Origin of the sequence: Burkholderia stabilis, assembly GCF_001742165.1 — a bacterium.
Classification (GTDB): Bacteria; Pseudomonadota; Gammaproteobacteria; order Burkholderiales; family Burkholderiaceae; genus Burkholderia; species Burkholderia stabilis.
This window is the reverse complement of record NZ_CP016443.1, coordinates 2,226,378-2,282,132: the sequence shown is the minus strand read 5'-3', so window position 1 is coordinate 2,282,132 and position 55,755 is coordinate 2,226,378. Positions and strand designations below refer to the sequence as shown.

General features: G+C 66.7%; 51 protein-coding genes and 1 pseudogene (2 of these 52 running past the window's edge). 31 read left to right on the top strand and 21 right to left on the bottom strand.

Going from position 1 to position 55,755, the window contains the following annotated elements; all coding sequences use genetic code 11:
• Both tdh and BBJ41_RS28035 read right to left on the bottom strand, forming a co-directional pair.
• Window positions 1–922, bottom strand: partial view of an L-threonine 3-dehydrogenase gene (gene tdh / locus BBJ41_RS28040; RefSeq protein ID WP_047902093.1) — the 5' portion only. Its footprint begins 107 nt before the window's first position; 922 of the gene's 1,029 nt are visible here — the first part of the coding sequence; the start codon lies at window positions 920–922; its stop codon lies off the left edge, out of view.
• A gap of 13 nt (window positions 923–935) precedes the next feature.
• Window positions 936–2,135, bottom strand: a complete 1,200-nt coding sequence (locus tag BBJ41_RS28035; RefSeq protein ID WP_069749455.1) for a glycine C-acetyltransferase — start codon at window positions 2,133–2,135, stop codon at window positions 936–938.
• A gap of 161 nt (window positions 2,136–2,296) precedes the next feature.
• Here BBJ41_RS28035 and BBJ41_RS28030 point away from each other — a divergent pair, with 161 nt between their 5' ends.
• The 3 genes from BBJ41_RS28030 to BBJ41_RS28020 all read left to right on the top strand — a co-directional run bounded on the left by BBJ41_RS28030 (window position 2,297) and on the right by BBJ41_RS28020 (window position 4,531).
• The gene (locus BBJ41_RS28030) at window positions 2,297–2,908 is read left to right on the top strand and encodes a helix-turn-helix domain-containing protein (protein WP_069749454.1); all 612 of its coding nucleotides are present in this window, start codon (window positions 2,297–2,299) and stop codon (window positions 2,906–2,908) included.
• Between the two features lie 130 nt (window positions 2,909–3,038).
• Window positions 3,039–3,416 carry a DUF2471 family protein gene (locus BBJ41_RS28025; protein ID WP_069749453.1) on the top strand — a complete coding sequence of 126 codons (378 nt, stop codon included), beginning with the start codon at window positions 3,039–3,041 and terminating at the stop codon, window positions 3,414–3,416.
• A gap of 101 nt (window positions 3,417–3,517) precedes the next feature.
• Complete coding sequence (locus BBJ41_RS28020) at window positions 3,518–4,531, top strand: tyrosine-type recombinase/integrase (RefSeq protein ID WP_069749452.1); 1,014 nt, start codon at window positions 3,518–3,520, stop codon at window positions 4,529–4,531.
• A 136-nt stretch (window positions 4,532–4,667) separates the two neighbouring features.
• Here BBJ41_RS28020 and BBJ41_RS28015 read toward each other — a convergent pair whose 3' ends face one another.
• A complete protein-coding gene (locus BBJ41_RS28015) occupies window positions 4,668–5,849 on the bottom strand; it encodes a DNA-binding protein (protein WP_069749451.1) in 1,182 nt (393 codons plus the stop codon).
• Window positions 5,850–7,671: 1,822 nt separating this feature from the next.
• Between BBJ41_RS28015 and BBJ41_RS28010 the strand changes: the two genes are divergently transcribed.
• Complete coding sequence (locus BBJ41_RS28010; RefSeq protein ID WP_069749450.1) at window positions 7,672–9,039, top strand: replication initiation protein; 1,368 nt, start codon at window positions 7,672–7,674, stop codon at window positions 9,037–9,039.
• 92 nt (window positions 9,040–9,131) lie between these two features.
• Here the strand turns inward: BBJ41_RS28010 and BBJ41_RS28005 are convergent, their stop codons facing one another.
• Together BBJ41_RS28005 and parA are read right to left on the bottom strand one after the other, a co-directional pair.
• Window positions 9,132–10,193, bottom strand: a complete 1,062-nt coding sequence (locus tag BBJ41_RS28005; protein WP_069749449.1) for a ParB/RepB/Spo0J family partition protein — start codon at window positions 10,191–10,193, stop codon at window positions 9,132–9,134.
• 23 nt (window positions 10,194–10,216) lie between these two features.
• Window positions 10,217–10,879 carry a ParA family partition ATPase gene (gene parA, locus BBJ41_RS28000; RefSeq protein ID WP_034181507.1) on the bottom strand — a complete coding sequence of 221 codons (663 nt, stop codon included), beginning with the start codon at window positions 10,877–10,879 and terminating at the stop codon, window positions 10,217–10,219.
• A gap of 959 nt (window positions 10,880–11,838) precedes the next feature.
• On the opposite strand from parA, the gene arsC reads away from it, so the two are divergent.
• Complete coding sequence (arsC, locus tag BBJ41_RS27995; protein WP_069750404.1) at window positions 11,839–12,195, top strand: arsenate reductase (glutaredoxin); 357 nt, start codon at window positions 11,839–11,841, stop codon at window positions 12,193–12,195.
• Window positions 12,196–12,326: 131 nt separating this feature from the next.
• Here arsC and BBJ41_RS27990 read toward each other — a convergent pair whose 3' ends face one another.
• Both BBJ41_RS27990 and BBJ41_RS27985 read right to left on the bottom strand, forming a co-directional pair.
• Entirely contained in the window at window positions 12,327–12,533 is a 207-nt protein-coding gene (locus tag BBJ41_RS27990; protein ID WP_069749448.1) for a zf-HC2 domain-containing protein, read from the bottom strand.
• A complete protein-coding gene (locus tag BBJ41_RS27985; RefSeq protein WP_069749447.1) occupies window positions 12,511–13,110 on the bottom strand; it encodes an RNA polymerase factor sigma-70 in 600 nt (199 codons plus the stop codon). The genes BBJ41_RS27990 and BBJ41_RS27985 overlap by 23 nt, the downstream gene beginning before the upstream one ends.
• Window positions 13,111–13,479: 369 nt before the next feature.
• On the opposite strand from BBJ41_RS27985, the gene BBJ41_RS27980 reads away from it, so the two are divergent.
• On the top strand, window positions 13,480–14,034 hold the full coding sequence (locus BBJ41_RS27980; RefSeq protein ID WP_069749446.1) for an NADPH-dependent FMN reductase: 555 nt from the start codon (window positions 13,480–13,482) through the stop codon (window positions 14,032–14,034).
• A 40-nt stretch (window positions 14,035–14,074) separates the two neighbouring features.
• Here the strand turns inward: BBJ41_RS27980 and BBJ41_RS27975 are convergent, their stop codons facing one another.
• Complete coding sequence (locus BBJ41_RS27975; RefSeq protein WP_069749445.1) at window positions 14,075–16,318, bottom strand: hybrid sensor histidine kinase/response regulator; 2,244 nt, start codon at window positions 16,316–16,318, stop codon at window positions 14,075–14,077.
• Between the two features lie 472 nt (window positions 16,319–16,790).
• On the opposite strand from BBJ41_RS27975, the gene BBJ41_RS27965 reads away from it, so the two are divergent.
• From BBJ41_RS27965 to BBJ41_RS27955, 3 genes are read left to right on the top strand one after another with little or no spacing between them, the layout of a single operon-like run.
• Window positions 16,791–17,159, top strand: a complete 369-nt coding sequence (locus BBJ41_RS27965; RefSeq protein ID WP_011548759.1) for a response regulator — start codon at window positions 16,791–16,793, stop codon at window positions 17,157–17,159.
• A complete protein-coding gene (locus BBJ41_RS27960; RefSeq protein WP_069749444.1) occupies window positions 17,152–17,778 on the top strand; it encodes a chemotaxis protein CheC in 627 nt (208 codons plus the stop codon). Before BBJ41_RS27965 ends, BBJ41_RS27960 begins: the two co-directional genes overlap by 8 nt.
• Complete coding sequence (locus tag BBJ41_RS27955) at window positions 17,775–18,713, top strand: GGDEF domain-containing protein (protein WP_069749443.1); 939 nt, start codon at window positions 17,775–17,777, stop codon at window positions 18,711–18,713. Before BBJ41_RS27960 ends, BBJ41_RS27955 begins: the two co-directional genes overlap by 4 nt.
• A 37-nt stretch (window positions 18,714–18,750) precedes the next feature.
• On the opposite strand, the gene BBJ41_RS27950 is transcribed toward BBJ41_RS27955, so the two are convergent.
• A complete protein-coding gene (locus BBJ41_RS27950) occupies window positions 18,751–19,629 on the bottom strand; it encodes an alpha/beta fold hydrolase (protein ID WP_069749442.1) in 879 nt (292 codons plus the stop codon).
• A 192-nt stretch (window positions 19,630–19,821) separates the two neighbouring features.
• On the opposite strand from BBJ41_RS27950, the gene BBJ41_RS27945 reads away from it, so the two are divergent.
• The 5 genes from BBJ41_RS27945 (at window position 19,822) to BBJ41_RS27925 (ending at window position 25,238) form a co-directional block, all read left to right on the top strand.
• Window positions 19,822–20,154 carry a hypothetical protein gene (locus tag BBJ41_RS27945; RefSeq protein ID WP_069749441.1) on the top strand — a complete coding sequence of 111 codons (333 nt, stop codon included), beginning with the start codon at window positions 19,822–19,824 and terminating at the stop codon, window positions 20,152–20,154.
• 269 nt (window positions 20,155–20,423) lie between these two features.
• Window positions 20,424–21,272 carry a presqualene diphosphate synthase HpnD gene (gene hpnD, locus BBJ41_RS27940; RefSeq protein ID WP_069749440.1) on the top strand — a complete coding sequence of 283 codons (849 nt, stop codon included), beginning with the start codon at window positions 20,424–20,426 and terminating at the stop codon, window positions 21,270–21,272.
• Between the two features lie 13 nt (window positions 21,273–21,285).
• Entirely contained in the window at window positions 21,286–22,542 is a 1,257-nt protein-coding gene (gene hpnE / locus BBJ41_RS27935) for a hydroxysqualene dehydroxylase HpnE (RefSeq protein WP_069749439.1), read from the top strand.
• A gap of 11 nt (window positions 22,543–22,553) precedes the next feature.
• Window positions 22,554–24,527 (top strand): squalene--hopene cyclase, encoded by a 1,974-nt coding sequence (shc, locus tag BBJ41_RS27930; protein WP_069749438.1) that lies wholly within the window; start codon window positions 22,554–22,556, stop codon window positions 24,525–24,527.
• Between the two features lie 54 nt (window positions 24,528–24,581).
• Window positions 24,582–25,238, top strand: coding sequence for a phosphorylase (locus BBJ41_RS27925; protein ID WP_069749437.1), 657 nt, complete (start codon window positions 24,582–24,584; stop codon window positions 25,236–25,238).
• A gap of 126 nt (window positions 25,239–25,364) precedes the next feature.
• On the opposite strand, the gene BBJ41_RS27920 is transcribed toward BBJ41_RS27925, so the two are convergent.
• A complete protein-coding gene (locus tag BBJ41_RS27920) occupies window positions 25,365–26,336 on the bottom strand; it encodes an MlaA family lipoprotein (protein WP_069749436.1) in 972 nt (323 codons plus the stop codon).
• Entirely contained in the window at window positions 26,329–28,962 is a 2,634-nt protein-coding gene (hpnN, locus tag BBJ41_RS27915) for a hopanoid transporter HpnN (RefSeq protein ID WP_069749435.1), read from the bottom strand. Before hpnN ends, BBJ41_RS27920 begins: the two co-directional genes overlap by 8 nt.
• A gap of 327 nt (window positions 28,963–29,289) precedes the next feature.
• Here hpnN and BBJ41_RS27910 point away from each other — a divergent pair, with 327 nt between their 5' ends.
• On the top strand, window positions 29,290–29,886 hold the full coding sequence (locus BBJ41_RS27910; protein WP_011353639.1) for an MlaC/ttg2D family ABC transporter substrate-binding protein: 597 nt from the start codon (window positions 29,290–29,292) through the stop codon (window positions 29,884–29,886).
• Window positions 29,887–29,963: 77 nt separating this feature from the next.
• Here the strand turns inward: BBJ41_RS27910 and BBJ41_RS27905 are convergent, their stop codons facing one another.
• A complete protein-coding gene (locus BBJ41_RS27905; RefSeq protein WP_069749434.1) occupies window positions 29,964–30,599 on the bottom strand; it encodes a TetR/AcrR family transcriptional regulator in 636 nt (211 codons plus the stop codon).
• Window positions 30,600–30,743: 144 nt separating this feature from the next.
• On the opposite strand from BBJ41_RS27905, the gene BBJ41_RS27900 reads away from it, so the two are divergent.
• On the top strand, window positions 30,744–32,267 hold the full coding sequence (locus tag BBJ41_RS27900; RefSeq protein WP_069749433.1) for an MFS transporter: 1,524 nt from the start codon (window positions 30,744–30,746) through the stop codon (window positions 32,265–32,267).
• Window positions 32,268–32,342: 75 nt separating this feature from the next.
• Here the strand turns inward: BBJ41_RS27900 and BBJ41_RS27895 are convergent, their stop codons facing one another.
• The 8 genes from BBJ41_RS27895 to glcD all read right to left on the bottom strand — a co-directional run bounded on the left by BBJ41_RS27895 (window position 32,343) and on the right by glcD (window position 43,143).
• The gene (locus tag BBJ41_RS27895) at window positions 32,343–32,987 is read right to left on the bottom strand and encodes a response regulator (protein ID WP_069749432.1); all 645 of its coding nucleotides are present in this window, start codon (window positions 32,985–32,987) and stop codon (window positions 32,343–32,345) included.
• Between the two features lie 30 nt (window positions 32,988–33,017).
• On the bottom strand, window positions 33,018–34,400 hold the full coding sequence (locus BBJ41_RS27890) for a cache domain-containing protein (RefSeq protein WP_069749431.1): 1,383 nt from the start codon (window positions 34,398–34,400) through the stop codon (window positions 33,018–33,020).
• Window positions 34,401–34,559: 159 nt separating this feature from the next.
• The gene (locus BBJ41_RS27885) at window positions 34,560–36,122 is read right to left on the bottom strand and encodes a sensor domain-containing diguanylate cyclase (protein ID WP_069749430.1); all 1,563 of its coding nucleotides are present in this window, start codon (window positions 36,120–36,122) and stop codon (window positions 34,560–34,562) included.
• Window positions 36,123–36,684: 562 nt separating this feature from the next.
• Window positions 36,685–38,859, bottom strand: coding sequence for a malate synthase G (locus tag BBJ41_RS27880; protein WP_069749429.1), 2,175 nt, complete (start codon window positions 38,857–38,859; stop codon window positions 36,685–36,687).
• Between the two features lie 41 nt (window positions 38,860–38,900).
• Entirely contained in the window at window positions 38,901–39,305 is a 405-nt protein-coding gene (locus BBJ41_RS27875) for a GlcG/HbpS family heme-binding protein (protein ID WP_069749428.1), read from the bottom strand.
• A 22-nt stretch (window positions 39,306–39,327) separates the two neighbouring features.
• Window positions 39,328–40,548, bottom strand: a complete 1,221-nt coding sequence (glcF, locus tag BBJ41_RS27870; protein ID WP_069749427.1) for a glycolate oxidase subunit GlcF — start codon at window positions 40,546–40,548, stop codon at window positions 39,328–39,330.
• Window positions 40,549–40,567: 19 nt separating this feature from the next.
• The gene (gene glcE, locus BBJ41_RS27865; RefSeq protein ID WP_069749426.1) at window positions 40,568–41,644 is read right to left on the bottom strand and encodes a glycolate oxidase subunit GlcE; all 1,077 of its coding nucleotides are present in this window, start codon (window positions 41,642–41,644) and stop codon (window positions 40,568–40,570) included.
• A complete protein-coding gene (gene glcD, locus BBJ41_RS27860) occupies window positions 41,644–43,143 on the bottom strand; it encodes a glycolate oxidase subunit GlcD (protein ID WP_069749425.1) in 1,500 nt (499 codons plus the stop codon). The genes glcE and glcD overlap by 1 nt, the downstream gene beginning before the upstream one ends.
• 225 nt (window positions 43,144–43,368) lie before the next feature.
• Between glcD and glcC the strand changes: the two genes are divergently transcribed.
• The 9 genes from glcC to BBJ41_RS27815 all read left to right on the top strand — a co-directional run bounded on the left by glcC (window position 43,369) and on the right by BBJ41_RS27815 (window position 50,994).
• Window positions 43,369–44,139 (top strand): transcriptional regulator GlcC, encoded by a 771-nt coding sequence (gene glcC / locus BBJ41_RS27855; protein ID WP_069749424.1) that lies wholly within the window; start codon window positions 43,369–43,371, stop codon window positions 44,137–44,139.
• Window positions 44,140–44,341: 202 nt separating this feature from the next.
• The gene (locus BBJ41_RS27850; RefSeq protein ID WP_069749423.1) at window positions 44,342–44,851 is read left to right on the top strand and encodes a DUF1269 domain-containing protein; all 510 of its coding nucleotides are present in this window, start codon (window positions 44,342–44,344) and stop codon (window positions 44,849–44,851) included.
• 336 nt (window positions 44,852–45,187) lie between these two features.
• Entirely contained in the window at window positions 45,188–45,700 is a 513-nt protein-coding gene (locus tag BBJ41_RS27845; protein ID WP_069749422.1) for a hypothetical protein, read from the top strand.
• Window positions 45,701–46,074: 374 nt separating this feature from the next.
• The gene (locus BBJ41_RS27840) at window positions 46,075–47,220 is read left to right on the top strand and encodes a cytochrome c oxidase subunit II (protein WP_069749421.1); all 1,146 of its coding nucleotides are present in this window, start codon (window positions 46,075–46,077) and stop codon (window positions 47,218–47,220) included.
• A gap of 13 nt (window positions 47,221–47,233) precedes the next feature.
• Complete coding sequence (ctaD, locus tag BBJ41_RS27835) at window positions 47,234–48,988, top strand: cytochrome c oxidase subunit I (RefSeq protein ID WP_069749420.1); 1,755 nt, start codon at window positions 47,234–47,236, stop codon at window positions 48,986–48,988.
• Window positions 48,985–49,596 (top strand): cytochrome c oxidase subunit 3, encoded by a 612-nt coding sequence (locus tag BBJ41_RS27830; protein ID WP_069749419.1) that lies wholly within the window; start codon window positions 48,985–48,987, stop codon window positions 49,594–49,596. The genes ctaD and BBJ41_RS27830 overlap by 4 nt, the downstream gene beginning before the upstream one ends.
• The gene (locus BBJ41_RS27825; protein ID WP_069749418.1) at window positions 49,593–50,300 is read left to right on the top strand and encodes a heme-copper oxidase subunit III family protein; all 708 of its coding nucleotides are present in this window, start codon (window positions 49,593–49,595) and stop codon (window positions 50,298–50,300) included. The genes BBJ41_RS27830 and BBJ41_RS27825 overlap by 4 nt, the downstream gene beginning before the upstream one ends.
• Window positions 50,301–50,308: 8 nt before the next feature.
• On the top strand, window positions 50,309–50,650 hold the full coding sequence (locus BBJ41_RS27820) for a cytochrome C oxidase subunit IV family protein (protein WP_069749417.1): 342 nt from the start codon (window positions 50,309–50,311) through the stop codon (window positions 50,648–50,650).
• A gap of 29 nt (window positions 50,651–50,679) precedes the next feature.
• Window positions 50,680–50,994, top strand: coding sequence for a high-potential iron-sulfur protein (locus tag BBJ41_RS27815; RefSeq protein ID WP_069749416.1), 315 nt, complete (start codon window positions 50,680–50,682; stop codon window positions 50,992–50,994).
• Between the two features lie 37 nt (window positions 50,995–51,031).
• Here BBJ41_RS27815 and BBJ41_RS27810 read toward each other — a convergent pair whose 3' ends face one another.
• Window positions 51,032–51,673, bottom strand: a complete 642-nt coding sequence (locus BBJ41_RS27810) for a GntR family transcriptional regulator (protein WP_069749415.1) — start codon at window positions 51,671–51,673, stop codon at window positions 51,032–51,034.
• A gap of 130 nt (window positions 51,674–51,803) precedes the next feature.
• Here BBJ41_RS27810 and BBJ41_RS27805 point away from each other — a divergent pair, with 130 nt between their 5' ends.
• From BBJ41_RS27805 to BBJ41_RS27785, 6 genes and pseudogenes are all read left to right on the top strand, one after another.
• Entirely contained in the window at window positions 51,804–52,280 is a 477-nt protein-coding gene (locus BBJ41_RS27805) for an OsmC family protein (protein WP_069750403.1), read from the top strand.
• A gap of 22 nt (window positions 52,281–52,302) precedes the next feature.
• A complete protein-coding gene (locus tag BBJ41_RS27800; protein WP_236872075.1) occupies window positions 52,303–52,947 on the top strand; it encodes a glutathione S-transferase family protein in 645 nt (214 codons plus the stop codon).
• 70 nt (window positions 52,948–53,017) lie between these two features.
• Window positions 53,018–53,155, top strand: a pseudogene (gene araH / locus BBJ41_RS39705) (L-arabinose ABC transporter permease AraH); the annotation flags it as partial.
• Window positions 53,156–53,202: 47 nt separating this feature from the next.
• Window positions 53,203–54,105 (top strand): SMP-30/gluconolactonase/LRE family protein, encoded by a 903-nt coding sequence (locus BBJ41_RS27795; RefSeq protein ID WP_069749413.1) that lies wholly within the window; start codon window positions 53,203–53,205, stop codon window positions 54,103–54,105.
• A 171-nt stretch (window positions 54,106–54,276) separates the two neighbouring features.
• Window positions 54,277–54,780, top strand: coding sequence for a MarR family winged helix-turn-helix transcriptional regulator (locus tag BBJ41_RS27790; protein WP_069749412.1), 504 nt, complete (start codon window positions 54,277–54,279; stop codon window positions 54,778–54,780).
• 240 nt (window positions 54,781–55,020) lie between these two features.
• A protein-coding gene (locus BBJ41_RS27785) for a p-hydroxycinnamoyl CoA hydratase/lyase (RefSeq protein ID WP_069749411.1) crosses the window boundary here: on the top strand, window positions 55,021–55,755 show its 5' portion. 96 nt of this gene lie beyond the right edge of the window; only the first 735 of its 831 coding nucleotides appear in the window; its start codon is at window positions 55,021–55,023; its stop codon lies beyond the right edge, outside the window.

The following is a 55,755-nucleotide window of genomic DNA, read 5'->3' as shown; positions in this document are numbered from 1 at the left end:
GGTCGAGCCCGCTCTGCAGCATCGCGACCATCTTGTACCAGGTCTCGAACATCTCGCGACCGTAGATGCCCTTGATCTCGAGCCCCTTGAAGATCACCTGGTTCCAGTCGATCGCCGTCTGCGCGGGCGGAATGCCGAGCAACGCGACCTTGCCGCCGTGGTTCATCGCCTCGAGCATGCTCGTGAACGCGCTCGGCACGCCCGACATTTCGAGACCGACGTCGAAGCCTTCGGTCATGTGCAGGTCGGCCATCACGTCGCGCAGCGACTCGCGTGCAACGTTGACCGCGCGCGTCGCGCCCATCTTGCGCGCGAGCTCCAGCCGGTAGTCGTTGATGTCGGTGATGACGACGTTGCGCGCGCCGACATGCTTCGCGATCGCGACGGCCATGATGCCGATCGGGCCTGCGCCGGTGATCAGCACGTCTTCGCCGACGAGGTTGAACGACAGCGCCGTGTGCGTCGCGTTGCCGAACGGATCGAAGATCGACGCGAGATCGTCGGAAATCTCGGGCGGAATCTTGAACGCATTGAACGCCGGAATCGCCAGATACTCGGCGAACGCGCCTTCACGGTTCACGCCGACACCGACGGTGTTGCGGCACAGGTGCCGGCGCCCCGCGCGACAGTTGCGGCAGAAACCGCACGTGATGTGGCCTTCGCCGGACACGCGATCGCCGATCGCGAAGCCGCGCACTTCCTGCCCCATCTCGACGATCTCGCCGACGTACTCGTGACCGACGTGCATCGGCACGGGAATCGTCTTTTGCGCCCAGTCGTCCCACTTCCAGATATGGATGTCGGTGCCGCAGATCGCCGTGCGGCGGATCTTGATCAGCACGTCGTTGTGTCCGACTTCGGGACGCTTCACGCGCGTGAGCGTGAGGCCGGGGCCGCGTTCGAGCTTTGCCAGTGCTTTCATGATCGCGCCTCCGTCAAACGATGCCGAGCGACTTGCCGACGCGCACGAACGCGGCGACCGTCTGGTCGATCTGTTCGGGCGTATGCGCGGCGCTCATCTGCGTGCGGATGCGCGCGCGGCCGCGCGGCACGACGGGGAACGAGAAGCCGATCACGTACACGCCTTCGCCGAGCAATTGGTCGGCCATGTTCGTTGCGAGCTGCGCGTCGCCGAGCATCACCGGAATGATCGGATGCGCGCCGGGCACGAGCGTGAAGCCGGCTTCGGTCATCTGCTCGCGAAAACGCGCGCCGTTCTCGCGCACGCGCTCGCGCAACTTCGCGCCCTCGTCGCTGGCGAGCAGCGCCAGCACCTTCAGCGATGCGGCGGCGATGCTCGGCGTGAGCGTGTTCGAGAACAGATACGGGCGCGAGCGCTGGCGCAGCAGCTCGACGACCTCGCGGCGCGCGGCGACATAACCGCCCGATGCGCCGCCGAGCGCCTTGCCGAGCGTGCCCGTGATGATGTCGACGCGGCCTTCGACGCCGCAGTGCTCGGGCGTGCCCCGGCCGTGCGTGCCGATGAAGCCGACCGCGTGGGAATCGTCGACCATCACGAGCGCGCCGTAGCGATCGGCGAGATCGCAGATGCCTTTCAGGTCGGCGATGATGCCGTCCATCGAGAACACGCCGTCGGTCGCGATCAGCTTGTGGCGCGCGCCCGCCGCATCGGCTTCCTTGAGCTTCGCCTCGAGGTCGGCCAGGTCGTTGTTCCGGTAGCGAAAGCGCTTCGCCTTGCACAGGCGAATGCCGTCGATGATGCTCGCGTGATTCAGCTCGTCGCTGATCACCGCGTCGTTCTCGTCGAGCAGCGTCTCGAACAGCCCGCCGTTCGCGTCGAAGCAGCTCGAGTAGAGGATGCTGTCCTCGGTGCCGAGAAACGCGGCCAGCGCGCTTTCCAGTTGCTTGTGCACGGTTTGCGTGCCGCAGATGAAGCGCACCGATGCCATGCCGAACCCGTCCTGGTCGAGGCCGGCCTTCGCCGCGTCGATCAGGCGCGGATCGTTCGCCAGACCCAGATAATTGTTCGCGCAGAAATTCAGCACGCCGGCGCCGCCGGCGAGCCGCACGGCCGCCGCCTGGGGACTCGCGATCTCGCGCTCGGTCTTGTAAAAACCGTCCGCGCGGATCTGGTCGAGCGTCCCGCGCACCTGGGCGAGAAAGGCATCACGCATCGCAAAGCTCCTGACAGGGATTCGCATTCCGCGGCGCGCCACTCGTGGCGGCGGCGCAACGGCCTGCTACTGTTATAGTCGGTCGTTCGGTTGACCGCATTTATCCGATATTTCGAACCAGAATTCGAAATATCGAACAACTCTAAGCGAACGGAATCCAAATGGCAAGTTCCTCCGGATCGCGGCGCACGCCCGCAAGCGCCGCACCGCAGCCGCCGGCCGCCACGCCGCCGCGTGTCGGCGAGCAGATCCAGCGGCTGCGCAACGAGCGCAAGCTGACCCTCGACGACCTGTCGCGCGCGGCCGGCGTATCGAAATCGATGCTCTCCGAGATCGAACGCGACAAGGCCAATCCGACGATCGCCGTCGCCTGGCGGCTGACGAACGCGCTCGGCATCACGCTCGACGAACTGTTCTCGCAGCCGAAAGCGCCCGAGACGATCCGCGTAGACGGCCCGCACGACATTCCGACACTTGCCGGCCACGACGGCCGATACCAGTTGCGCGTGTGGGGCCCGATCGACCTCGCCGGCAAGTTCGAGTGGTACGAACTGACGCTGCCGGGCGGCGGCGCACTCGTATCGAACGCGCACGAACCCGGCACGCGCGAACATCTCACCGTGCTGCAGGGCGCGATGGAGATCGAAGCCGCCGCGGCCAGCCGGCGCCTGAAAGCCGGCGACACCGCGCGCTACCCGGCCGACGAGCCGCACGCCATCCGCAATCCCGGCAAGGCCGAAGCGCGGGCACTGCTGATCGTGATACACCGCTGACGGCGCGTATAGCTGGCCAAAGGGCCAGTTGCGGAAAATACTGTATGTTTGTACAGTATACGGACATTCCGCCATGCATGGGCCGGAGCCGGCGCACCGAGGCGCCCGCCCCGGTCGACAGGAGCCTGCGATGACAGAAGAACAGGATTTGGCCGCGCTCAGCTTCAAGGCTGCCGCGCACGACCTCGAGTTGATCGTTCGTCATATTGCCGGGCGCTACATCCGTCAGCGCGTCCCGCTGACGTGGCGCCTGCTGCACGCGATCGAAGCCGAGGCGCTCGCCGATCTCGGCTTTGCCAGCCGGCACGAGGCCGGCATGCGTCAATTGTTCGAACGGCCGTCGGACATGACGTTTCCCGAAACGGACGATCCGATCGACTTCGGGCGCTCCAATGCGCTGCCCGCCGTCTTTTCGTTCGCGGTTCTCGCATACGAAGCGGCGGCCACGTCGCATGCCACGGCGCCCCGCGAGCGCGCTCACCGTCCGTCCAAGGCGTGGGGCGACTGACTCCCAACCCGGGCTGCCGTGCATGGCGGCCCGTCCAGCCTCTTGCTGCCCGAGACGTTGCGGAAAGGGCTACCATATACGCAACTAACGGAATAAATGACATGTCCCTTCCCGCACCTCCCGACACCCCGGCACGTCCTGAAGAAAACGATCTGTTCGATCGCGGCGCATCCGACTGGGTCGTCTCGCCCGAAGCCGCGTTCGACGCATGGCTGGCCATGCAGGACTACCGCCGCTCGTCGGCCGACGTCTATCGCGCACAATGGGGCGCATTTCTCACGTGGCTGCGAACGCATCAGAAAAATCTGGCGACGGTCGATACGGCAACGATCGCGAATTTCGTCGGAGAGTTGCCGATCAGGAAAACCCAGCGAATGCGCTATCTTCGGCTGATCGAACGTGTGCTCGATCATATCCGTCGCACCGAGTACGCATCGACCAACCCGGCCCGTTTCATTGCTCAGGATGGCGAAGCGACCTGGCGCAAGGCGCGCGACAACGAACCCACCGGTTTCCTGACGCCGGTCGAACGCGCAACATTGCTCGCCTATCTGTTTTCGCCGATCGGCGTGTCGGGCTCTGCATACTGGAAAGAGCGGCGCGACCGCGCGCTCGTGGCGGCCTTCCTCGGCGCGGGCATCAAGACCGGTGAAGCTCGCGCGCTTACGATTAGTTGCATCAATACGAGCGGAACGTCGCTGCAGATCCCGTCGACGCATCCGGATTTCGCACGCGAAACCCATCTGGCATCGTTCGCGATCGCGCTGCTCGAAGCGTGGCTCACGGAGCGCAAGCGCCAGGAAATTCCGGGGGAACTCGTGTTCCCGGCATCGCATGCAGGCCGGCCAATGCACAAGGCGACGATGCTGCGCGCGATCGACGCAATCGTCGAATCGGCCGGGCTGACGTCATCGCGCACCGCGCGCGCGAGCCCGCAAACGCTGCGCAATACCTACGCGGCCGAACTGTTCGAACACGACGTGCTGCCGGAACGGGTCGGCAAATGGCTGGGGTTCATGCGGCCGATCTCGTCGAACCGCCTGCATCGCGCGTGGAAAAACTGGCGCGACGGCCTGGCCGACGGTGACGCAACCGATAGCGACGAAACTCACTGATCGGCAAACGGCTGCTCACGCGAGACGATCCGTGAGCAGCCTTGCGTGGCGCAGCCTCACCGTTTCACAGCTCCCGAAAAACCTCACCTCAAGCTTCCCGAATCGTCTCACCTGTGCAGTACGGCCGATCTTCGGCTCAGGTTTGCGTAAAGCGCGCGATGGCTTCGAATCGGGACGGCCATGCGCCCGACGCGTGTTCACACTCGGGGCACGCCACTTCGAAACCCTCTTCACCCTGTGACAGTTCCGGCTCGCCATCACAACGCGGGCACTGAGTCGGCACCGGAATCTCATGATCCAGCGAGGTGCCGATCGCGGAATACGCGTCCGCATCCAGTTGTCCCGCATCGGCCAGGCGCCGGATCAGCGTGGCGATTTCCGGATTCATCCCGCGGCTCGCGCGCAGCGAATTCGCGTCGCGCGTTGCACGCTCCAGTTCGTCGCTCTGGCTGCGCAACTGTTCTTCGAGCCGGTCGGCGCGAGCCTTGGCCGAACTCAGTTGCTGCAGGAAATCGAATTCCTTGCGCTGGACGTCGCGCAAACCGCTCTGGTAATTCGACGCCATGCTGCGTAACGAGTCCAGCTCGACCAGCATCGGCTTGACGCGGCGTTCCGCTTCGGCCACCGCGTCCTTGATTTGCTGCGCGTAGTACTCGGTGCGCTGCTGCAACTCGGCTTGCAGTGCATCGATGCGATCCCGCAGCGTTGCGTTCTGCGCCTGTTCGGCGTCGATACGGCCGGCGGACGCGCTCAGCTCCTTCTCCAGTCGGGCAACTGTGGTGAGCAACGTTGCTTCGCTTGCCGAACCGTGCGTCGTCTGTGACGCGAGCTGCACCTCGAGTTCGGTCACACGCGCCTGCAACTGCTCGTTGCGGGTTTCGCCGCGAGCGAGCGCGGCTTCGAGCGTCTCCTGGCGAACGGTTGCGTCACGCAACCGTTGTTCCGCGTCGGCAACGCCGGCGCGAACCTGTTCGCGGTCACCGTCGAGACTGTCGCGGGCCGCTTTCAACGCTTCTTCATAGAGTGCGCCGAGCAACGCGCCGGCCTTTTCCTCTACCGCCTTCGGAATTGCCGCACCGTCGAGCCTGACTTTGGACGCTGAACGGATGCGTTCCCAGAAGTGATCGATATCTTTCGGGATGTCGCTGGCGCTGCCGGTCTGGGTGAGATCGCGAACATTGGCGGCCGACGGCCGGATGCCGAGATCGAAGAACAGGCGCTTGCATGCATGCAGCGACAATTCCTGGCGCCGTGCGCCGCTTGCACGCAGCGATTCCAGTTCGTCCCGAATGGCTTGGCGCATTTCGTCCAGGGTCATGGCAGAGCTCACAGACATTAAAGTGTGGCAATCATAACGAAATACGTACTTCTTGATATCTGTTTCGTCTCTGCGTTGTGAATTTACGTCGCTTGCCACAGAAATCGGGTCTGTGAGCCAATCGGAGCGAAGGTGATCAGGAATTCCGTGAAACAAAGCGAAGAAAGTCAGCCAAGTCCTTGTAGTACAAGCATTTTTCAGCAGAGCCCGAAAAACAGCACTTGTTTCACATGGAGGAGGATCCGATTGCCTGTGGGTGTTCGGGGTTTGGGTTCTCTGTGGAAAACTCGTCAGCCCATGTCTTGAGAGTATTAGAAGTAAACACCCTTGAACCCTTAGTTAAAAACGTTAACGCCACGGCACAGCCTTATGTAACAAGGCTTTCCGACCGACAAGGTGAAGTTTTACGGGAGCCAAGGTGATCTTCTGCGGGAGCTGAAGTGATGGGGTTCAGGGGGCTGCGTGAGCCGTTGCGGGAAAGGTCGTGAGCGGATTCGGGATCACAGTGAAACACGAGATTTCCCAAAGGTGAGGTTTTTCGGGGCCGCACAGCCACAGAACCCGCGCGGTGACTGACTGCACAGTTTTCTGCCTGTGCAGACATAGGTGAGAATTTGCGGGACCCTCTTTGCGCCCCGATTCTGCCCATCTTTTAGGCAATTTTGGCGAAAGGTGAGGTTTCACGGGACTCCGCGGGGATTTGGTGTGAGGATTTCCGGGAAACGCCCGCCATTTTGCACAGCAAAAGTGCTCTCCGGAGCCTGTGATGCCCTAAAGGTGAGCCTTTTCGGGAGGGAAATCCGGGTTTTCCTGCCCTGATCGCACTAAGGTGAGCTTTTTCGGGGTGTCGGTCACAGCCGGTGAACGGCATCACAGGTGAGCGTTTTCGGGAACGGTATTTGCTGGGAAATTGGTCACAGGTGAGGCTTTTCGGGACCTGTGAGCTGCCGGATTCGCCGAAAAGCCCGCCAGGACTGGAAGAAACCTCGTTTTTGCTGTGCCCCTTTTTGGCACAGGTGAGCTTTTTCGGGGGCCGACACACGGATGTCGTATGAAGGATTTCCATCGAAAGGTGAGGCTTTTCGGGGGATGCCAGCGAGACACAGCCAAATGCCTTCTGTGCATAAGTATCGGAAGGCATTGATGTTTTTGATACCGCGACGGTTACGGTGAGGTTTTTCGGGAGCCGTAGCGATGCCCGTTGCAGTGCCGCATTTTTTCGGCAAGGTGAGCATTTTCGGGAGATGCAGGCAGCGGATCCCGCGTGCGTCGGGCATTTGGCGGCACCTGGCCGAAAGGACAAGCTGTGATCAAGGTGAGTATTTTCGGGACCTGATACGGTTTGTGCGCTGTACAATGCGCGCCCGGGCCGGCAAAGCAGGTCCGATCGGGCGGTGCAGGCCGGTTTCAAAGGCGTTTTTGGCGATGCAGGAGCCGATCGCGATCTCCCGGTGAGCCGTGCCTGTACATGCATACAGCCTGATGCGGCGCGATCGGGGAGGCACCGTGAGGTGCGATCGCGACCCTGTGTCGAACTCACGGCTACGCAGTCGCAAAATTACGACAAATTGAAAGGTGAGCTGATACGGGAGCAAGTTGCGCACGTGTCGTGCACAGGTGAAATTCTGTGAATCGGCGCATCCCGCGGCACGTCTGGAAGAGTCCGGAACGCTGCAATTCCGGACCGGTGAGCGTTTTCGGGAGCCGTTGGGGTGAGTGCCGTTTTACACGCGCACTTCACCGGCTATGGTGAGCATGTCGTTCTGGACGCACATCACCACAGGCGCTATCCTTCCGGAAAACTTCTCCTCCGACCCGACGCATGGCCACGACGAAGCGCGCCAAGAAAACCGATGTGGATGTGGTGAGTGCCAGTTCAGCCGAATTGCGTAAGGCCGTCGAGGCGATCGCAATTCAGCCGAAGAGCGGCAAGATCACGCTCCTGACCCGCAAGCTGTTCAACGTTCTGCTGGCCGTGGCGCAGCAGGCCGACGACTCGGGCGATACGTATCGCGCGCTGCTGTCGGATATCGTCGCAAACTCCGCCTTCGATTCGAACGACACCGCACTGGTGAAGGAACACCTGCGCCGCATGGTGTCGGTGCAGGTCGAATGGAGCACGGGGACGTCGAGCCAGAAGCCGGGCCGCAAGTGGGGGATCTCGACGCTGATCGCCGACGCGGAAATTCTCGAGGATCCGGCGACCCGCCGCGTGTGGGTCGAATTCTCGTTTGCGCCGAAGATCAAGAAGAAGCTGCTCGACCCGGTCCAGTATGCGCGCCTGAGCCTGCAGTTCCAGAGCCAGTTGCGCAGCAGCGCCGGTCTCGCGCTGTACGAGATCTGCGTGCGCTACCTGACGAACCCGAGCCACCTGACGATGCGCGAGCCGTGGGAATGGTGGCGGCCGATCCTGTCGGGTACGCCCGACACGGAAGCCGGCGACGAGGCGAAGCGCGAGTACAAGTACTTCAAGCGCGACTATCTGCGTCCCGCGATCGCGGAAGTCAACGCGGTCACCAATATCTTCGTCGAACTGATCGAGCACCGAGAAGGGCGGCGGGTCGCGGAGATCCAGTTCCGCGTGACCGAGCGCAAGCAGCCGATGCTCGCGCTCGACGAACACCCGAACGTGTTCGACAGCACGCTGGTCGACCGGATGGTGAAGCTCGGGATCCCGCTGAAGGAAGCGCAAACGCTCTACGCGGACAGCGAAGAGAATCGCATTCGCGCGGCGCTGCAGATGACCGAGCAGCGGATGCGCAGCACGACGCTGCCGCCGGTGCGCAGCGCGCCGGCCTTGTTCAAGGACGCGCTGAAGAAGGGTTACGCACCGCCGGTCGAGTCCGTTGACGCGCTGCCGGCCGGTACGCCGTCGGTGAAGGCCGTCGCGGCGCAGCCGGACGATCTGAAGGCACGCCTGCTGAGCGAATTCGCGGCGTTCCGCCGCAAGGAAGCGAAGGTGCTGTACGAAGAGCAGGGGGACGCCGAGCGCGAAGTGGCGCGCGAGTCGTTCGAGTCGGAGGCGTTGCCGACGATGGGCTCGCATTTGCGCGACGACTGGCGCAAGCGCGGCCTTGATTCCAAGCTGGCCGAGACGGCCTTTTTCGACTGGCTGGCCCAGAGAACCTGGGGCGAGCCGACGGACGGCGACCTGCTGTCGTTCACGCTGAACCAGTCGCGGGCCGCCTGAGGCCCGCTCAGGCCCGCTGACGGGCCACCGTCGGCGCCCTGCCCAGTCGGGCAGGCGCCGGCGTTCTCACCAGGCCCTGCGGGCCGCTTCCATCACTCCGACAACAGCATCCGCTCGAGCTGCTCGAGGATCGCGTCACGCTTGTCCTTCGGCAACCCACGCAGGCGCAGTTCGATGCGGTCTTCGCCATACGACTTCAGGTCGCCGACCGACTTGCCGCCGAGCTTGATCTCGAGACGCTGCGCATAGCGCTGACGGCCCGCGACCTTCGGGGTCTCCTGCGCCGCGACGCGACCCTTGACGATGTCCGACACCTGACGCGTGCTGAGATCGTCGGACACGATTTTGTTGATCAGCCGCAGCGTGGCCTCGGTGCCGCGCGCATTGTGATAGCGGCCAACCTGATACGCCATGTTCGAACCGAAGCGATCAGGGCGCGCGACCATTTCCTGCATGATCGCTTCCGGCAACTTGCCGATCGACAACGCGACGGCCACCGTCGACTCGTCGAGGCCGAGATGCTCGGACAGTTCCTTCTGGCTCTGGAAATGCTTGTCGTCGAGGAAGCGGCGCCACACGACGGCATTGTCGAACACCGTCTGCGAATCGCGCTGGACGTTGAGGTCGTAGCCGAGCTTGTAGCTCTGGATGCCGATCGGCACATCGATCACGATCGCCTTGACCGACTCCTTGTTCGCCTCTTTCAACGCCCGCACGCGACGGCCGCCATCGCTGACGAAATACGTGCCCGGGTTGTCGTAATCCGGAATCACGTGGATCGCCTGCTGTTGCCCCTGCTTCGCGAGGTTGACCGCGAGCTCGGCAATCGACGATTTCAGATAGAAGTGACGCGGGTTGAACGGGCTATGCTTGATCGCTTTCAGCGACAGTTCGATCACCTGCCCCGGGGCATAGCGATTCTCGAGGCGCCACGCGCGATATTGCGGCGATTCGTCGATCGACGGATCGAGCGTGAGCTCCGGAGCGGGCGGCGGTGCGATGTCTTTCTTTGCGGATTTGGTCGGCGCCGCGGTGGGTGTCTCGGACTTGACGATGCCGTCAATCGCGTTGAGGCGATCGAGTGCCGTGCGCTTCTCGCTCGTCGTGATATCCGGGCGCGCTTGGAATCCTTTTGCAAATTGAGAGGGTTTCATGTGACTCCTTTATGCGCATAAAGTCAGGGCAGCATGGCGACGATTTCGTCGGCACATGCGCGAATTTCGGCTGCGGCCAGCTTGCCGCCGCGATCGTTCATCTGCAGTACGGTCTGACCGAGCGCCATCGCCTGCTTGTACGCTTCCCGGGTCGGGATCTGCGTTTTCAGCAGCGGGAAGCCGAGTTCCTCGAGCGCACGTTTGAGCTCGCGGGTCAGCATGCGCTTCTCTTCGGTCTTGTTCAGCAGGAAGACGGCGCGGAGGTCTTCGTTCATGACTTGCGCCTGCTGGATCAGCTTGACCAGCCCGACGCTCGACCAGTAATCGGCCGGCGACGACGAAGTCGGGATCACGGCAATCGATGCGGCCAGCAGGACCACGCCGGATACCTTCTCGGTGATCGACGGCGGACAGTCCACGACGATGATGTCGTAGTCGTTGATGAACTTCTTGATCTCGCGATGGATCTGGCCGTCGGCTTCGGCCAGGTTGACGACCGGAAACGGGATGCCGGTGTCGCTGTCGCCGGATGCGCTCGACCAGTGAACCAGTGTGTTTTGACGGTCTGCGTCGATGACGAGGATGCGCTTTCCTTTTTCATGGAACGCGGCGCCGAGGTGCATGGCAATCGTGCTTTTGCCGACGCCACCTTTTTGTTGAGTGACTGCAATGATTTCCGCGGCCAATTTTCACTCCTATTTTGGTCGTTGGAATTCTACAGGACGATATTTATATTTCAATGAAATTGTCGTTCGACAACTACGCGTTAGCCATTCGGGCTATCGGTTTATGCGCATAAACGAATCGGCGGTGAGCGATGGCTTGATCGGCTGGCGTCGTTGATGGCCGCAAGCATGAACGAACTATGCCGAGATCGTGTCATCGCGATGCGCATCGTCGGCATGCACCGTGGGTTGCATCGATATCGAGGTACTCTGCCCTTTCGCCAGATGGTGGAGGACTGCCTTGCCCGGAGACCGATGAGTTTGTGCGCATAAACTCCACGAGGATCGAAGAAGCTAGCCACGCGCGGGTGCAGCCAGGCAATCGTGAGGTGGGTGGTGAACCGAGCGCGTCAGCCAAGTACAGGGCTTTGACAGGCGTGCGCTTGAACGTGGGTACAACGCGCTGCCCAGCCGCGAAGTTTACGCGCATAAACCGGCACGCTCGATGGAGCGCGCGAGCAATCATGGGCCGGCACGGCTTGAATCCGGCGCGCTAGGGAAGCACTGCCGGCACAACAGCCACTTCTGTGCCGGTGCATGTCGGCATTCCATCGGGCCATGAAACGAGAGATACCAAGCCGGACGATCACGCGCTTTATGCGCATAAACCAGCCGACGGCGCACCACATCGATCGCTTGTCCGTTTCGCGGCCCGAGGCTGTCACCGCAGCACATCGGCACGCAGCCTCATGCCCCTCATCGCGCGACAGATTGGCCTCTGACTTTATGCGCATAAACGCATAAAAGTCCTTGGAGCACATCACCGTGAACTCCCCTTGCGCAGCCCACCTCCCCAACGTGCCGCCAACGTTTCCCCGCAATGAACACCGGATCCGAATCCGGCCCAGCCTCGACTACCCCACCGGAACACGCAAGGCAGACTGGCTACAATACAGGGCTCCACCATCCAGGCCCGAATGATGATCACGATCTACCACAACCCCCGATGCTCGAAGTCGCGCGAGACGCTTGCGTTGGTCGAGTCGCTGAATACCGCCGGCACGCCGATGAGCGTCGTCGAATACCTGAAAACGCCGCCGACGGTCGAGGAGCTGGAAACGCTGCATCGCCAGCTCGGCCGCCCGGTTCGCGACATGCTTCGCGACGGCGAAGAGCCGTACAAGACGCTCGATCTGGCGCGCGCGAACCTGACCGACACGGAAGCCTACGAGGCGATCGCCGCACATCCGGTGCTGCTGCAGCGCCCCATCGTCGTCTATCGCGGCAAGGCGGCTATCGGCCGGCCGCCCGAATCGGTGAAGGCGTTGTTCGAATAATTCTTGCCGGGCGTATTTTTCTTATTGCATCAACCCGGCGCAAGTATCGACCACCGAAACCGGCACGATCGCCGTGCAGCACGCCGGGCACCCCCCACCCGAACGACAGCAGCAATACGCGCCGAGGCTTGCTATGACGAAGCGTCGGCATCGTCCGGCTCCCGCCCCGCCGCCGCTTTCGCGGCTGCGCGCAACAGCCCGATCTGTCCGCGATAGGCCCTGCATCCGCTGCAGGTCGGCAAGTGCACGCGCACCTGCAGCCGCTCGTGCAGCGTCAGACGCCGGTCGAGCGCATCCGACAGCAGTCGCGTCACGTCAGTACATTTCCCCGGCAGCATCTTCGGTCGTCAGTCCTTTTTCGCTCAGGCAGGTTCGCAGGCGCGTGCGCGCCCGATACAGCAGCACGCTGCAATGATTCGTCGTCAGCGTCAATTCGCTGCAGATGTCGGGAATCTCGACATCGAGGAATTCCCGCATCATGAACACGCGCCCGATCTGCTCCGGAAGGTGGTCGAGGCACACCTGGAACAGTGTCCAGAACTGCTGCTGCTGCAACAGCGTTTCGGGGCGCGGCCACGGTCGCGGCTTCGCATGCGGGGCCCAGTGCCCGTTTTCCTTGAACAGCTCGCGATCGAGCATGGATTCGCCGTCGAGTTCGGCGTCGAGCGCGGACAGGCTCACCGTCCGCTGCCGCGCGCGCAGCACGTCGATCAGCTTGTTGCGCAAGATCCCGAACACCCACGTCTTGTGGGCCGACAGCCCCGCGAAATCGCCCGCGTGCGACCACGCGGCGGCCAGCGCTTCCTGTACGGCGTCTTCGGCCGCGTCGGCATCGCGGAGCTGGAGTCGCGCGAAGCGCAGCAGGTCGCGCCGCAGTTGCGCGAGATAGGCGGGGTCGTCGTATGCGGACGGCATGTCTGGATGGCGATGTCTCGAGGCGATCCCGCGCGCACGCCACAAAACGGGCGTGTCGCGGTGCGAGCAGTTTACTGGGCGCCGTGCCCGCCTGCAACGTATGTTCCGTCACGAATTCACGAAACCGGCCGGCGCGCTGCGCTATGCTTGCCGAAACCCGCATCGCGTGGCCACGGCGCCGTGCGGCGGGCAATCTGTAACGTCAGAACATAACGGTCAAGTTATCCACAATTTCTGTGGAAAACCTTGTGGAAAGTCGGCCGGACGGCCCCGTGGGGCGGCTCGCGGGCTGGCTTGCCTATAAACAGACCTTTGTCGCCTGTTCGGAAGCAATCGAACCGATTCCTCACTCACCGGAAGGAGAATGTCATGCCCTATCGTATTGCGGTCGTCGTCGGCAGCCTGCGCCGCGCTTCCTCGAACCGCGCGCTCGCGCACGCCGTGATCTCGCTCGCTCCTGCCGATTTTTCGTTCGAGTTCGTCGAGATCGGCGAACTGCCGCTGTACAGCCAGGACTACGACGCGGATTTCCCGGAAGTCGCGAAGCGCTTCAAGCAGTCGATCGAAGCGGCCGACGCGCTGCTGTTCGTCACGCCGGAGTACAACCGGTCGATTCCGGGCGTGCTGAAGAATGCGCTCGACTGGGGTTCGCGCCCGTGGGGTTCCAACTCGTGGGCGGGCAAGCCGGGCGCTGTGCTCGGCACGTCGCCGGGCGCGGCCGGTACCGCGCTCGCGCAGCAGCACCTGCGCAACGTGCTCGCGTACCTCGACGTGAAAACGCTCGCGCAGCCCGAAATGTTCATCAAGCACGATCCGGCACGCATCGACGATCAGGGGCAGATCGTCAGCGAGGACACCCGCAAGTTCCTGCAAGGCTTCGTCGACCGCTACGCAGGCTGGGTTCGCCTGCTGAAGTCGGCCTGATCGTCACGCCGGTGCACGCCGCCGGCCCGCGCGCAGCGGGTCAGGCGCCGGCGTGCCGCGCGTCGCGCGCTTCGCGGATACCGAGCAGGATCTCGTCGAGCAGCGCGATGTCGAACGGCTTCGACAGCACGCGGACGTTGACGGTGCGCGTGCGGTCGAGCTCCTCCGCGTAGCCCGTGACGAGAATCACGGGCAGCTTCCCCGGCCGCTTCTCGACCGCTTCGGCCAGGTCGATGCCGTTCAGGCGGCCCGGCATGTGGATATCCGAAATCACGAGATCGAACGCGTCGTTCGCGGCCGCGGCTTCGATCAGGCGCAAGGCGTCGTCGGCGGTGGGCGCGTAGGTCACGCGATGCCCGAGCAGCGAAAGCAGCGCTTCGGTGCCGGCTGCGACTTCGCTGTTGTCCTCGACGAGCAGCACGTGCAGGCCGGCGAGTGCGCTCGTGTCGTGCACGACGGCCTGCGGCCGTGCGACCACGTCCTCGGCGCGTGCGCGCGGCAAGTAGAGTCGCACCGACGTGCCGGCGCCGACCGCGCTGTCGATCGTCGCGAGGCCGCCCGAGCGTTCGCAGAACGCGAACACCTGCGGCAGGCCGAGCCCCGTCCCCATCCCTTGCGCCTTCGTCGTGAACAGCGGCTCGAACGCGCGCGCGAGCACGTCGGGCGCCATGCCCGAGCCCGTATCGTCGAGCGAGATCTGCACGAAATCGCCGGTCAGCGGAAAGCCGTCCTCACGGCGCAGCGTCACGTTGCGCGCGCCGACCGTGAAGCGGCCGCCGGCCGCCATCGCGTCGCGCGCGTTGACCGCGAGATTGATCACCGCGAGCTCGAGCTCCGCGACGTCGACGCGGATCGGCCACACGCCGGGCTCGATCGCGACGACCAGCGACGATTTCGAACCGAGCGAGGTCTTCAGCAGTTCGCGGCACGTGCCGACCCATTGCTCGATGTCGATGGTCTCGTTGTGCAGCGGCTGCTTGCGTGCAACGCCGAGCAACTGGCGCGTGAGCGACTGCCCGTTCTTCAGCGCGCGCTCGATCGCGCCGAGTTCCTTGTCGAGATGCTGGACGCCGCGCCGCCGTGCGATCTGCACGTTGCTCGAGATGATCATCAGCAGGTTGTTGAAGTCGTGTGCGACGCTGCCGACGAGGTTGCCGAGCGCCTGCATCTTGCGCGACTGCCGGTAGGCCGATTCGATCGAGCGCCGCATCGACGCTTCCGCCTGCCAGCGGTCCCACGCCTCCTCTTCCGCCTTCAGCCGCTTGAGCGACAGCCAGATCACCGACCACAGCGCGATCGACGGCGCGAACATCGAGATGAACAGCACGCTCAGGTGTTCGTACCATTCATGCCAGATCGCCGACGTGCGGTACGCGCACGTCACGTAGACGGGATAGCTGCCGACCTGGCGGTACGCGACGATCTCGCTGCTTGCGCCGTCGTGCCGCACGCGCACGATGCCCGCGCGCGGTTCGTTGCGCGCGTCGCCGAACGTGGCTGCGCGATCGGTGTGCGCGAGCGACGGCGGCGGCGGATACGACGCGATCACCGCGCCGTCCGAGCGCGCGAGCGCCATCGTCATCGGCGTGGCCGCGCCGCCGAGCAGGTCCCGGTAGAACGCGTTGAAATACGACGACTTCAGCGCGATCGACACCATTCCGGCGAACGAACCGTCGCTATGACGCCGCGCGACGCCCGTGTTGAACACGGGAATGTTCTCCAGCTTGAGCGGCCCCATCATCAGCCGCGAGATATGTTCGATGACCTTGCCGTCGCGGATGCCGGCGAAATCGTCGCGGTTCGCGATCGACGCATACGGCGCCGGATAGTAGAGGCTGTTGGCGAGCAGCATCCCGCTCGCGCCGAAGATCGACACGGCGGCCACTTGCGGATAACCGCCGCCGATCGTGTTCAACGCCTCGTGGATGTCGGATTCCTTGCTGCGCACGGTCGCGTCGTCCATGTCCTGCACGAGGTCGACGATGCGCGCATCGAGCGTCTCGCTCAGATCGAACACCTTGAGCGCGTGTTCCTCGGCGACGCGCACGGTGCGCATCGTCACGTCGCTCGCGGCGGCCTCGCGCGCCTGCAGGTCGTTGTACGCCATCACCATCACGTAGATGCAGGGCAGCACGATCGCCGCGACGAGCAGCACGATCAGCGTCACGCGGCGGACCGCGAAATCGTGCTCGGGCGCGCCGGCCGCGTAGCTTCCGTCGTCCTGCCAGTCGTCGGCGGGGTTGGAGGCGGGGGCGCGGGAGTCGGCAGGCCGGTCGGACGTCATCGAAGAGGCGGGTGAAGCGGAAGTGCCTGCCATCATAAACGAGTTGCGACGGCCCGCTGCACCGCCCCGCCCGGGCGCGATCCTGTCGATTTCGACAGGGGGAAATTGTCAGATTGAAAACGCGACGAATCCGGCAGCGCAAACGTACACAAGGAAAAATTTTGCGTGCTTATCTCGAAAATGGTCGCGGCTGTTTTCGGAATGCCGTGCGATCGGACCGATTCTGTTCGAAATGGTGAATATGGCGAGTTGCATCGCCTCCGGTTTACTCCGAGAATCGCGCCTTGCTTTCCCTATGACAGATATATGCGCCCGCCGGCGTTCGCTGCGCGGTGCGTCGCGCGCGCACCTGCGTCGCGGCGCCCGCGCGCGGCCGCAAGGCGGTTGCCTGCGCCCGAACGCATGACGCCTCAAGAAGTGCGCCGCGCGGTCGTTAACGCGAGAGAGACCATTCCGTATACCGCTTCGCTCCATGCCTTTGCCGATTGTAATTGCTGACGATTCGCTGCTCGCTCGCAAACTTCTGACAAAGGCGCTGCCGGGAGACTGGGACGTTGACGTCGCGTATGCAGCGAATGGTCGCGAGGCCTTGGCGCTCTATCGTGACGGCAAAGCTTCCGTGATGTTTCTGGACCTGACGATGCCCGACATGAGCGGATATCAGGTTCTGGAAACACTGCGCCACGAAGATCTGAACACGTTCGTGATCGTGGTATCCGCCGATATCCAGCCGCAGGCGCAAGCACGCGTGCGCGAGTTGGGCGCGATCGCATTCGTTGCCAAGCCCGTGACGTCGGAGGCATTGCTGCCCATTCTCAAGGAGTATGGGTTGTATGCCTGAATCGGTGTTCACGGCGGAGCAACGCGACGCGTTGCAGGAGATCGCCAATCTTGCAATGGGCCGCGCCGCCGCGCGGCTTGCGTTGTTGCTCGGGCGCTTCATCGAGTTGTCGGTGCCGCGCGTGCGCGTCGTGAAAGCGGCCGACGCGGGCGACGCGCTGCGCGAGATGACGGGCATTCACGACAACGTGACCGCCGTGCGCCAGGGCTTCCGTTCCGACATCAAGGGCGAGGCGATCGTGCTGTGCCGCAGCGCGGGCGTCGCGCGGCTCATGTCGATCGTCGACCGCACGTTCGGCGACGGCGTGTACGGCGGGATGGCCACGCCCGACGAACTCGTGTTCGACGTCGCGAACGTGCTGATGGGCGCATGCGTCGCGTCGATTCTCGACGAGCTCGGCCGCAAGCCCGTGTTCTTTCCGCCAGGGCTGCTCGGTTCGAACGTGTCGTTCGACGACGTATTCCAGCCGAACGTGCTCGGATGGAGCGTCGCGCTGCTGCTCGAGGTGAACTTCGGGCTCGAGGATCATGCGTTTCGCGCGCATTTCGTGATGCTGATGGCCGAGGATTCGATCCGGCTGATGGGCGACGCGCTCGACGCGTTGCTGTCCGCGCTATGACGGCCGCCGCTCCGTCGCTGAGCGACCTCGTGATCGAGCGGGTGGGCTTCGGCCTGTTCGTGCTCGACCGATCGATGACCGTGCTGATGTGGAATCGCTTCATGCAGGACCACAGCGGCATCCCCGCCGCCGACGTGATCGGCCGCAACCTGTTCGACTGCTTTCCCGAATTGCCGCGCGCGTGGCTGTCGCGCAAGCTCGAGAGCGTGTTCCAGCTCGGCAGCTTCGCGTTCAGCTCGTGGGAGCAGCGGCCCTACCTGTTCCGTTTCGAGCACGACCGGCCGATCACCGGCGGTGTCGACTACATGCAGCAGGACTGCACGTTCATGCCGCTCACGCGCGGCCGCGATGTCGAGGCCGTGTGCGTGACGATCTCGGACGTCACGCATGTGAGCGTGATGCAGCGCGAGCGCGAGGAGGCGGTCGCGAAGCTGCGCGAGCACGCGAATCGCGACGGCCTGACCGGCATCGCGAACCGGCGTTTCTTCGAGGCGCGGCTCGGCGACGAATTCGCGCGCTGGCAGCGCTACGGCGGCGACATGTCGGTGCTGCTGTTCGACCTCGACCACTTCAAGACGATCAACGACCGCTTCGGGCATGCGGCCGGCGACGCCGTGCTGCGCGAGACGGCGCGCCGTGTCGCATCGATCGTGCGCGCGCAGGACACGTTCGGCCGCTTCGGCGGCGAGGAATTCGCGCTGCTGCTGCCGTGCACGACGCTCGACGAGGCGATGCGGGTGGCCGACAAGGTGCGCGACGCGATCGGCAGCGTGCCGGTCGATGCCGAGGGCGTCCGCGTGCCGGTGACGGCGAGCGTCGGCGCCGCGTGCGCGAAAGCGGGCGCGCCGACCGGCGACGTGCTCGTCAACGAGGCCGACGCCGCGCTCTATCGCGCGAAGCGGCTCGGCCGCGACCGCTCGGTCGCTTACGCGTAGGCGCGGCGCACGACGCGTCGCGCGCCGCGCCTTGCGCTCAGCTTTTCGCGATGTCGGCCAGCACGCCGGCGAGCACGGCCGGCTGCGACACGAACGGCGAATGGCTGCTGTCGAGTTGATGGACGTGGGTCGGATTGCCGGGCGCGAACGCGTCGGCTTCGTCGATGAAGCGCTGCTGCAACGCGGGCAGAATCACGCGATCCTGCAGGCACTTGATGTAGTGACGATCGATCGCGCCCCAGCGCGCGGCGGTCGTCGGGATCGCGGTCGCGAACGGCGCGGCCGGCACGTCGCAGGTCATCAGGTTCGCGACCGCCTCGAAGTCGGCCTGCGGCACGTCGTCATACAGCGCGCGCTTCGCCAGTTCGCGATACGCGGCGTCGCCGCTGCGCGGATCGATCCGCAACGCGCCGGCGACACGCGGGCTCGCGAGCATCAGCGGGCCGAGCATCTCCCCCTTGTTTTCGGGCGCGCGCACGTAGTCGAGGCCGGGCACGCCCGACGCGGGCATGAATGCCGCGAGATAAACGATCTTCGCGATCTTTTCCGGCGCGCGTTCGGCGGCCGCCGTGATCGCGAGGCCGCCCATGCTGTGCCCGACGAGCACGACCTTGCCGTGGCCGAGCGCATACGCATCGTCGACAGCCTGCATCACCTGCGACGCATAATCGTCGAGTGTCGTATTCGCGACCGGCGACGGCTCGGCGCCGAACGCGTCCTTGTCGAGCGGCCGTTCGAGGTAGGAGGCGGGAAAGCGGGCATTGATGCCGTGCGCGGGCAGATCGCGCGCGATCGACAGGTGGCCGCGCGCGGCCAGCGCGGCCGCGACGTGCGCGTAGCACCACGCGCCATGCCAGGCGCCGTGCACGAGCACGAAAACGGGATGGCCGGACTGCGGGGTTGCGTTCGTCTCCATGGGGTCCGTGTTTTTTCGAGAAAGGTGTCATCTTAGTCGAAGCCGCGCGCGTCCAAACGCCAACGCGCGGTGCAATTACGTTGCCGGATGCGAACCGTCCCGCTTGTCTCGAGCAGGCCACATTTCGTCCGGATTCGATATGAATTTGTGCCGAAGCGCGCTAATTTATTGCTTTGCTCCCGATTGCGCCCCATGAACGTCGACTACCTCTTCTATCGGAAGCCGGACAAACCCGGCCCCTATTCGCTCGACGACCTGGGCGAAATCGCGCCGCCGATCGGCCCGGGCGACGTGGTGCGCGCGGGCATCGCGCGCGTGTTCGAGCAGATCGACTGGCAGGAGTCGCCCGATGTGCCGGGCGCGTGGTTCGGCACGGGCGGTGCGGTATTCCAGTTCACCGCGGAACCCGACGGCCGCGTGACGAGCTTCATGGGCTCGCGCCTCGAACGCCGCTCGATGCTGCAGCTCACGCGCGAAATGGGGCTCATTGCACTCGACCTGCAGCGCGACATCGTCTACGGCTGACGCACCGCCGGCGCCGCGCGGCGCCCGTTCCCGCCGAGGCTGGCCGCACCGGCCCGCCAACGGCTTCCGGCGCCCTGCCGGGCATGGCGAGTGTCCGCCATCGAACTTCAAAGATTGCTATACTTTCGCCCAATTCCGGCATCCGGCCGGTAATTTGTGCCTGTCTGCGTCGATCGTTCGCATATCTCGCACGCATTTGACACCCTGACCATCCCAGCCGGGCATGGCTTCTTCAATCGCCCCGCGTGGGTGTCTCCGTGGAGCTTGTCTTGGCCGTTTCCAATTCCGTCGTGGACGAACAAGAAACCGACGCCGCTGCCGCCACATCAGGCAGTTCTTTCTATCTTGCGATGCGCATCCTGCCCGCGGTGCAGCGCGACGCGATGTTCCAGGTCTATGCGTTCTGCCGCGCGGTCGACGACATCGCCGACAGCGACCTGCCGCGCGCCGAGCGCACGGCGGGCCTCGATCGCTGGCGCGCGGACATCGATGCGTGCTTTGCGGGCCACGCGCCGCGTCACCTGGCCGCACTCGACCGCGAGATTCGCGCGTTCAACCTTCAGCGCGACGATTTCCACGCGATGATCGACGGGATGGCGATGGACGCGGTCGAGGATATCTGCGCACCCGACGAGCCGACGCTCGACCTCTTTTGCGACCGCGTGGCGAGCTCCGCCGGCCGACTGTCGGTGAGGATTTTCGGGATGCCGGAAGCCGAAGGGATCAAGCTGTCGCATCACCTCGGCCGCGCGCTGCAACTGACGAACATCCTGCGCGACATCGACGACGACGCGGCGATCAACCGCTGCTACCTGCCGCGCGAACTGCTCGCGCGCGAAGGCATCGCGATCACCGATCCGGCGACGATCGCCCGCGATCCGGCGCTGCCGCGCGTGTGCGCGACGCTCGTCGAGCGCGCGATCGAGCACTTCCGCCAGGCCGACGCGGTGATGGATACGTGCCCGCGCGCGCAGGTGAAGGCGCCGCGCATCATGTCGGGCGCCTACCGCTGCATTCTCGACGCCGCGATCGCACGCGGCTTTGCCGCGCCGCGCGCGCCGCTGCGCAAGCCGAAGGCGCGCATGCTGATGATCGCCGCGCGCTACGCGCTGTTCTGAGTCGACCGAGTCGATGCCCAGAACCGTCCACGTGATCGGCGCCGGACTCGCGGGCCTGTCGGCCGCGGTCGAGCTGCAACGCCGCGGGCGGCGCATCGTGCTGCACGACGCGCATGCGCATGCGGGCGGCCGCTGCCGCTCGTGGTTCGACGGGACGCTGAATACGACGCTCGACAGCGGGCTGCACGTGGTGTTCGCCGGGCAGCCCGCGACGCAGCGCTACCTGCGCGCGATCGGCGCGGCCGGTCAGCTCGCGGGGCCTGCGCTGCCTGAATTCCCGGTCGTCGACGTCGCGTCGCAGCAGCGCTGGACGTTGCGCTTCGGCATCGGCCGTTGGCCGTCGTGGCTGTTCGATGCCGCGTCGCGCGCGCCGGGCACGACGCCGCTCGACTACCTGGCGCTCGCCTCGCTCGCGTTCGCGCGCACGGGCCGTTCACTCGCACAGACGATGCGATGCGACGGCGTGCTGTGGGATCGTTGGCTGCGGCCGTATTTCCTCGGTGTGCTGAACGTCGAGCCGCGTCACGCGAGTGCGGAACTCGCGCGCGCGGCGCTGTGCGGTACGTTTGCCGCGGGCGGCCCGGGTTGCCGTCCGCTCGTCGCGCGCCACGGGCTCGGCAGTGCGTTCGTCGAGCCGGCGCTGCGGATGCTGCAGCATGGCGGCGCGGAAATCCGGCTGAATTCGCGGCTCGACGCGTTCGAATTCGGCGCGCACGGCAATGCGGTCGATGCGGTGGCGATCGGCGGCGAGCGCGTCGATCTCGCGCCGGGTGACGCGGTCGTGCTGGCCGTGCCGCCCGAAGTCGCGCAGCCGCTCGTGCCCGAACTCACCGCGCCCGATACGTTCAGCGCGGTCGTGACCGCGTATTTCGCGGCCGAGCCGTCGGCCGGCGCGCCGGTGCAGACGACCGTCGTCAACGGCGTCGTCGATGCGGTGCGCGCCGGCGGCGGCGGCCAGCTCGCGGCGACGATCCGCGATGCGGGCCGCTGGCTCGACACGCCGCGCGACGTGCTCGCGCGGCGAATCTGGGAAGACGTCGCGCGCGTGACGGGCGCGAACCCGGAAACCATCCCCGCGTGGCAGCTCGTCGTCGAGCCGCGCGCGGGTTTTGCGGCGGTGCCGTCGCAGGAAATGAAACGTCCGGCCGTGCGTACGCGCTGGACCAATCTTGTGCTGGCGGGTGACTGGATTGCCACCGGTTTGCCCGCCACGATCGAGGGCGCGATCCGTTCAGGCCAGCTGGCCGCGGACGTGCTCCAGACACAATAAGAGAGGGACCGATGAACGATCTCACCGAAATGGCTACTTTGTCCGCCGGCACCGCGCCGGCCGGCGTCGACGCGGCCGTCGCGCGTGCGACCGACGCGCTGCTGGCCGCGCAGCAAGCGGACGGGCACTGGGTCTACGAACTCGAAGCCGATTCGACGATTCCCGCCGAATACGTGCTGCTCGTCCACTATCTCGGCGAAACGCCGAACCTCGAGCTCGAACAGAAGATCGGCCGGTATCTGCGCCGCATCCAGCAGGCGGATGGCGGCTGGCCGCTGTTCACCGACGGCGCGCCGAACATCAGCGCGAGCGTGAAGGCGTATTTCGCGCTGAAGGTGATCGGCGACGACGAGAACGCCGAGCACATGCAGCGCGCGCGCAAGGCAATCCATGCGATGGGCGGCGCCGAGATGTCGAACGTGTTCACGCGCATCCAGCTCGCGCTGTACGGCGCGATCCCGTGGCGCGCGGTGCCGATGATGCCGGTCGAGATCATGCTGCTGCCGCAGTGGTTCCCGTTCCACCTGTCGAAGGTGTCGTACTGGGCGCGCACCGTGATCGTGCCGCTGCTCGTGCTGAACGCGAAGCGCCCGCTCGCGAAGAACCCGCGCGGCGTGCGCATCGACGAGCTGTTCATCGACCCGCCCGTCAACGCCGGGCTGCTGCCGCGCCAGGGCCACCAGAGCGCCGGCTGGTTCGCGTTCTTCCGCGTGGTCGACCATGCGCTGCGCGCGGTCGACGGCTTGTTCCCGAGCTACACGCGCGAACGCGCGATCCGCCAGGCCGTGTCGTTCGTCGACGAGCGCCTGAACGGCGAGGACGGCCTCGGCGCGATCTATCCGGCGATGGCCAACTCGGTGATGATGTACGACGTGCTCGGCTACGCGGAAGATCACCCCAACCGCGCGATCGCACGCAAGTCGGTCGAGAAGCTGCTCGTCGTGCACGAGGACGAAGCGTATTGCCAGCCGTGTCTGTCGCCGGTGTGGGACACGTCGCTCGCGGCGCACGCGCTGCTCGAAACCGGCGATGCGCGCGCCGAGGAAGCGGTGCTGCGCGGCCTCGAATGGCTGCGCCCGCTGCAGATCCTCGACGTGCGCGGCGACTGGATCTCGCGCCGCCCGAACGTGCGGCCCGGCGGCTGGGCGTTCCAGTACGCGAACGCGCACTACCCGGACGTCGACGATACGGCCGTGGTCGTGATGGCGATGGACCGCGCGCAGAAGCTCAAGCAGTCGGATACGTACCGTGATTCGATGGCGCGCGCGCGCGAATGGGTCGTCGGCATGCAGAGCAGCGACGGCGGCTGGGGCGCGTTCGAACCGGAAAACACGCAGTACTACCTGAACAACATTCCGTTCTCGGATCACGGCGCGCTGCTCGATCCGCCGACGTCCGACGTATCGGGCCGCTGCCTGTCGATGCTGTCGCAGCTCGGCGAGACGGCCGCGAACAGCGAGCCGGCCCGCCGCGCGCTCGACTACATGCTGAAGGAACAGGAGCCGGACGGCAGCTGGTACGGCCGCTGGGGGATGAACTACGTGTACGGCACGTGGACCGCGCTGAGCTCGCTGAACGCGGCGGGCCTCGGGCCGGAAGATCCGCGCGTGAAGCGCGGCGCGCAGTGGCTGCTGTCGATCCAGAACAAGGACGGCGGCTGGGGCGAGGACGGCGACAGCTACAAGCTGAACTATCGCGGCTTCGAGCAGGCGCCGAGCACCGCGTCGCAGACGGCCTGGGCGCTGCTCGGGCTGATGGCGGCCGGCGAGGTGAACAACCCGGCGGTCGCGCGTGGCGTCGAGTACCTGGTCGCCGAGCAGAAGGAACACGGGCTGTGGGACGAGACGCGCTTTACGGCGACGGGCTTCCCGCGCGTGTTCTACCTGCGCTATCACGGCTATCGCAAGTTCTTCCCGCTGTGGGCGCTCGCGCGCTACCGCAACCTGAAGCGCGACAACGCGACGCGCGTCACGGTCGGGATGTAACGCGTGGGCGCATCCTTGCACACCGGCGCATTGCCCGTCATCGCGGTGACGGGGATGGCGTTCGAGGCGCGCATCGCGCGCGGTGACGGCGTCGAAGCCGTGTTCGCCGCGCGGGCCGACCGGCTCGAACGCGCGCTGGCCGACGCGACCGCACGCGGTTGCGCGGGCATCGTGAGCTTCGGCACGGCGGGCGGGCTCGCGCCCGACCTGGCGCCCGGCGCGCTCGTGATCGCGAATGCGATCGACGGGCCGTTCGGCCGCGTTGAAACCGATGCGGGCTGGAGCGCGCGGCTCGTCGCCGCGCTGCACGACACGCCCGTATGGGCGCGGGTCACGCGCGGCACGATCGCGGCCGTCGGCGCGCCGGTCATTAGCGAACAGGACAAGGCGTCGCTGCATCACGCGAAAGGCGCGCTTGCCGTCGACATGGAGTCGCATATCGCGGCGGCCTTCGCGGCCGCACGGGGCGTGCCGTTCGCGGTATGCCGCGCGATCGTCGATCCGGCGTGGCGCACGCTGCCGCGCGCGGCGACGGCCGGCCTGCGCGACGACGGCAGCACGGCGATCCTGCCGATCCTGCGCGAATTGCTGAAGCAGCCGTCGCAGCTCGGCCCGCTGCTGCAGGTCGCGGCCGACGCGCGCGCGGCGCGCACGACGCTGATCCAGGCGCGGCACGCGTTCGAGCGTGCGGGCGCGATGCGGATCGTCTGAGCGGCGCTCGCCGCGTTTCTGCTTCTCCCTCTCCCCGCTGTCCCGTTTCGTACGCAAAAAAAAAAGAGCGCTGCATGATGCAGCGCTCTTTGTCTTTGCGGTGCTCGCCGTTACGGCATGGCAGCGTTACTGCGCGGCCGGCGCGCTCGCAGGTGCGGCCGGCGTGGCCGGCGTCGAGCTGGCCGATGCCGCCACCGGCGCGGCAGCTGGCGCACTCGCGGGCATCGCATTGTCCGCACCCGGATCGTCGTACTGCGGCAACCCCGGCGCGGCCGGCGCGTTGTTCGGCGTGGCGCCCGATGCGCCGCCCGACTCGCCCGGATCCTCGTAGTTCGGCAGCCCCGGCACGGCCGGCGTCGCGGCCGGCGCGGCGCCCGGTTCACCCGGCTCGTTGTAGGTCGGCAGCGCGGCCGACGACGACTGGCTGCGATACGTCAGCGACTTGCGCTGCTGCAGGTACGCGTCGCGCACGAACGAATACGGATCGAGCGCGGCCTGCTTCAGCAGGTCGGTCGCGCCGAGCAGGTCCGAACGCGCGCTGATGAACTGCGCGATGTACATCGGGTTGCGCGCGGCCGGCTCGATGTAGTTGAGCAGGTTGAAGCGCACGTCCACCGCGCGGCCGACGCCGTCGCGGACCGTGCTCGGCCCGAACACCGGCAGCACGAGGTACGGGCCGGACGGCATGCCCCAGCGCGCGAGCGTCAGCCCGAAATCCTGGTGATGCTTCGGCAGCCCGGCCGGCGTCGCGATGTCGATCAGGCCGGCGACGCCGAACAGCGAGTTCATCGTCACGCGCATCAGATCCTGCGTCGCATCGGTGATGCGCAACTGCAGCAGGTTGTTCGCCATGTTGCCGAGATCGCCGAGGTTCGAGAAGAAGTTGCTGATCGCGGTGCGTACCGGTGTCGGCGTGATCTTCTGGTAACCCTTCGCGATCGGCACGGCGATGTTCGAATCGACGGCGTCGTTGATCTTGTACATCGTCCGGTTCATCGGCTCGAGCGGGTCGTCGGGATTGCGGTTCGGTCCCGTCGCGCAGCCGGTCAGCATCGCGCTGGCGGCGACGGTCGCCGCCATGATTCGCACCTTATTCATTGATTCCTTGCGTTTGGTTCTTGGCGCGTTTGACGCGCGGTTTGCCCATCAGGACGGGCTGGAACACCACGGCGCCGATCAGCGTGCAGGTGAGTGCCAGCGCGAGCAGCTTGCCCATGCTCGACGTGCCCGGGTGGTGCGACAGCCACAGGCTGCCGAATGCCGTTGCCGTCGTCGCGGCGCTGAACAGCACCGCGTGCGTGAGGCTCGAATGCAGCAGGCCCGTCTGCCCCGCCCGCCACGCCATCACGAAATACACCTTGAACGCGACGCCGACGCCGAGCATCAGCGGCAGCGCGATGATGTTCGCGAAGTTGAGCGGCATGCCGAGCACGACGCACATCTCGAGCGTCACGACGCCCGACACGAGCAGCGGCACCAGCGTGCGCAGTACGTCGCCGAAGCGGCGCAGCGTGACCCACAGCAGGATCGTGATCGAGATGATCGACCACAGTGCCGCATGCAGGAACGCGTTGATGATCGTGTCGGCCGAATGCAGGATCGAGATCGGGCCGCCGGTCGCGCCCGGTTCCGCGGCTTTCACGGACTTCGCGAAATGGCGCAGCATCGTGTCGTCGTTCGGATCGACGCCCTTCGGCACCTTCGGCGAAATCTGCACGAGCGCGTGGCCGTCCGGCGCGATCCAGTCGCGCACGAGTTGCGGCGGCAGCGATTCGCGCGTGATGTCCTGCGGCTGCAGCAGCGCCGCGAGCTGGTTCAGCGCGATGCGCAGCGTGTCGGAGAACGCGCGCTCGGCGCGGTCGCGCGTCGCGCTGTCGGCGGCGGCGAGCTTCGCGAGCGATGCGGACAGATGCTGCGCGGCCGCCGCGCCCGGGCCCGGGTGATCTTCGGCTGCGTAGCCGAGCAGGTCCGACACGCGCTTGAGCGCGGCGACGCGCTGCGCGTCGGTCGCGGGCGGCGCGGCCGGCTGCGTCAGCGCGGGCAGCAGGTCGCTCGCGGCCGCGGCGATCGCCGCGCGCTTGGCCGGCTGGTCGGCGGGGATGAAGGTCGACAGCGTGGTCGTACGGCCGACTTCGGGCAGCGCATCGAGGCGCTTCGCGGCCGCGTCGGCATCCGCGAGCGATGGCGCGAGCAGCGTGACGTCGTTGACGGCCGCTTCGGGCGAATCCTTCAGCGCAAGCAGCGTCGCCATCGATTCGCTGTGCGGGTCCTTCAGGTGCAGCGGATTGAAGTCGAAGCGCAGGAACGCGAGCAGCGGCAGCGCGCCGATCACGACCACGAGCGTGCCGATCAGGATCGGTTTGCGATGGCGATCGAGGAAATCGTCGACCGGCGCGAGCCACGGGAAGCCCGGCGTCTTCGATTCGCCCGGCGGCGCGAACAGGCGCAGCAGCGCGGGTAGCAGCGTGAGCGTGGTCAGCAGCGCGACGAACATCCCGACGCCCGCGATCAGGCCGAGCTCGGACACGCCGCGATAAGCCGTGGGGATGAACGAGAAGAAGCTCGCCGCGACGGCCGCGGTGGCGAGCGCGAGCGGCATGCCCATCGAGTGCGCGGCGCCGATCAGCGCGTGATCGATGCGCGGGTCGCGGAAACGTTCCTCGCGATACTTCACGCCGTACTGGATCGAGAAATCGACGCCGAGACCGACGAACAGCACCATGAACGCGACCGAGATCATGTTCAGCGAACCGACCATCGCGAGGCCGAGCGCGGCGGTCACGACGAGGCCGACGAACAGCGTGACGAGCACCGAGCCGATCATCCGCTTCGAGCGCAGCGCGAGCCACAGGATCACGAGCACGGCGAGCAGCGTGAGCGCGCCGTTCAGCGCCGCGCCATCTTCGACCGATGCGAATTCGTCGTCGGCGAGCGGCTGTTCGCCGGTCAGGCGCACGGCTGCGCCGTAACGCTTTTCGAGGTCGAGCGAGCGGGCCGCGTCGCGGATCACCTGGCTCGTTTCCGCGCCGGCCTTCAGCGCGCCGTAGTTGACCACGGGCTGCACGGTGACGAACGCGCGCGCGGGCTGCCGCGCGGCATCGCTGTCGACCAGCGCGCGCCACGAGAACGCGGCCGGCTTGCCGGCGAGCACGTCGTCGACCGTCGCGGCGCTGCGCGCGAGCAGCTTCGCCATCGCGGGCAGTTTCACCTGGCCGGTCAGCAGCGGCTGGCCGAGCGTGGTGGCGAGCGTGGTGGCGAGCCCGGTCAGGCTCGGGTTCTTCGCGAGCTCGTTGACGAGCGGGCGCGCGCTCGCAAGCTGCGACGTCGTATCGGAGACTTCCTGCGGCGACAGGAACAGCAGCCCGTTGTGCTCGAAGAACGGGCCGCCGCCGGGCTCGGCGACCTGGCCGATGCGGCCGGCGTCGGCCTGCTTCTGCAGCGCTTCGGTCAGCGCATGCGCGGCGGCATTCGCGAATTCGGGGGCGGGCGCTTCGACGACCGCGAGGATCGTGCCGTTGCGTTGCGGGAACGCCTTGTCGACAGCCTGGCCGAGCGCGGCCCATTGCGGTTCCGCATCGACGAGCTTGCTGATGTCGGTGTTGATCTTGAAATGCTGCGCGACGTAGACGCCGCTGACGGCGGCGATGACGAGCGACAGGACGACGACCCAGACGGGGCGGCGCACCGACCATGCAACGAGTCGGATGATGAGAGATGTCACCATGTGGCGGTGGGGAGCGGCTGGCTAGGGCAAAGTAGCCAAGTATACCGGCGCGGCGTGGCGACGGTCGTGACGTTGGGGGGTTCGGAGCGGGAAGGAGCTTTGTTCGCGGCGGCGGAATCGATACCGGCGGCCCGTCGTTTTGTAAGGGGATATTTACATAATCGACGCCGGGTCGCGTCGTGGCGCCGCCGCCCGGGCCTGTGACAAATGCGGCCGAAAGGTAACAGTCGGTCACGGTGCGGCACCCGGGCGTCAGGCCCGGTATACTTTGCCGCACCGGCCGATGCAAAGAGCCGGCCGTTTTTTCTCATCGAGTGCGATATCCGTATGAAACGTCATCTGTTTGCTTTCGTCGCGGCCGCCGCCGTGTCGGTTTCCGCTTTCGCGCAGAGCGCCCCGGTCGACATCGTCCGCAATGCGGTCGAGGGCACCGTCACCGCGATGAAGGCCGATCCGGCCGCGCGCGGCGGCGACATGGCGAAGGTCACGCAGGTGGTCGAGCAGCGCTTCCTGCCGGCGACCAACTTCGAGCGCACGACCCGCATCGCGGTCGGCGATGCATGGAAGCAGGCGACGCCGCAACAGCAGCAGGAGCTGTACAAGCAGTTCAAGCTGCTGATGACGCGCACCTACGCCGCATCGCTCGCGCAGCTCGGCAGCCAGGACGCGAAGTTCTCGTTCAAGGCCGGCGGCGCGTCGGGCGCCGATGCGCTCGTGCAGTCGACGGTGACGACGCCGGGCGACAGCCAGTCGGTCGGCTATCGGCTCGGCAAGGTCGGCAACGACTGGAAGATCTACGACATCGACATGTCGGGCGCGTGGCTGATCCAGGTCTACCAGGGCCAGTTCAAGAGCCAGCTCGCGTCGGGCGGGATCGACGGGTTGATCGCGTATCTGCAGAAGCACAATTCGCGGACGAACTGATCGCCGCTGCGCGGTCCGGAATCCGGATGCACAAAGGGCGCCCTCGGGCGCCCTTTTTCATTCCGGCCGGCCGCGCGTCATTCGCCGACGCCGAGCATCCGCAGGCAATCGGCGACGACGGCGTCGACGAACGCGGCGCGATCCGTCTCCGGCGCCGCGATGATGTGATCGGTCGCGCCGTGCACGCCCGCATAGATCAGCAATGCGGTGACCTGCGGGTGCGCGATGCGCCAGGTGCCGGCCTGCATGCCGCCGTCGAGAATGGCGCCGAGCTGCACGAGGATCGCGTTCTTGTCGGCATTCCCGCGATCGTGGTGATGATGGTTCGCGTAGACGATGTCGTGCGTGCGATAGGTTGCCGCGTAGGTCTCGATGTTCGTGCGGATCCACGCGCGCAGGCGGCCGAGCCAGTCGTGGGCATCGCATGCATCCACGGCCTGCTGAAGCCGGTCCAGGAACGACGACGTATAGCGCTGCGCGAGCGCATCGAGCATCTCGGCCTTCGATTCGAAATAGTGATAGAACGTGCCCTTTGCGACCTGCGCGCGCTCGACGATCTCGCTGATGGTCGTCGCTTCGAAGCCTTGTTCGAGGAACAGCGCTTCGGCCGCCGCCATCAGTTCCTCGAGGCGGACTTCCGCCGGCTTCGTGCGCGGCAGCCTGGCTGCCGGCGCATCGTCTTTCACTGTCCTCGTCCTGATCCTGTCCGTCATCGCGCGGCTCGACGCCCGTTCGTGCAAAGCCCGCAGTTTAGGCCAGCACCCTGTTTGCAGCCAATGCAATCCATTGACCGACGGTCAGTCGATATATAAGATGAGAATCATTCTCATCGATATGCCCGTCGAGGGCCGACCGTCATGGATCGCTACCGCCGCGCCGCACTCGTCCTGGCCGCCTGTCTCGGCACCTTTCTCGCCACGCTCGACATCAGCATCGTCAACGTCGCATTGCCGACGCTGCAGACGGCGCTCGATACCGACATCGGCGGCCTGCAGTGGGTCGTCAACGCGTATGCACTCGCGTTGTCCGCGTTCATGCTGTCGGCCGGGCCGCTCGGCGATCGTTACGGCCACAAGCGCGTGTGGCTCGCCAGCGTGATCCTGTTCACGGCCGGCTCGCTGGTCTGCGCGGGTGCGGGCAGCCTCGGGCCGCTGCTGGCCGGGCGCGCGATCCAGGGGCTCGCCGGCGCGCTGCTGATTCCCGGCGCGATGCCGATCCTCACGCATGCGTTTCCCGATGCGCGCGAACGCGCTCGCGTAATTGGCGGATGGTCCGCGTTCAGCGCGCTTGCGCTGATCCTCGGGCCGCTGCTGGGTGGCCTGCTCGTCGAGCATGGCGGATGGCAGAACATCTTCCTCGTCAACGTGCCGATCGGCGTCGCGGCCGTGTTGCTCGGCGCATGGGGCATTCCGGAGCGCCGGCATCCGCAGCATGCGGCGTTCGATCCGCTCGGACAGGCGCTGAGCGTGGTCTGGCTCGGGTTGCTCACGTACGGGCTGATCGGCATCGGCGAAGGCGGCGCGTTGCATGCGAAGGTGCTTGCGCCGCTGGCGGGCGCCGCGGTGGCGTTCGCCATGTTCGTGCGCGTCGAAATGCGCGTCGAGCGGCCGCTGCTGCCGGTCTGGCTGTTTGGCGACCGGCGGCTGGTGCGCGCCAATCTCGCGTCGTTCGTGCTCGGTTTTTCGGGGTACAGCAGCCTGTTTTTCCTGTCGCTGTTCTTGCAGCAGGCGCAGGGTCTCGCACCGGCCGCGGCTGGCTGGCAACTGATGCCGCAGTTCGTGATGATGGCGATCACGTCGATGCTGTTCGGGCGCATCGCGGCGCGCGTTCCGTTGCACACGCTGATGATCGCCGGATACGGCCTGATCGGCGCGATGCTCGCGGTCATGGCCGGCTTCGGCGCGGGAACGCCTTACGTGGCGGTCGGCCTCGCGTTGGCCGTGCTCGGAGTCGGCACGGGGCTCGCGGTGCCTGCGACCGGCATGAGCGTGATGGAGCTCGCGCCGGCCGAACGCGCGGGCATGGCGTCGGCGACGATGAACGCGCTGCGCCAGACCGGGATGAGCATGGGCATCGCCGTGCTCGGCAGCATGATGAGCGTCGGCGCCGTGTATCGGATGACGGGCGCGCTGCAGGCGGCCGGCAGCGTCGATGCGGCGGCGCTTGCGCGCCAGGCCGTGATGGAGCATGTATTCGCGGCGGGCCGGCCGGAGATGCTCGGTGCGTATCGGGATGCGATGGCGCACGGGTTTTCGATCGCGACGGGATGCTCCGGAATCCTGAGCGTGTCGGTTGCGGTGATGTTGATGGTGCGGCGTGAAAAGGGGAAGCGCCCGGCGAGCGCAGCAATGTCGTGCGTGACGTCTTCGCGGCCGGAGTGACTCGGCATGCGTGCGCGCCGCGTATTCCGTTTTCGCCGGAGGCAGCGGTGACGGGGCGACCGCGTTACCGCCACCCTACCGCCGCCGATGCTCGACCGCGAACTTGATCAGTTCGGCCTGTCCTTCGATCTCGAGCTTGCGTTTCAGGTTGAGCCGGTGCGTCTCCACCGTGCGCACCGACAGCGCCGTCTGCTGCGCGATCTGCTTGCTCGACAGTCCTTCGGCCAGCGCGTCGAGGATGTCGCGTTCGCGCGGCGTCAGGCGATCGAGCGGCGACGCGGTCGCGCTCGCGTGGATCATCCGCGCGGCGAGCCCTTCGCTGAAGAACGTCTGGCCGGCCAGCACCGCGCCGATCGCGCGGACGATCTCGCTCGCGGGCGAATCCTTCAGCAGGTAGCCGCTCGCGCCGGCGCGCACGGCCTGCGTCACGTATTCGATGTTGTCGTGCATCGACAGCATCAGCACGCGGATGCCCGGAAAGCGCTCGTGGAATACACCGGCGAGCGTGATGCCGTTCATCCCGTTCATGCCGACGTCCATCAGCGCGAGATCGGGTTCGAGCGACGCGGCGAGCGCGAGCGCTTCGTCGGCGTTGCCGGCCTCGCCGACCACGGACAGATCGGCCGCTTCGAGCCGCATCCGCAGGCCGTCGCGCACGAGCGGGTGATCGTCGACGAGCAGCAGTCGGGCGGCGGGCCGGGCGGTGTCGGGGGCGCTCATGCGAAAGGTCTCCTGTGATGGGGTGCGTCGTCAGGCGTCGCGGCGCAGCGGCACGCGCGCGGCCACGATCGTGTGGCCGACCTGCGACGTGATCGTCAGCATGCCGCCGAGCGCGTCGAGACGCTCGCGCATGTTGCGCAGGCCGATGCCGCGGTGCGCGTCGGCCTGCAAGCGCTCGGCGTCGAAGCCGCAGCCGTTGTCGGCGATGGTCAGCGTGACGGATTGTGCGCCGACGTCCAGCGTGACGGCCGCGCGCGACGCCTGCGCATGATGCACGATGTTGCTGAGCGCCTCCTGGGCGATCCGGAACAGCGCGGTGTTGATGGCCGCGGGCAGCGGCCGCGTGCCGCTGTGCGCGACCTGCGTATAGCCGATGTCGATGCCGCTTTCGGCGCCGAACTCGCGGACGAGCTGCTCGAGCGCGGCCGCGAGGCCGAGATCGTCGAGCATCGCGGGACGCAGCGCATGCGAGATGCGCCGCACTTCGCGCAGCGTGTCGCCGAGCCGCCCGACGCCGGACGTGAGCGCCTGCTCGGCCTCGGGCACGCGCGCCGCGCCGCGCTCGAAGCGCGCGAGCGCGGATTCGAGCATCAGCTTCGCGGACACCATCATCTGGCTGATCCCGTCATGCAGCTCGCGCGACAGCCGCGCGCGCTCGTGCTCCTGCGATTCGACCACGCGCTGCGCAAGCTGCTTGAGCTTCGCGTCGGCGCTGCGCGACTCGCTGACGTTCAACACCAGCGCGCACACGGCGATCGCCGCCGCGCCGGTGAGCGCGATCGCGGTGAGCCAGCTCATCGTGCGCTCGATGTTCGCGGACGCGCGCGCGTCGATGCGCTGCAGCGCGGTGTCGACGTCGTCGAGATAGATGCCCGTGCCGACCATCCAGCCCCAGCGCTCGAGCGCGACGACGTAGCCGAGCTTCGGCGCGACGCGGCCCGTCGACGGCCGCTGCCACGCGTAGCGCACGTAGCCGCCGCCGTTCGACGCCGCGCCGATCAGCTTCTGGATCGTCAGCGCGCCCTGCGGGTCGCGCATCGACCAGTAGTTGTGGCCGACGCGCTCGGGCTCGCGCGGATGCATCAGCGAATTGCCGTGCAGGTCGTAGACGAAGAAATAGCCGTCCGGCCCGAAATCCATCTTCTGCAGCATCGCGAGCGCCTGCGTGCGCAGCATCGCTTCGTCGCGCGCATTGCGGCCGCTCGCGTCGTAGAGCGGCATGATCGCGCTCGTCGCGAGCTCGACGTAGTGCTTCAGCTCGACTTCCTTGCTCGACAGGTAGGCGGCCTGGATCGTCGCGTGCTGCGTGCGCGCGAGCGACGTCGCCTGCTGGCGCACGCCGAAGCCGATGCCGGCGATCGCGAGCAGGAACGGCACGATGGCCAGAAGGAAGATCTTTGCCTTGAGTCTCATGGTGGTGTGAAACGGCCGCGCACCGGTGCGGGCCGGCCGGGCGCGTCAGCCGCGCGGCGGCGCGGTGGCCGCAGTGGCCGCAGTGGCCGCAGTGGCGTATGGAGCCGACATTGTCGGCGATTTTGCCCGCGAGCGGCCGGGCGGCCGCCCCGCTGCCGCTCAGGCGCGCCGCGCGGCGGGACCGCCGGCGGCGGCCGTCTCCACGACGATGCGGTTGCGCCCGCCTTCCTTCGCGCGATACAGCGCATCGTCGGCGAGCTTCAGCGCGGCCTGCATGTCGTCGTCGTGTTCGGGGTAGCTGGTCGTCACGCCGATGCTGACCGTCAGGCGGCCGGACGAGCCGGCGTCGTGCCGGATGCCGAGATCGAGAATGCCCGTGCGGATCGTCTCGGCGATCGTCACCGCGCCTTCCGTGTCGACGTCGGGCAGCACGACGACGAACTCCTCGCCGCCGTAGCGCGCCGCATAGTCGGCCGGGCGGCGCAGGCAGCCGGCGATGCAGTGGCCGACCGCGGCGAGCGCGTCGTCGCCGGCCTGGTGGCCCTGCGTGTCGTTGTAGCGCTTGAAGTAATCGACGTCGATGAACAGCAGCGACAGCGCGTGCTGCGAGCGCGCGGCGCGGCGCCATTCGCGCGCGAGCGTGACGTCGAGCATCCGGCGGTTGTCGAGGCCCGTCAGGCCGTCGGTGCGCGCGAGCGCCTGCAGCTCGGTTTCCGCGCGGTGGCGTTTGCGCAACTGCACGTCGAGCAGCAGCGACAGGCCGACGAAGCCGATCGCGAGCGCGGCCATCGCGGAGCCGATCGGGATCGCGCGGTCGTACCACGCGGCGTAGGTGTCCGCTTCCGAGCGCGCGACCATGATGATGAGCGGCAACTGTTCGAGGTGCCGGAACACGTACAGGCGCCGCACGCCGTCGATCGACGCGGTGTCGGCGAAGCTGCCTTCGCTGGCGGTCATGAACTGCCGGAACGTGCTGGCGCGGCTGATGTTGCGGCCGACGATCTTCGGGTCGTACGGCTCGCGCGCGACCATCAGGCCGTTCGTGTTGATCAGCGCGATCGAGCCGCGATCGCCGAGCGACAGCCGCGAGAACAGGTTCTGGAAATATTCGAGCCGGATCGACATCACCGCGACGCCGCCGAACGAGCCGTCGGGCCGCGTGATCCGCCGGCTGAGCGCGATGCTCGGCGAGCCGCCGCGCAGCCGCGAGTGATACGGGTCGCTGACGTACAGGCCGACGTCGGGGTGGTCGCGGTGGACGGTGAAATACGGCTCGTTGCCGAAATTGGCCTTGCGCGGCACGTCGCTCTTGCCGTCGACCGCGATGTCGCCCTTGGCGTCGAGCACGTAGATGCCGCCGAGGTATTTCGCCGTCGTCGCGCGGTCGAACAGCACCTGGCGGCGCAGCGACATCGGCAGCGCGACCACCGCGGGGTCGTTCTCGCCTTCGACGACGGCCTCAAGCGACAGCGAATAGATCTCGATGTTGCGCTCGATGTCCCACGAGGCCATCAGCGCGAGGTTTTGCTGCATCGTGCGCGAGCGGTCGCGCGCGTCGATGCGGCCTTCGTACAGCACGATCCCGCACAGGAGCAGCAGGAGCAGCGCGATCAGCAGCCCCGTATAGAAGATCAGGTGCGGCAACAGGAACCGGCGCAAATGAGCGGCGACACGGCTGGTCAGGCCGGATTCGCTGGGCATTGCGTAGTCGGTTTCTGCCATGGTCCGTGGATCGATGGGCATCGCCGCCGGACAGCGGGCCGATGCGATTGTTCGTATGACGTGTCGGCGGCGATCCGGTGTGGCCCTTCCGGCGCCTCTTTTCCGCACTGCGGAGAAAATGGACACCGATTATCGGAAATCGCGGCCAGATAAACCAGTAAATCATCCATTCACCGGCAACCTCTGTCGCGATTCGACGATCCGACGAATCGGGCAGCGCGGATTCAACGGAGTATAACGCGCGCGTTCGCGTGCGCGGAAAATGTTGCGACCCGTTGATCCGGATCAAATTACAGTGAAATCCCGGGCTTGCAAATATTGGGCAAAGCGTTGCGGTGCAAGGCTTTGCGGTATGGCAGACGCATCCGCGCCGCGCATGGCCGGCGATTCCGCTGATTTAACGGCGGGTGCGCGCGAAACCTGAATGCGCGTGATATGTACCGATTATCGGTTTCAGCGGACGATTTCAACGGCCGTGTGAACGCGAATATGAAAACGGGCGGCCGCGAGGGCCGCCCGTTTCGTCAGGCTGGCATGCGGGTCAGGCCCGCATGCGCGTGCCTCACGCGCCGCGCTGTTGCGCCTTGAACGCGAGCCGGAACTGGTGCAGCAGCGGCTCGGTATAGCCGCTCGGCTGCGACGTGCCCTGCAGCGCGAGCGCGCACGCGGCCTTGAACGCGGTCGACTGGTCGTAGCCGGGCGCCATCGGGCGATAGTTCGGGTCGCCGGCGTTCTGCTGGTCGACGACGCGCGCCATCCGCTTGAACACGTCGAGCACGAATGCCTCGGTGATCACGCCGTGGCGCAGCCAGTTCGCGATGTGCTGGCTCGAAATGCGCAGCGTCGCGCGGTCTTCCATCAGGCCGACGTCGTGAATGTCCGGCACCTTCGAGCAGCCGACGCCCTGTTCGACCCAGCGCACGACGTAGCCGAGGATGCCCTGCGCGTTGTTCTCGACTTCGCGCAGGATCTCTTCCTCGCTCCATTCGGCGTGCTCGACGACCGGCACGGTCAGCAGGCCTTCGAGCAGCGCGTCGCGCTCGCTCGCGTACGGCGTCTTTTCGAGTTCCTGCTGGACGGCCTGCACGTCGACCAGATGGTAGTGCAGCGCGTGCAGCGTCGCGGCGGTCGGCGACGGCACCCACGCGGTGTTCGCGCCGGCGCGCGGATGCGCGATCTTCTGTTCGAGCATCGCGTGCATCAGGTCCGGCATCGCCCACATGCCCTTGCCGATCTGCGCGCGGCCGCGCAGGCCGGCCGACAGGCCCGCGAGCACGTTGTTGCGTTCGTACGACGTGATCCAGGCCGACGACTTCATGTCGCCCTTGCGGATCATCGGGCCCGCTTCCATCGCGGTGTGCATCTCGTCGCCGGTGCGGTCGAGGAAGCCGGTGTTGATGAACGCGACGCGCGCGGCCGCCGCCGCGATGCACGCGGCGAGGTTCACGCTCGTGCGGCGTTCTTCATCCATGATGCCCATCTTCAGCGTGTTGCGCGGCAGGCCGTACAGATCCTCGATGCGCGCGAACAGCGTATCGGCGAACGCGACTTCGACCGGGCCGTGCATCTTCGGCTTCACGATGTAGATCGAGCCGGTGCGCGAATTGCGCTTCGCCTTCAGGTCGTGCAGCGCGCACAGCGTCGTGACGACGCCGTCGAGAATGCCTTCCGGAATCTCGTTGCCGTCGCGGTCGAGCACCGCGCCGTTGGTCATCAGGTGGCCGACGTTGCGCACGAACAGCAGCGAGCGGCCGTGCAGCGACAGCGTGCCGCCGCCGGGCGCCGTGTATTCGCGATCGGCGTTCAGGCGGCGCGTGAAGGACTTGCCGCCCTTCGCGACTTCCTCGACGAGCGTGCCCTGCATCAGGCCGAGCCAGTTGCGGTAGAGCTGGACTTTATCGTCGGCGTCGACCGCCGCGACCGAATCCTCGCAGTCGATGATCGTGCTGACCGCGGCTTCGAGCACGACGTCCTTCACGTTCGCGAGATCGGCGCGGCCGATCGGCGTCGAGCCGTCGATCTGGATCTCGAGGTGCAGGCCGTTGTGCTTCAGCAGAATGGCGGACGGCGCGTCGGCCGCGCCCTGGTAGCCGACGAACTGCGCCGGCTGCGCGAGGTGCACGACGCCCTTGGCGGTTTCGGCGGCGAGCTGGCCGTCCTGCACGCGGTAGCGCAGCACGTCGCGATGCGAGCCGCTCGCGAGCGGCGCCGCGTTGTCGAGCACGTTGCGCGCGTAGTCGATCACGCGCTGGCCGCGCGTCGGGTTGTAGGCCGAGGTGCGTTCGGCGCCGCCGTCTTCGGGCAGCGCGTCGGTGCCGTACAGCGCGTCGTACAGGCTGCCCCAGCGCGCGTTCGCGGCGTTCAGCGCATAGCGCGCGTTCGACAGCGGCACGACGAGCTGCGGGCCGGCCTGCGTGGCGATCTCGCTGTCGACGTTCGCGGTGGCTGCCGCGACGTTCGACGGAACCGGCACGAGGTAGCCGATCTTTTCGAGGAACGCGCGATACGCGGCGTGATCGTGCACGGGGCCGGGGTGCGCGCGGTGCCAGGTGTCGAGTTCCTGCTGCAGGCGGTCGCGTTCCGCGAGCAGCTCGCGGTTGCGCGGCGCCAGGTCGTGCACCAGGGCCGAGAAACCGCTCCAGAACGCGGCCTTGTCGATGCCGGTGCCCGGCAGCGCTTCGTTTTCAATGAACTGGCTCAGCGCTGGCGCGACTTGCAGTCCTGCTTGGTCGATCATCGTTAATCCTCCCGGGGAAAATGCGCGCGCGACTTGGCTGGTTATGTCGCGACGCTTTGTGTGCCGGCGCGGGCGATCTGCGCATCCTGCTCGGACTTTACGCCAGACACGCCGATCGCGCCCGCGATCCGGCCGCCGACCGTGACCGGCACGCCGCCTTCGAGCAAACCCGTCAGCGGCGCGCTGAGAAACGCGGTGCGGCCACCGTTGATCATATCCTCATACGCCTTCGTCTCGCGACGGCCGAGCGCCGCCGCGCGCGCCTTGTCCTGCGAGATGGCTGCGCTGGCCGGCGAGGCGCCGTCCAGCCGCGCGAACGCGAGCAGGTGGCCGCCATCGTCGACGACGGCGATCGACACGGCCCAGCCGTGGCGTTCCGCTTCCGCGCGGGCGGCGGCGAGCATGCGGTCGGCATCGGCGAGTTCGAGTTCGGGTTTCGTTTGCATGGGATTTCTCCGGAGTCAGCGGTCAGTTGACGAGTCGGTTGTCGACGAGTTCGATCCAGTGACGCACGGGCGTGCGGCCCGCGCCGTTCAGGTGAGTCTGGCAGCCGACGTTGGCCGTGACAATCAGGTCCGGCCGCGCGGCTTCGAGCGCATCGAGTTTGTTGTCGCGCAGCCGGGTCGCGAGTTCGGGCTGCGTCAGCGAGTACGTGCCGGCCGAGCCGCAGCACAGATGACCGTCGGCGACATTCGTCAGATCGAAGCCGAGCCGCGTCAGGATGCTGTCGACCGCGCCGCCGAGCCGCTGCGCATGCTGCAGCGTGCACGGGCAGTGGACCGCGACGCGGCGCGGCGTCGCATTGGCCAGCGCGTCGAGCGGTTCGGCCGCGATCACCTCGACGAGGTCGCGCGCGAGCGCGCTGACACGCCGCGCCTTCTCAGCATAGGCGGGGTCGGAGCGCAGCAGGTCGCCGTATTCCTTGACGAACGCGCCGCAGCCGCTCGCGGTCAGCACGATCGCTTCGGCGCCGGCCTCGATCGCGGGCCACCACGCGTCGATGTTGCGGCGCGCGCGGGCGAGGCCCGCGTCCTGCGCGTTCAGGTGGTATTCGGTCGCGCCGCAGCAGCCGGCTTCGCGCGCCGGGCTCACGCTGATGCCGAGCCGGTCGAGCACGCGCGCGGCGGCCGCGTTGGTGTTCGGCGACAGCGACGGCTGCACGCACCCTTCGAGCATCAGTACGCGCCGCGCGTGCCGCACGGCCGGGCGCGGCGCGGCGGCGGGAGCGGCGGCCGGAATCTTGTCCTGCAGCGCGCCGGGCAGCAGCGGGCGCAGCGCGCGGCCGGCCTTCAGCAGCGCGGCGAACGTCGCCGGGCGCGGCACGACATGGCGCAGCCCCGCGCGCAGCAGGCGCTCGCGCGCGGGCCGTTGCACGCGCTTCTCGGCTTCCGCGCGGCCGATGTCGAGCAGCGTGTGATACCGCACGCCGGACGGGCAGGTCGTCTCGCAGTTGCGGCACGTCAGGCAGCGGTCGAGATGCTGCTGCGTGCGCTCGCCGCACGGCTCGCCTTCGAGCAGTTGCTTGATCAGGTAGATGCGTCCGCGCGGCCCGTCGAGCTCGTTGCCGAGCACCTGGTAGGTCGGGCAGGTCGCATTGCAGAAGCCGCAGTGCACGCATGCGCGCAGGATCGCTTCCGCTTCGTCGGCCCGGGCGAGGGCCTTGCTTGCTTCGCTGAGATTGGTTTGCATCGGCGGGTTGCGTCGAAGGTCAGAAATCGGCGTAGAGGCGGCCGGGATTGAAGATCGCGTGCGGATCGAGCTGCGCCTTGAGCTGTCGGTGCACGCGCAGCAGCGCGGGCGGCAGCGGCTGGAACGGCTCGTGAGTCGTGCCCGGCGTGAAGCAGGTCGCGTGGCCGCCCCATTGCGCGGCGAGCCGCTGCACGTCGGCCGGCGCGGCGTCGCTCTTCAGCCAGCGCTGGGCGCCGCCCCAGTCGGCGAGCAGTGCGCCGGGCAATGCGTCGAGCGGCGCGGCGGCCGGCACCGACACACGCCACAGCGGGCGCGGATCGTCGAAGAACGGCAGCGCGAGATCGCGCAGCCGTGCCCAGAACGCGTCGTCGGCGCCGCCCATCGGATCGCCGCCGATCGTGTCGCGCGCGGCCTTCACCGAGCCCTCTCCGCCTTCGATCCGCACGCGCAGCACGCCATCCGCATGGCACGCGCCCGCGAGCGGCAGCCCCGCGCGCCGCCACGCGGCGACGCGCGGCACGGCGTCGGCCGCAGCGAGCGGCAATGCGAGATCGCACGTTGCGCGCGGCTTCGGCAGCACCTTCAGCGATACCTCGGTCACGACGCCGAGGCAGCCGAAGCTGCCCGCGAGCAGCCGCGACACGTCGTAGCCCGCGACGTTCTTCATCACTTCGCCGCCGAAGCGCAGGTGCTTCGCGTGGCCGGTGATCACGCGGCAGCCGAGCACGAAGTCGCGCACCGCGCCGGCCCATGGGCGGCGCGGTCCCGACAGCGCCGCCGCGAACATCCCGCCGACCGTCGCCGCGCCGCCGAACGACGGCGGTTCGCACGGCAGCATCTGGCCGGCCGCGTCGAGCATCGCTTCGAGTTCGGCGAGCGGCGTGCCTGCGCGCGCGGTGACGACGAGCTCGGTCGGGTCGTACGCGACGATGCCGCGATGCGTGCGCACGTCGAGCGTGCGGCCTTCGACGGGGCGGCCGAGAAACGCCTTCGTGCCGGCGCCGCGGATGTGCAGCGGCTGGCGCTCGCGGATCGCGGCGTCGACCTGCGCGACGAGCGCCGCGCTGTCGTCGATCGATTCGATTTCGCGTCGCATCAGAAGCGCTCCAGTTCGGGAAACGGCAGCTTGCCGTGATGGACGTGCATCGCGCCGAATTCGGCGCAGCGGTGCAGCGTCGGGATGTTCTTGCCGGGATTGAGCAGACCCTGCGGATCGAACGCGGCCTTCACCGCGTGGAAGAACGTGATTTCGTCGGCGTTGAACTGCACGCACATCTGGTTGATCTTCTCGCGCCCGACGCCGTGCTCACCAGTGATGCTGCCCCCGGCCGCGACGCACAGTTCGAGGATCTTGCCGCCGAGCGCTTCCGCGCGGTCGAGCTCGCCGGGCCGGTTCGCGTCGAACAGGATCAGCGGGTGCATGTTGCCGTCGCCCGCGTGGAACACGTTCGCGACCGGCAGCCCGTATTCGGCGGACAGCGCCGCGATGCCTTCGAGCACGCGCGGCAGCTCGCGGCGCGGGATCGTGCCGTCCATGCAGTAGTAGTCGGGCGACATGCGGCCGACCGCCGGGAACGCGTTCTTGCGGCCGGCCCAGAAGCGCTGGCGCTCGGCCTCGTCGCGCGCGACGCGGATCCCGGTCGCGCCCGCGTCGCGCAGTAGCGCGGCGACGCGTTCGGCGTCCTCGTCGACGTCGCTCGCCGCACCGTCGAGCTCGCACAGCAGGATCGCCTGCGCGTCGACCGGGTAGCCCGCGTGGATGAAGTCTTCGGCGGCGCGGATCGCGAGGTTGTCCATCATCTCGAGGCCGCCCGGAATCACGCCCGCGCCGATGATCCGCGCGACCGCCGCGCCGGCCTCGGCGACGTCGTCGAAGCTCGCCATCAGCACCTTCACGCTCGACGGCTTCGGCAGCAGCTTCACGGTCACTTCGGTGACGATGCCGAGCATGCCTTCGGAGCCGGTGAACAGCGCGAGCAGGTCGAAGCCGGGCGCGTCGAGCGCGTCGGCGCCGAGCGTGAGCGTGTCGCCGTCGATCGTCAGGATCTCGACCTTCAGGATGTTGTGCACCGTGAGCCCGTATTTCAGGCAGTGCACGCCGCCCGCGTTTTCGGCGACGTTGCCGCCGATCGAGCATGCGATCTGCGACGACGGATCGGGCGCGTAGTAGAGGCCGTACGGCGCGGCCGCCTGCGAGATCGCGAGGTTGCGCACGCCGGGCTGCACGCGCGCGATGCCGGCGTCGGGGTCGATGTCGAGAATCCGGTTGAATTTCGCCATCACGAGCAGGATGCCTTTTTCGAGCGGCATCGCGCCGCCCGACAGCCCCGTGCCCGCGCCGCGCGCGACCACCGGCACGCGGTGCGCGGCTGCGACGCGCAGCACCGCGCGTACCTGCTCGATCGTGTCGGGCAGCACGACCGCGAGCGGCACCGTGCGGTACGCGGCGAGGCCGTCGCATTCGAACGGCTTGAGCGCCTCGCGTTCGTGCAGCACGTCGAGGCCGGGCGCCGCCGCGAGCAGTGCGGCGACGAGCGTGGGGCGATCGACGGTCGCCAGCGGGCCGTCGATCCGTTCGTCGTAGATGAAACTCATCGGTCTGTCTCCGTCTCCACCATGCGGGCGGTCGCGTGAGGCGCGACACGCCGGATGGACGGGGATTCTTGGCGGACCGGACGCGCGTGTCCAGACGTCTTCTATGTGGTCATACCAGTTTTTGCGAATGCATCATTTGTATGCCTCGTCATCATCCACAAAATCCAATGCAGACAAGGGTTTGTGCGAAAATTTCTGCTATTCGCCAAAAGTGGTCATACCAGTATGGAAATGCAGGATCGGAAGGAGCCGGCGCGGCGCGTGGCCGATGTGGTCGCCGAGCGCATCGAGAAGCTGATCGTCGACGGTGTGCTGAAGGCCGGGCAAGCGCTGCCGTCCGAACGGCGGCTGACCGAGAAGCTCGGCGTGTCGCGCACGGCCGTGCGCGAAGGCATGAAACTGCTGCACGCGCGCGGGATCATCGACACGACGCACGGCAAGGGCTCGTTCGTCGCGAGCCTGACCCCGCAGCGCGAAATCACGCCGATGATGCATCTGCTCGGTTCGCAGCCGCGCACGCTGTACGACCTGTTCGAGGTGCGCGGGATGCTCGAGGCCGAGGCCGCGCGGCTGGCCGCGCTGCGCGGCACGCCGGCCGATTTCATCCTGATCAGGCGCCGCTACGACGAAATGACGGCCGCCGATGCGCAGGATCTCGACCCCGCCGCGCGCGCGAAGCTCGACCACGCGTTCCATCTCGCGATCTGCGAGGCGTCGCACAACCCGGTGCTCGTCAATACGCTGCAATCGCTCACCGACCTGCTGCTCAGTTCGGTGTTCGCGTCGGTGAACAATCTCTATCACCGCGAACCGCTGAAGAAGCAGATCGACCGCCAGCATGCGCGGCTCTACAACGCTGTCACGGGGCGGCTGCCCGACCAGGCGCGCAAGGCCGCGAGCGAACATATCCGCCAGTGCGTCGACTATCTGCGCGAAATCGAGCAGGAGGAACAGCGGCTCGTGCGTTCGACGCTGCGGCTCGAAGGATGGACGTGAGTGCCTGCGATTCGCAGCGGGCACGGAAGCAACGATCGCCGTAGGGGCGACCCGGGGTGCCCGATCGTGGCATGCACCCGCTGCAGCAGGTAACGAGCCGGGGCATGCGGCGCCAAGCTCGCACATACTGCGTCGCCGATGCTGACATAAAATGGATAAATGCTCCGCTGAAGGTGAGTCGACAGCAAAAAGGGGGGGCAACATGAGACGTCTTTATTTCCTCGTACCCGATACGCAGATGGCGAAAGCGATCGTCGATGATTTGCTGCGCGCACGCATCATCTGGCGTCATATCCACGTTATCGCCGATCACAGTGTCACGCTCGATCAGTTGCCCGAAGCATCCTTGCTGCAAAGCAGCGATGTCGTTCACGCGCTCGAGCGCGGCGTCGCACTCGGCGGCGCGACGGGTGCGCTTATCGGCCTCGTCGCGCTGGTGTTCCCCCCGGCGGAACTCGTGATTGCGGGCGGCGCCGTCGTCGGATTGACGTTGGCGGGAGCGGGCTTCGGCGCGTGGACGGCCGGGATGATCGGCATCGCCGAGCCGAACGCGCGGCTCAAGCGATTTCGTGACGCCATACGGGAAGGCCAGATCCTGATCATGGCCGACGTGCCGCCATTGCGAGAGGAGGAAATCGAGCAGATGGTCGCCCAGCATTTTCCGAGGGCGGACCTGGAGGGCGGCGAGCCTACGACGCCGATCTTCCCCTGAGAATCGACAACCGGCCTACCCGACACCCGAGGCGGTCTCTACATGGATCGTGCTGGCTTCCGGCCAGCGTGGCATTGATCGGACGCCCCTGACCGCGCGGCGCCACGATCTCCGCTCCATGTCGCGCCGGCACCCGCCGGCGCCGTCGAGAGAACCCGTCGATGCGTATCGCCGGGCGCGCGGCCGCATGGCCGCGACCACAACGACATTCTGCTGCGTCTCGATGCGGGCCGACCCGGGCGTCGCCGCATCGTCCGCGCACGCACCGGCGCCGCGTGTCGTGTCATGGCGCCTGCTGAACCCGAGTGCTGAAGTTGATGTCGGCAAGGAGGTCGTATGGAACTGAACATTCAATCACACCATTGGCAACGGCGTACGCCCGACTGGCTCGCCGCTGCCGTAGCCGGTCTGGCGGGTGGCGCGCTGGTGATCGTGCTCGAATTCTTCTGGTCGACCCTGGTGCTCGATGAAAGCCCGTGGCAACCGACCCACAAGATCGCGGCGATGGTGCTGGGCCGCGGCGCGCTCGAACAGATGTCGGTTTTCAGTGTTGGCATCGTCGGGACGGCGTTGATCCTGCACTACGTGCTGGGCGCGATCATGGGGATGATGCTTGCCGCGATCATGGCGCCGTTCCGCTTCGATTCGAGTGTGGGCATGGAGGCCGTGATCGGGCTGGCGTTCGGGATCGTCGCGTATGGGTGGAATTTCCATGTGATGACCGCCGTGTTCCCGTGGTTCGTCTCGGAGCGCGGTTCCGGGCCATTACTGGCAAACCTGCTGTTCGGTGTGGTCACCGCGGTCGCTTACGGCATGCTCGAACGGCGCAAGCAGGACGCGATGCGCTGACACGCCGGCTTGTTCGCCGCGTCGACAGGGGCTGTTCGCGTGTTCGGCCTGGAAGGTCGCACTCCTGAACAGACCCTGAACACCCCGCGACGGCCGCCTCGACGACCCATGCCGGAGGCGGCGTTTTTGCATGGCATCGCGGCCACGCGACGGCGCGATTCGCGCGCTGCCTCCATCGCGCGCGCTTCGCGATTGCACTGGCTTGCACGATGCAGAGGAGAGGACTACCTTTTCTTTAGAGCTGCCTGCAACGCCCGGCGAGCCGGTCCTGGCCGACTTCCGGCGCAAACCGTACGACGTATGGCAAGGCGGCACGACGACGCCTGGAGCGCAGTGTCAGCGGCTCCGGCGAGTGACGCGCGGCGAGGCGGCTTATGGCCCTTGCGATTGCCCTGATCCTGATCATCCTATTGGCGGTGGGGTTTCACTTTGCCAGTCCCTGGTGGATCACGCCGATCGCGTCGAACTGGGTGCGCATGGACGACATGCTGACGATCACGCTCGTCATCACCGGCGCGCTCTTCATCGCAATCAACCTGTTCATCGTGATCGCACTGCTGCGCTATCGCCACCGCAGCGGGCATCGTGCCGCTTACGAGCCGCACAACAAGCGGCTGGAATGGTGGCTGATCGGCCTGACCTCGGTCGGCGTGGCAGCGTTGCTGGCGCCGGGGCTTTTCGTCTACGCGGACTACATCCGGCCGCCGCGCAACGTGCTGCAGATGGAAGTGCTCGGCCAGCAATGGCAATGGCGTTTCCGCTTTGCCGGCCCGGGCGGCAAGCTGGGCACGACGGACGTGCGCTACATCAGCAACGACAACCCGTTCGGCCTGAACCCCGGCGACCCCAACGGCCGCGACAACTACCTGATCGAGACGCCCGAGGTGCACCTGCCGCTCAACCGCCCGATCCAGGTCCTCGCACGGTCGCGCGACGTGCTGCACGACTTCTATGTCCCGCCGTTCCGTGCGCGCATGAACATGGTGCCCGGCATGGTGACCACCTTCTGGTTCACACCGACCAAGGCCGGGCGTTACGACATCCTGTGCGCGCAGCTTTGCGGTATCGGGCACTCGAGCATGCGCGGCGTGGTCGTGGTGGAAGACGAAGCATCGTTCTCGCGCTGGCTGGCGCAGCAGAGCACGTTCGCGCAGCGGCAGCAGGCCAGGGTGCAGGCTGCCGCCGCCGTTGCCGGCGGCAGCGCCCAGGCGCTGGCCGACCAGGGCCGCGCGCTCGCGGCGGCCAAGGGCTGCGCCGCCTGCCATACCGTGGACGGCAGCCCGCGCGTGGGCCCCCCCTGGAAAGGCCTGTACGGCAAGACCGAAACGATGGCCGACGGCAGCACCGCGAAGGTGGACGAAGCCTATCTGCGCGCCTTCATCCGCGACCCGAAGGCCCGCGTCGTGAAGGGCTTCTCGCCCATCATGCCCACCTTCGACCTGAGCGAGCAGGAGTTGAGCGCACTGGTGGCCTACATCGAATCGCTGGGCGCTCCGGCCGCCAGCGCGACGAATCCCTAGCGGAGCAGACGCCATGCCCTACGCGCCCACCGACCATCTCCCGCAAAGCTTCTGGACCCGCTATGTCTGGAGCCAGGACCACAAGGTCATCGCCGTGCAGTATTCGCTGACGGCCATCGCGATCGGGCTGGTCGGTCTCGTGTTGTCGGACCTGATGCGGTTGCAGCTCGGCTTTCCGGGCAAGTTCGCTTTCATCGACGCCAGCCACTACTACCAGTTCGTCACCATGCACGGGATGATCATGGTGATCTACCTGCTGACGGCGCTGTTCCTGGGCGGCTTCGGCAACTACCTGATCCCGCTGATGCTGGGCGCGCGCGACATGGTGTTCCCGTTCCTCAACATGCTGAGCTACTGGGTCTACCTGCTGGCCGTGCTGGTGCTGGTGTCCAGCTTCTTCGTGCCGGGCGGCCCGACCGGCGCGGGCTGGACGCTGTATCCGCCGCAGGCCATCCTGCCGGGCACGCCGGGCGTGGAATGGGGCATCGTGCTGATGCTGGTGTCGCTGGCGATCTTCATCGTCGCGGCCACGATGGGCGGCCTGAATTACGTCACCACCACGCTGCAGGCACGCGCCCGCGGCATGACGCTCATGCGCATGCCGCTCACCGTGTGGGGCATCTTCATCGCGACCATCCTGGCGCTGCTGGCGTTTCCGGCGCTGTTCGTGTCGGCGGTGATGATGCTGCTCGACAGGACGCTCGGCACCAGCTTCTTCATGCCGGCCGTGGTGTCGATGGGGCAGACGCTCAAGCACGCGGGCGGCAGCCCGCTGCTGTTCCAGCACCTGTTCTGGTTCTTCGGGCACCCGGAGGTCTACATCGTCGCGCTGCCGGCCTTCGGCATCGTGTCCGACCTCATCAGCACGCACGCGCGCAAGAACATCTTCGGCTACAGGATGATGGTGTGGGCCATCATCGTCATCGGCGTGCTGAGCTTCGTGGTCTGGGCGCACCACATGTTCATCGCCGGCATGAACCCGTACTTCGGCTTCTTCTTCGCCACCACCACGCTCATCATCGCCGTCCCGACCGCGCTCAAGGTCTACAACTGGGTGCTGACGCTGTGGCGCGGCGATATCCACCTGACCGTGCCGATGCTGTTCGCCATCGGCTTCATCAGCACCTTCGTGCTGGGCGGGCTGACCGGGCTCTACCTCGGCAACGTGAGCGTGGACATTCCGCTGTCGAATACGTACTTCGTGGTCGCGCACTTCCATATGGTGATGGCCGTGTCGCCGATCCTGGTGGTGTTCGGCGGCATCTACCACTGGTATCCGAAGGTGACGGGCCGCATGCTCGACGACACGCTCGGGCGCGCGCACTTCTGGATCACCTTCGTCGGCACCTATGCGATCTACTTCCCGATGCACTATCTCGGTATCCTGGGCATGCCGCGGCGGTATTACGCGTATGAAGGCTACAGCTTCATTCCGCATTCGGCGCAGACGCTCAACACGTTCATCACCGTCGTGGCGCTGATCGTTGCGGCGGCGCAGTTGCTGTTCCTGTTCAACCTCGCCTGGAGCCTCGCGCACGGCAAGCGTGCCGACGGCAACCCGTGGCGGGCGACCACGCTGGAATGGCAGACGCCGCAAACGCCGCCGGCGCACGGCAACTGGGGCGCCGAGGCGCCCGTCGTCTACCGCTGGGCGTACGAATACAGCCCGCCGGGGCACGAGGAAGATTTCATCCCGCAAAACCAGCCGCCCGAGACGGCGCCCGAAACGGCCCGCCCGACGCTGCACCCCGGCGAGGCGCGCGAATGACCACGCTGCCACGCCCGTTCGTTCCCGGCGCGCCGCCCGTGTCGCCGAATGCGGGCCGCGTCGGCCTGCTCGTCTTCATGGCGGTGGTGACGACCTTGTTTTCGCTGCTGCTGCTCGCGTATGTCATGCGCATGCGCGAACCCGACTGGCAGCCGATCCCGCATCCGGCGCTGCTCTGGTGGAACACCGGCGCGCTGGCGCTGGCGAGTCTCGCCATGCAGCGCGCCCGGCAGATGACCGTGCATCGCGCGGCGTGGCTGGTGGGCGGCGGCGTGCTGGCGGCCGTGTTCGTGATCGGGCAACTGACCGCCTGGCGCGCGTTGTCGGCGGCCGGGCAGACCGTCGCCGTCAATCCTTCCGACAGCTTCCTCTACCTGCTCACCGGCCTGCACGGGTTGCACGTGCTGGGCGGGCTGGTGGCCTGGGCCGTGACGATCGCGCTGCTGCAGCGCGCCGATCCGCTCCGGGCTCGACGTGCCGTCGCGCTGTGCGCGATCTACTGGCATTTCCTGCTGGCTGTCTGGCTCGTGCTGCTGGCGGCGATGTGGTGGATCACGCCCGGGATCGTCGCCGCGATCTGCGGGCCGCTGTATGGAGCCGCGCCATGACCGCGCCCACGCTCCCCCCCGAATCCGCGGGCACCACGCCTGCCGACGCCGGGCCGGACGGCTGGCGCGGCATCGTCACGGACTGGTCGGCCGACCGCCAGGCCTTCAAGGTGCCGTGGGGCAAGGCGATGATGTGGATCTTCCTGCTGTCGGACACCTTCGTGTTCAGCAGCTTCCTGATCGGCTACATGACGGTGCGCATGTCGACCACGGCGCCGTGGCCGGACCCTTCCCGTGTGTTCGGGCTCGATGTGGGCGGCGTGGAGGTGCCCTTGCTGCTGATCGCGATCATGACGTTCACGCTGATCACCAGCAGCGGCACCATGGCGATGGCCGTCAATTTCGGCTACCGGCGCAACGCCACGCGTGCCGCCGCGCTGTTGCTGGCGACCGCGCTGCTGGGCGCGACCTTCGTGTCGATGCAGGCCTTCGAATGGACGAAGCTGATCGTCCATGAAGGTGTCCGCCCATGGGGCAACCCGCTGGGCGCCGCGCAGTTCGGCGCGTGCTTCTTCACGATCACGGGGTTCCACGGCTTTCACGTGACCTGTGGCGTGATCTACCTGCTGTTGACCGCACGCAAGATCCTGCAGCCGGGGTTCGCCGAGCACGGCAATTTCCAGATCGTCGAGATTGCCGGCTTGTACTGGCACTTCGTCGACCTGGTGTGGGTGTTCATCTTCGCGTTGTTCTATTTGTGGTGAGGCAGGACATGGACTCCACCGATCCCGCCGATCGACCCGGCGCCGCACACGGCCAGCAGCATCCGGTCAGCCTTTACCTGAAGATCTGGGGGCTGCTGTTCGTGCTGAGCACGATGTCGTACATGGTGGATTACTTCCGCGTGCAGGGCCTGTTGCGCTGGGTGCTGATCGTCGTGCTGATGATCGCCAAGGCCGGGCTGATCGTGTCGATCTTCATGCACATGATGTGGGAGCGGCTCGCGCTCGTGTACGCGATCCTGATACCGCCCCTGTGCCTGCTGGTGCTCATGGTGCTGATGGCTGCCGAAGCGCATCACACGTTCGGCATGCGGGAACTCTTCTTTCACTGATCCGTTTGCGCAGATCTCAGGAGGACGTCATGAAATTCGCACGCCGACGTTTTATCGCAGTGACCACCGCGCTGGCGTCCTCGCTGGCATTCGGACGCCGCGCGGCGGCGGCCGAGGCCGGTGCCGTGCAGGAATCCGATGCCAACGCGCAGGCCCTCGGTTACAGGACGGACGCAAGCCGCGTCGACCATGCGAAGTTTCCGGGTTTTCAGGCGGGTCAGGCTTGTGCGAGTTGCCAGTTCTTCCAGGGCAAGCAAGGTGCCGCGATGGCGCCGTGCACCATTTTCAGCGGCAAGCAGGTCAACGCGAAAGGCTGGTGCAGCGCTTATTCGAAAAAGGCGTAGCGGGGAAGCGTAGCGAACTGCATGGGCCGTACCGGCCTCACGCGCCTTCGACGAGCCGCATGACGATGCTCCTCGCCGACTCGAGATGCGCGACCGTCATCGACCGCGCGGCGCGCGCATTGGGTTCGCGACATGCTTGCAGGATGGCTTCGTGCTCGACCTGGAACGACGGCGTATCCGCGAGCAACGTGGTTTGCAGGCGCTCGTAACGCTCGACCTGGCTGCGCAGCTCGGCGATCGCCTTCAACTGCCGCGCGTTGCCGCAGCACGAATACAGCAATGCGTGGAATTCGCGGTTCAGCTCTCCCTGCCGGCGCGGCGCGGTTGCGTCGCCGAGCAGGCGATGGACGAGTTCGGCGCGCGCCAGCGTCTCGTCGTCGAGCCGCTTCACGCTCCGGTAGATCGCGTCGCCTTCGAGCAGCGCGCGCAAATCGTAGATTTCCCGCACGTCCGACGCGGTCAGCATGCGCACGATGGCGCCGCGATTCTTGAAGATATCCAGCAGGCCTTCGCGCTCCAGGCGCTGGATGGCCTCGCGCATCGGAATCCGGCTGATCCCGAACCGGTCGGCGAGATCGCGTTCGACGAGTCGCTCGCCGGCTTCCAGCTCGCCGTTGATGATCATGTCCCGCAGCGATGCGGCTACCGCGTCCGCCGTGGAATCGAGTTTGGCTTCCATGTCTGCGTGTTCCTCATTTTGGAATAATGGTATACCAAACGCGTATCCGGTGCCACAATGACGGCGACAGGCTGGCTCAGTGAAACGGCATCCGGCCCGGTCGACGAAACCGATATCAATGGAGAGCGAGATGGCGCATGGCGAGCATACGTATCGTGTTGCAGTGGAATGGACCGGCAATCGGGGAACGGGCACGTCGGGGTATCGCGAGTACGGCCGCGAGCATGTGATCCGGTCCGGCACCAAGCCGGACATCCCCGGTTCGTCGGACGCGGCGTTCCGCGGCGACGCCGCGCGCTGGAACCCCGAAGACCTGCTGCTGGCGTCGGCATCGGCGTGCCACAAGCTCTGGTATCTGCATCTGTGTTCCGATGCCGGCATTCGCGTGCTCGCGTATGTCGACCATGCGGAAGGCACGATGTTCGACGGCACCGAGCCGGGGCATTTCACCGAAATCGTGTTGCGCCCGCACGTGACGATCCTGGCCGGCGACGATCGCGAGCGGGCAGAACGTCTGCATCATGACGCGCACGCGAAGTGCTATATCGCAAACTCCGTCAACTTCCCGATTCGCTGCGAACCGGTGATCGAGTGCGCGGCGGCGTGATGCGCCGGCCATGGAAATCACGATGAAACTGTTCTACTACCCCGGCAATGCCAGCATGGCGCCGCACTTCGCGCTCGAAGAAATCGGCCAGCCGTTCGAGCTTGAATTCGTCGACCGTACGCACGATCAGCACAAGTCGGCGGACTACCTGGCGCTGAATCCGAACGGACTCATTCCGGTGCTGATCGACGGCGATCTGGTGCTGTACGAAACCGCCGCGATTTGCCTGCATCTTGCCGATACGCACCCGGAGGCGCGGCTGGCACCGGCACTCGGCACGCCGGCGCGCGCGCAGTTCTACAAATGGCTGATGTGGCTCACCAATACGCCGCAGGCGACGTTGATCGCGTATTTCTATCCGGAGCGCTGGGTCGATGCGGGCAATGCGTCGGGCGCCGCGCAGGTGAAGGCGCATGCGGAAGCCAGGATCGCCACGCTGCTGGATCAGCTCGAACACCAGCTGGACGCGAGCGGGGGCCCCTGGCTGCTCGGCGAACACTACACGGTGCTCGATCCGTATGCGCTGATGCTGTGCCGCTGGACGCGCGGTTTTGCCGCGCCGGCGCGGCAGCGGCCGGTACTCGGCGGCTATTTGCAGCGGGTTCTCGAGCGCCCGGCGATCCAGCGGGCGTTGAAGACGGAAGGGCTCGCGCACCCATGGGTGTGATGCACGATCGAAGCGGCATGCCCGCCATCCGGCGGGCATGCGTGCCGGGCGAACCACCAACGCGCCGACCATGAGCGCGGGGCAGGACGCGATGAGCCTGCTCAACGTGCCGACGTTTTACCAATATCTGATACGCGACGGAATTCTGTTGCTCGCGGCGCCGTTCGACCCGTATCGTCGCAACCAGCGGCGCGCGATGACGATCTGACCGGCAAGCGCGGCCGCCCGCGAACGCGGCAGATATCGGGAGACGGCATGCAACAGATTCAACCGGCCGCGTCGGCGACGCTGCTGGCCGACAGCCGCAACACGCTCGGCGAAGGCGCGACGTGGTGCGATGCGACGCATACGCTGTACTGGGTCGACATCGAAGGTGCGCAGTTGTGGCGATGCCGCGCGGACGGTTCCGACCTGACGCCGTGGACGATGCCAGAACGGCTCGCATGCTTCGCGCTGACCGGCGATCCGGACGTGCTGCTCGTCGGGCTCGCGACGCATCTCGCGTTCTTCGACCTGCGCAGCGGCGCGCTCACGCGGATCGTCGACGTCGAGCCCGATCTGCCGACGCGCCTGAACGACGGGCGCTGCGATCCGTCCGGCGCGTTCGTGTTCGGGATGAAGGACGAAGGCAGCGAGCCGCCGCGCGCGGTCGGCGGGTTCTACCGGCTCAATGCCGACCTCACGCTCGAGCGGCTCGCGTTGCCGGCGGCGGCGATCGCGAACAGCATCGCGTTCTCGCCGAACGGTTCGAAAATGTATTTCTGCGATTCGCTCGTGCGCGAGATTTTCGTCTGCGATTACCGTGCGGGCGGCGACGTCGCGAACGTGCGGTCGTTCGCGCGCCTGACCGATGCGGACGGCGACCCGGACGGCGCGACGATGGATCGCGACGGTGGGCTGTGGAACGCGCAGTGGGGCGGCCGGCGCGTGGTGCGTTATGGGCCGGACGGCGTGGAAACGGATCGCGTCGACGTGCCGACTGCACAGCCGAGCTGTGCGGCGCTCGACGGCGAAGGGCGGCTGTACGTGACGAGCGCGCGCATCGGATTAAGCGACGATGCGCTGGCCGGCGATGCACACGCCGGCGGCGTATTCGTCGCCAGGACGCGCTACGCGGGGTTGCCAACCGCGCGATTCGCAGGGGCGCCGCGCGGCTGACCGCGTACTGGATCCCGTTCATGGGATGCGTCCGACGCAGCGAGCCTGGCGATTAGGCCTGCAGTCAGCCGCGCATGCGCGAGCGCACAGCGGCTGTCGGGCTTCCTGGAGCACCCCGTTCACTCCCCGACCTGCTGGTAAGATGGCCCGCAATTCCATCCCGCCCGCACCATGAGTTCCACCCCGACCAAGCCCGCGCACCCGAAGACCGCCGCGAAAAACACCGCCCGCGCGACGGGCGACAAGCCGAAGGCACGCGTGCCGCAGCGCCTGACCTACGTGGTCGGCAGTCTCGAACGGCTGCTGCGCCGCCATATGACCGACGCGCTCGCGCCGCTCGGCATCACGCTCGCGCAATACACGGCGCTGTCGGTGCTCGAGGCGCGCGGCGCGTCGTCGAACGCGCAACTGGCGGAACGCTCGTTCATCACGCCGCAATCGGCGAACGAGGTGATGAGCGTGATGGCCGCCCGCGGTTTCGTTACGCGCGCAGCCGACCCGTCGCACGGCCGCATCATCCTGCTGACGCTCACCGACGAAGGCGCGGCGATGCTGCGCGAATGCGAAGCCGTGCTGCGTCCGCTCGAGACGCGGATGCTCGGCGACGTCTCCGTCGACGACGCCACGCAAGCGCAGCGCGCGCTCGAACTGTTCGTGCGCAACCTGCGCGGCTGACCCTTTCCCGAACTTCCACGGCGCGGGCCCGTAAGGCCCGCGTCCGCTTTCCCGCCCGCTCGCCGGTCGCCTGACCGTTCCCCGATTCCGTCGTCACCGCCGCTTGCCGCTCCGGGTTTACACCGGCGCTCGTGTTGCTTGCAATATCAGGTAACCTGATATTAAATTGAGTCGTCCGCAGCAGGAATGCTGCGCACCGAATTGCACCGATTGGCACAGGAACGAACGACAGGAACAGACATGAGCAAGTACGACAACCGCTGGCAGACCGTTGAAGTGAACGTGGAGGCCGGCATCGCGTGGGTGACGCTGAACCGTCCGGACAAGCGCAACGCAATGAGCCCGACGCTCAACCAGGAAATGCTGCAGGTGCTCGACGCGATCGAGTTCGACGACGAAGCGAAGGTGCTCGTCCTCACCGGCGCGGGCGCCGCATGGACGGCCGGCATGGATCTGAAGGAATATTTCCGCGAGATCGACGGCGGCGCCGATGCGCTGCAGGAAAAGGTGCGGCGCGACGCATCGGAATGGCAGTGGCGCCGGCTTCGGATGTACAACAAGCCGACCATCGCGATGGTGAACGGCTGGTGCTTCGGCGGCGGCTTCTCGCCGCTCGTCGCGTGCGACCTGGCGATCGCGGCGGACGAAGCCGTGTTCGGGCTGTCGGAGATCAACTGGGGCATCCCGCCCGGCAACCTCGTCAGCAAGGCGATGGCGGACACGGTCGGGCATCGCCGCGCGCTGCACTACATCATGACCGGCGACACGTTCACCGGCGCGCAAGCGGCCGAGATGGGCCTCGTGAACAGCAGCGTGCCGCTCGCCGGGCTGCGCGACGCGACGATCGCGCTCGCCGCGCGGCTGATGGACAAGAACCCGGTCGTGCTGCGCGCGGCGAAGCACGGCTTCAAGCGTTCGCGCGAACTCACGTGGGAGCAGTGCGAGGACTACCTGTACGCGAAGCTCGACCAGGCG

Excerpts from the sequence above, each read along its gene's own strand:
- BBJ41_RS28035 (WP_069749455.1), bottom strand. The coding sequence starts at position 2,135 with ATGCGTGATGCCTTTCTCGCCCAGGTGCGCGGGACGCTCGACCAGATC.
- BBJ41_RS28030 (WP_069749454.1), top strand. The coding sequence starts at position 2,297 with ATGGCAAGTTCCTCCGGATCGCGGCGCACGCCCGCAAGCGCCGCACCG.
- BBJ41_RS28025 (WP_069749453.1), top strand. The coding sequence starts at position 3,039 with ATGACAGAAGAACAGGATTTGGCCGCGCTCAGCTTCAAGGCTGCCGCG.
- BBJ41_RS28020 (WP_069749452.1), top strand. The coding sequence starts at position 3,518 with ATGTCCCTTCCCGCACCTCCCGACACCCCGGCACGTCCTGAAGAAAAC.
- BBJ41_RS28015 (WP_069749451.1), bottom strand. The coding sequence starts at position 5,849 with ATGACCCTGGACGAAATGCGCCAAGCCATTCGGGACGAACTGGAATCG.
- BBJ41_RS28010 (WP_069749450.1), top strand. The coding sequence starts at position 7,672 with ATGGCCACGACGAAGCGCGCCAAGAAAACCGATGTGGATGTGGTGAGT.
- BBJ41_RS28005 (WP_069749449.1), bottom strand. The coding sequence starts at position 10,193 with ATGAAACCCTCTCAATTTGCAAAAGGATTCCAAGCGCGCCCGGATATC.
- arsC (WP_069750404.1), top strand. The coding sequence starts at position 11,839 with ATGATCACGATCTACCACAACCCCCGATGCTCGAAGTCGCGCGAGACG.
- BBJ41_RS27990 (WP_069749448.1), bottom strand. The coding sequence starts at position 12,533 with ATGCTGCCGGGGAAATGTACTGACGTGACGCGACTGCTGTCGGATGCG.
- BBJ41_RS27985 (WP_069749447.1), bottom strand. The coding sequence starts at position 13,110 with ATGCCGTCCGCATACGACGACCCCGCCTATCTCGCGCAACTGCGGCGC.
- BBJ41_RS27980 (WP_069749446.1), top strand. The coding sequence starts at position 13,480 with ATGCCCTATCGTATTGCGGTCGTCGTCGGCAGCCTGCGCCGCGCTTCC.
- BBJ41_RS27975 (WP_069749445.1), bottom strand. The coding sequence starts at position 16,318 with ATGACGTCCGACCGGCCTGCCGACTCCCGCGCCCCCGCCTCCAACCCC.
- BBJ41_RS27965 (WP_011548759.1), top strand. The coding sequence starts at position 16,791 with ATGCCTTTGCCGATTGTAATTGCTGACGATTCGCTGCTCGCTCGCAAA.
- BBJ41_RS27960 (WP_069749444.1), top strand. The coding sequence starts at position 17,152 with ATGCCTGAATCGGTGTTCACGGCGGAGCAACGCGACGCGTTGCAGGAG.
- BBJ41_RS27955 (WP_069749443.1), top strand. The coding sequence starts at position 17,775 with ATGACGGCCGCCGCTCCGTCGCTGAGCGACCTCGTGATCGAGCGGGTG.
- BBJ41_RS27950 (WP_069749442.1), bottom strand. The coding sequence starts at position 19,629 with ATGGAGACGAACGCAACCCCGCAGTCCGGCCATCCCGTTTTCGTGCTC.
- BBJ41_RS27945 (WP_069749441.1), top strand. The coding sequence starts at position 19,822 with ATGAACGTCGACTACCTCTTCTATCGGAAGCCGGACAAACCCGGCCCC.
- hpnE (WP_069749439.1), top strand. The coding sequence starts at position 21,286 with ATGCCCAGAACCGTCCACGTGATCGGCGCCGGACTCGCGGGCCTGTCG.
- shc (WP_069749438.1), top strand. The coding sequence starts at position 22,554 with ATGAACGATCTCACCGAAATGGCTACTTTGTCCGCCGGCACCGCGCCG.
- BBJ41_RS27925 (WP_069749437.1), top strand. The coding sequence starts at position 24,582 with ATGGCGTTCGAGGCGCGCATCGCGCGCGGTGACGGCGTCGAAGCCGTG.
- BBJ41_RS27920 (WP_069749436.1), bottom strand. The coding sequence starts at position 26,336 with ATGAATAAGGTGCGAATCATGGCGGCGACCGTCGCCGCCAGCGCGATG.
- hpnN (WP_069749435.1), bottom strand. The coding sequence starts at position 28,962 with ATGGTGACATCTCTCATCATCCGACTCGTTGCATGGTCGGTGCGCCGC.
- BBJ41_RS27910 (WP_011353639.1), top strand. The coding sequence starts at position 29,290 with ATGAAACGTCATCTGTTTGCTTTCGTCGCGGCCGCCGCCGTGTCGGTT.
- BBJ41_RS27905 (WP_069749434.1), bottom strand. The coding sequence starts at position 30,599 with ATGACGGACAGGATCAGGACGAGGACAGTGAAAGACGATGCGCCGGCA.
- BBJ41_RS27900 (WP_069749433.1), top strand. The coding sequence starts at position 30,744 with ATGGATCGCTACCGCCGCGCCGCACTCGTCCTGGCCGCCTGTCTCGGC.
- BBJ41_RS27895 (WP_069749432.1), bottom strand. The coding sequence starts at position 32,987 with ATGAGCGCCCCCGACACCGCCCGGCCCGCCGCCCGACTGCTGCTCGTC.
- BBJ41_RS27890 (WP_069749431.1), bottom strand. The coding sequence starts at position 34,400 with ATGAGACTCAAGGCAAAGATCTTCCTTCTGGCCATCGTGCCGTTCCTG.
- BBJ41_RS27885 (WP_069749430.1), bottom strand. The coding sequence starts at position 36,122 with ATGGCAGAAACCGACTACGCAATGCCCAGCGAATCCGGCCTGACCAGC.
- BBJ41_RS27880 (WP_069749429.1), bottom strand. The coding sequence starts at position 38,859 with ATGATCGACCAAGCAGGACTGCAAGTCGCGCCAGCGCTGAGCCAGTTC.
- BBJ41_RS27875 (WP_069749428.1), bottom strand. The coding sequence starts at position 39,305 with ATGCAAACGAAACCCGAACTCGAACTCGCCGATGCCGACCGCATGCTC.
- glcF (WP_069749427.1), bottom strand. The coding sequence starts at position 40,548 with ATGCAAACCAATCTCAGCGAAGCAAGCAAGGCCCTCGCCCGGGCCGAC.
- glcE (WP_069749426.1), bottom strand. The coding sequence starts at position 41,644 with ATGCGACGCGAAATCGAATCGATCGACGACAGCGCGGCGCTCGTCGCG.
- glcD (WP_069749425.1), bottom strand. The coding sequence starts at position 43,143 with ATGAGTTTCATCTACGACGAACGGATCGACGGCCCGCTGGCGACCGTC.
- glcC (WP_069749424.1), top strand. The coding sequence starts at position 43,369 with ATGGAAATGCAGGATCGGAAGGAGCCGGCGCGGCGCGTGGCCGATGTG.
- BBJ41_RS27850 (WP_069749423.1), top strand. The coding sequence starts at position 44,342 with ATGAGACGTCTTTATTTCCTCGTACCCGATACGCAGATGGCGAAAGCG.
- BBJ41_RS27845 (WP_069749422.1), top strand. The coding sequence starts at position 45,188 with ATGGAACTGAACATTCAATCACACCATTGGCAACGGCGTACGCCCGAC.
- BBJ41_RS27840 (WP_069749421.1), top strand. The coding sequence starts at position 46,075 with ATGGCCCTTGCGATTGCCCTGATCCTGATCATCCTATTGGCGGTGGGG.
- ctaD (WP_069749420.1), top strand. The coding sequence starts at position 47,234 with ATGCCCTACGCGCCCACCGACCATCTCCCGCAAAGCTTCTGGACCCGC.
- BBJ41_RS27830 (WP_069749419.1), top strand. The coding sequence starts at position 48,985 with ATGACCACGCTGCCACGCCCGTTCGTTCCCGGCGCGCCGCCCGTGTCG.
- BBJ41_RS27825 (WP_069749418.1), top strand. The coding sequence starts at position 49,593 with ATGACCGCGCCCACGCTCCCCCCCGAATCCGCGGGCACCACGCCTGCC.
- BBJ41_RS27820 (WP_069749417.1), top strand. The coding sequence starts at position 50,309 with ATGGACTCCACCGATCCCGCCGATCGACCCGGCGCCGCACACGGCCAG.
- BBJ41_RS27815 (WP_069749416.1), top strand. The coding sequence starts at position 50,680 with ATGAAATTCGCACGCCGACGTTTTATCGCAGTGACCACCGCGCTGGCG.
- BBJ41_RS27810 (WP_069749415.1), bottom strand. The coding sequence starts at position 51,673 with ATGGAAGCCAAACTCGATTCCACGGCGGACGCGGTAGCCGCATCGCTG.
- BBJ41_RS27805 (WP_069750403.1), top strand. The coding sequence starts at position 51,804 with ATGGCGCATGGCGAGCATACGTATCGTGTTGCAGTGGAATGGACCGGC.
- BBJ41_RS27800 (WP_236872075.1), top strand. The coding sequence starts at position 52,303 with ATGAAACTGTTCTACTACCCCGGCAATGCCAGCATGGCGCCGCACTTC.
- BBJ41_RS27795 (WP_069749413.1), top strand. The coding sequence starts at position 53,203 with ATGCAACAGATTCAACCGGCCGCGTCGGCGACGCTGCTGGCCGACAGC.
- BBJ41_RS27790 (WP_069749412.1), top strand. The coding sequence starts at position 54,277 with ATGAGTTCCACCCCGACCAAGCCCGCGCACCCGAAGACCGCCGCGAAA.